This window comes from Kitasatospora sp. NPDC059599 (assembly GCF_042735125.1).
In the GTDB taxonomy this organism is placed as follows: domain Bacteria; phylum Actinomycetota; class Actinomycetes; order Streptomycetales; family Streptomycetaceae; genus Kitasatospora.
On sequence record NZ_JBHWCL010000015.1, the window covers coordinates 35,591 to 90,489 of the forward strand.

56 protein-coding genes (1 of these 56 cut by a window edge) are annotated in these 54,899 nt (G+C 73.5%); 14 read left to right on the forward strand and 42 right to left on the reverse strand.

What is annotated here, in order from left to right:
• Positions 1-70: 70 nt before the first annotated feature.
• From ACFV04_RS08315 to ACFV04_RS08330, 4 genes are all read right to left on the reverse strand, one after another.
• Positions 71-262 (reverse strand): DUF397 domain-containing protein, encoded by a 192-nt coding sequence (locus ACFV04_RS08315; RefSeq protein ID WP_380527667.1) that lies wholly within the window; start codon positions 260-262, stop codon positions 71-73.
• Positions 263-299: 37 nt separating this feature from the next.
• Positions 300-491, reverse strand: a complete 192-nt coding sequence (locus ACFV04_RS08320) for a DUF397 domain-containing protein (protein ID WP_380527670.1) — start codon at positions 489-491, stop codon at positions 300-302.
• Positions 492-635: 144 nt separating this feature from the next.
• Positions 636-827 carry a DUF397 domain-containing protein gene (locus tag ACFV04_RS08325; RefSeq protein ID WP_380527672.1) on the reverse strand — a complete coding sequence of 64 codons (192 nt, stop codon included), beginning with the start codon at positions 825-827 and terminating at the stop codon, positions 636-638.
• Complete coding sequence (locus ACFV04_RS08330) at positions 820-1,683, reverse strand: helix-turn-helix domain-containing protein (RefSeq protein ID WP_380527674.1); 864 nt, start codon at positions 1,681-1,683, stop codon at positions 820-822. The genes ACFV04_RS08325 and ACFV04_RS08330 overlap by 8 nt, the downstream gene beginning before the upstream one ends.
• A gap of 242 nt (positions 1,684-1,925) precedes the next feature.
• On the opposite strand from ACFV04_RS08330, the gene ACFV04_RS08335 reads away from it, so the two are divergent.
• Positions 1,926-2,288, forward strand: coding sequence for an ATP-binding protein (locus tag ACFV04_RS08335; RefSeq protein WP_380527675.1), 363 nt, complete (start codon positions 1,926-1,928; stop codon positions 2,286-2,288).
• A gap of 11 nt (positions 2,289-2,299) precedes the next feature.
• Positions 2,300-2,533: a hypothetical protein gene (locus tag ACFV04_RS08340; RefSeq protein WP_380527678.1), complete on the forward strand. Its 234-nt coding sequence runs from the start codon at positions 2,300-2,302 to the stop codon at positions 2,531-2,533.
• 188 nt (positions 2,534-2,721) lie between these two features.
• Here the strand turns inward: ACFV04_RS08340 and ACFV04_RS08345 are convergent, their stop codons facing one another.
• Positions 2,722-3,090: a nuclear transport factor 2 family protein gene (locus ACFV04_RS08345; protein ID WP_380347295.1), complete on the reverse strand. Its 369-nt coding sequence runs from the start codon at positions 3,088-3,090 to the stop codon at positions 2,722-2,724.
• Between the two features lie 70 nt (positions 3,091-3,160).
• Here ACFV04_RS08345 and ACFV04_RS08350 point away from each other — a divergent pair, with 70 nt between their 5' ends.
• Entirely contained in the window at positions 3,161-4,045 is an 885-nt protein-coding gene (locus ACFV04_RS08350) for a LysR family transcriptional regulator (protein WP_380527681.1), read from the forward strand.
• A gap of 52 nt (positions 4,046-4,097) precedes the next feature.
• Here the strand turns inward: ACFV04_RS08350 and ACFV04_RS08355 are convergent, their stop codons facing one another.
• A complete protein-coding gene (locus tag ACFV04_RS08355; protein WP_380347293.1) occupies positions 4,098-4,685 on the reverse strand; it encodes a TIGR03086 family metal-binding protein in 588 nt (195 codons plus the stop codon).
• Positions 4,686-4,750: 65 nt separating this feature from the next.
• Between ACFV04_RS08355 and ACFV04_RS08360 the strand changes: the two genes are divergently transcribed.
• Positions 4,751-5,551: a DUF6597 domain-containing transcriptional factor gene (locus ACFV04_RS08360; protein WP_380527683.1), complete on the forward strand. Its 801-nt coding sequence runs from the start codon at positions 4,751-4,753 to the stop codon at positions 5,549-5,551.
• Here ACFV04_RS08360 and ACFV04_RS08365 read toward each other — a convergent pair.
• The 6 genes from ACFV04_RS08365 to ACFV04_RS08390 form a co-directional block, all read right to left on the reverse strand.
• Positions 5,533-6,240, reverse strand: coding sequence for a VC0807 family protein (locus ACFV04_RS08365; protein ID WP_380347291.1), 708 nt, complete (start codon positions 6,238-6,240; stop codon positions 5,533-5,535). The genes ACFV04_RS08360 and ACFV04_RS08365 overlap by 19 nt on opposite strands.
• A gap of 59 nt (positions 6,241-6,299) precedes the next feature.
• A complete protein-coding gene (locus tag ACFV04_RS08370) occupies positions 6,300-6,458 on the reverse strand; it encodes a hypothetical protein (protein WP_380347290.1) in 159 nt (52 codons plus the stop codon).
• A complete protein-coding gene (locus ACFV04_RS08375) occupies positions 6,455-7,456 on the reverse strand; it encodes an ABC transporter substrate-binding protein (RefSeq protein ID WP_380347289.1) in 1,002 nt (333 codons plus the stop codon). The genes ACFV04_RS08370 and ACFV04_RS08375 overlap by 4 nt, the downstream gene beginning before the upstream one ends.
• A gap of 90 nt (positions 7,457-7,546) precedes the next feature.
• A complete protein-coding gene (locus ACFV04_RS08380) occupies positions 7,547-8,359 on the reverse strand; it encodes an ABC transporter ATP-binding protein (protein WP_380347288.1) in 813 nt (270 codons plus the stop codon).
• Positions 8,359-9,426, reverse strand: coding sequence for a FecCD family ABC transporter permease (locus tag ACFV04_RS08385; RefSeq protein WP_380527686.1), 1,068 nt, complete (start codon positions 9,424-9,426; stop codon positions 8,359-8,361). The genes ACFV04_RS08380 and ACFV04_RS08385 overlap by 1 nt, the downstream gene beginning before the upstream one ends.
• Positions 9,423-10,460: a FecCD family ABC transporter permease gene (locus ACFV04_RS08390; RefSeq protein ID WP_380347286.1), complete on the reverse strand. Its 1,038-nt coding sequence runs from the start codon at positions 10,458-10,460 to the stop codon at positions 9,423-9,425. The genes ACFV04_RS08385 and ACFV04_RS08390 overlap by 4 nt, the downstream gene beginning before the upstream one ends.
• 99 nt (positions 10,461-10,559) lie before the next feature.
• Between ACFV04_RS08390 and ACFV04_RS08395 the strand changes: the two genes are divergently transcribed.
• A complete protein-coding gene (locus ACFV04_RS08395; protein ID WP_380527689.1) occupies positions 10,560-11,210 on the forward strand; it encodes an HAD family hydrolase in 651 nt (216 codons plus the stop codon).
• Here ACFV04_RS08395 and ACFV04_RS08400 read toward each other — a convergent pair.
• Positions 11,207-11,437: a hypothetical protein gene (locus tag ACFV04_RS08400; RefSeq protein WP_380347284.1), complete on the reverse strand. Its 231-nt coding sequence runs from the start codon at positions 11,435-11,437 to the stop codon at positions 11,207-11,209. The genes ACFV04_RS08395 and ACFV04_RS08400 overlap by 4 nt on opposite strands.
• 473 nt (positions 11,438-11,910) lie before the next feature.
• On the opposite strand from ACFV04_RS08400, the gene ACFV04_RS08405 reads away from it, so the two are divergent.
• The gene (locus tag ACFV04_RS08405) at positions 11,911-12,294 is read left to right on the forward strand and encodes a cold-shock protein (protein ID WP_360257187.1); all 384 of its coding nucleotides are present in this window, start codon (positions 11,911-11,913) and stop codon (positions 12,292-12,294) included.
• 40 nt (positions 12,295-12,334) lie between these two features.
• Here the strand turns inward: ACFV04_RS08405 and ACFV04_RS08410 are convergent, their stop codons facing one another.
• The 4 genes from ACFV04_RS08410 to ACFV04_RS08425 form a co-directional block, all read right to left on the reverse strand.
• Entirely contained in the window at positions 12,335-13,207 is an 873-nt protein-coding gene (locus tag ACFV04_RS08410) for a 1,4-dihydroxy-6-naphthoate synthase (RefSeq protein WP_360257185.1), read from the reverse strand.
• A complete protein-coding gene (locus ACFV04_RS08415; RefSeq protein WP_380527691.1) occupies positions 13,200-13,994 on the reverse strand; it encodes a futalosine hydrolase in 795 nt (264 codons plus the stop codon). The genes ACFV04_RS08410 and ACFV04_RS08415 overlap by 8 nt, the downstream gene beginning before the upstream one ends.
• Positions 13,995-14,004: 10 nt before the next feature.
• Entirely contained in the window at positions 14,005-14,535 is a 531-nt protein-coding gene (locus ACFV04_RS08420; protein WP_360257180.1) for a hypothetical protein, read from the reverse strand.
• Positions 14,536-14,610: 75 nt separating this feature from the next.
• Positions 14,611-15,963, reverse strand: a complete 1,353-nt coding sequence (locus ACFV04_RS08425; RefSeq protein WP_380347330.1) for an MFS transporter — start codon at positions 15,961-15,963, stop codon at positions 14,611-14,613.
• A 692-nt stretch (positions 15,964-16,655) separates the two neighbouring features.
• Here ACFV04_RS08425 and ACFV04_RS08430 point away from each other — a divergent pair.
• Together ACFV04_RS08430 and ACFV04_RS08435 are read left to right on the forward strand one after the other, a co-directional pair.
• Positions 16,656-17,537 carry a DUF3027 domain-containing protein gene (locus ACFV04_RS08430; RefSeq protein ID WP_380347329.1) on the forward strand — a complete coding sequence of 294 codons (882 nt, stop codon included), beginning with the start codon at positions 16,656-16,658 and terminating at the stop codon, positions 17,535-17,537.
• 267 nt (positions 17,538-17,804) lie between these two features.
• Entirely contained in the window at positions 17,805-21,101 is a 3,297-nt protein-coding gene (locus ACFV04_RS08435; RefSeq protein ID WP_380347282.1) for a sacsin N-terminal ATP-binding-like domain-containing protein, read from the forward strand.
• A gap of 2 nt (positions 21,102-21,103) precedes the next feature.
• On the opposite strand, the gene ACFV04_RS08440 is transcribed toward ACFV04_RS08435, so the two are convergent.
• The 3 genes from ACFV04_RS08440 to ACFV04_RS08450 form a co-directional block, all read right to left on the reverse strand.
• Positions 21,104-21,313 carry a hypothetical protein gene (locus ACFV04_RS08440; RefSeq protein WP_360257176.1) on the reverse strand — a complete coding sequence of 70 codons (210 nt, stop codon included), beginning with the start codon at positions 21,311-21,313 and terminating at the stop codon, positions 21,104-21,106.
• Between the two features lie 168 nt (positions 21,314-21,481).
• Positions 21,482-23,980, reverse strand: coding sequence for an HAD-IC family P-type ATPase (locus tag ACFV04_RS08445; RefSeq protein WP_380527693.1), 2,499 nt, complete (start codon positions 23,978-23,980; stop codon positions 21,482-21,484).
• 52 nt (positions 23,981-24,032) lie between these two features.
• Complete coding sequence (locus tag ACFV04_RS08450) at positions 24,033-24,335, reverse strand: DUF2530 domain-containing protein (RefSeq protein WP_380347280.1); 303 nt, start codon at positions 24,333-24,335, stop codon at positions 24,033-24,035.
• A 230-nt stretch (positions 24,336-24,565) separates the two neighbouring features.
• Between ACFV04_RS08450 and ACFV04_RS08455 the strand changes: the two genes are divergently transcribed.
• Positions 24,566-26,026: an NCS2 family permease gene (locus tag ACFV04_RS08455; RefSeq protein WP_380347279.1), complete on the forward strand. Its 1,461-nt coding sequence runs from the start codon at positions 24,566-24,568 to the stop codon at positions 26,024-26,026.
• 80 nt (positions 26,027-26,106) lie between these two features.
• Here the strand turns inward: ACFV04_RS08455 and ACFV04_RS08460 are convergent, their stop codons facing one another.
• The 3 genes from ACFV04_RS08460 to ACFV04_RS08470 form a co-directional block, all read right to left on the reverse strand.
• The gene (locus ACFV04_RS08460; RefSeq protein ID WP_360262055.1) at positions 26,107-26,445 is read right to left on the reverse strand and encodes a P-II family nitrogen regulator; all 339 of its coding nucleotides are present in this window, start codon (positions 26,443-26,445) and stop codon (positions 26,107-26,109) included.
• Positions 26,445-27,842 (reverse strand): ammonium transporter, encoded by a 1,398-nt coding sequence (locus ACFV04_RS08465; RefSeq protein ID WP_360262054.1) that lies wholly within the window; start codon positions 27,840-27,842, stop codon positions 26,445-26,447. Before ACFV04_RS08465 ends, ACFV04_RS08460 begins: the two co-directional genes overlap by 1 nt.
• A 329-nt stretch (positions 27,843-28,171) precedes the next feature.
• Complete coding sequence (locus ACFV04_RS08470) at positions 28,172-29,626, reverse strand: hypothetical protein (protein ID WP_380527697.1); 1,455 nt, start codon at positions 29,624-29,626, stop codon at positions 28,172-28,174.
• A gap of 615 nt (positions 29,627-30,241) precedes the next feature.
• Here ACFV04_RS08470 and ACFV04_RS08475 point away from each other — a divergent pair.
• Positions 30,242-30,919 (forward strand): bifunctional DNA primase/polymerase, encoded by a 678-nt coding sequence (locus ACFV04_RS08475; RefSeq protein ID WP_380527698.1) that lies wholly within the window; start codon positions 30,242-30,244, stop codon positions 30,917-30,919.
• Between the two features lie 123 nt (positions 30,920-31,042).
• On the opposite strand, the gene ftsY is transcribed toward ACFV04_RS08475, so the two are convergent.
• From ftsY to ACFV04_RS08500, 5 genes are all read right to left on the reverse strand, one after another.
• On the reverse strand, positions 31,043-32,287 hold the full coding sequence (ftsY, locus tag ACFV04_RS08480) for a signal recognition particle-docking protein FtsY (protein WP_380527701.1): 1,245 nt from the start codon (positions 32,285-32,287) through the stop codon (positions 31,043-31,045).
• 47 nt (positions 32,288-32,334) lie between these two features.
• The gene (gene smc / locus ACFV04_RS08485; RefSeq protein WP_380527703.1) at positions 32,335-35,973 is read right to left on the reverse strand and encodes a chromosome segregation protein SMC; all 3,639 of its coding nucleotides are present in this window, start codon (positions 35,971-35,973) and stop codon (positions 32,335-32,337) included.
• Between the two features lie 160 nt (positions 35,974-36,133).
• Entirely contained in the window at positions 36,134-36,337 is a 204-nt protein-coding gene (locus ACFV04_RS08490) for a hypothetical protein (RefSeq protein WP_360262049.1), read from the reverse strand.
• Positions 36,338-36,750: 413 nt separating this feature from the next.
• Positions 36,751-37,050, reverse strand: coding sequence for an acylphosphatase (locus ACFV04_RS08495; RefSeq protein WP_380348273.1), 300 nt, complete (start codon positions 37,048-37,050; stop codon positions 36,751-36,753).
• A 137-nt stretch (positions 37,051-37,187) separates the two neighbouring features.
• Positions 37,188-38,558 carry a hypothetical protein gene (locus tag ACFV04_RS08500; protein WP_380527706.1) on the reverse strand — a complete coding sequence of 457 codons (1,371 nt, stop codon included), beginning with the start codon at positions 38,556-38,558 and terminating at the stop codon, positions 37,188-37,190.
• A gap of 320 nt (positions 38,559-38,878) precedes the next feature.
• On the opposite strand from ACFV04_RS08500, the gene ACFV04_RS08505 reads away from it, so the two are divergent.
• Positions 38,879-39,808: a hypothetical protein gene (locus ACFV04_RS08505; RefSeq protein WP_380348269.1), complete on the forward strand. Its 930-nt coding sequence runs from the start codon at positions 38,879-38,881 to the stop codon at positions 39,806-39,808.
• Between the two features lie 7 nt (positions 39,809-39,815).
• Here ACFV04_RS08505 and mutM read toward each other — a convergent pair whose 3' ends face one another.
• From mutM to ACFV04_RS08555, 10 genes are all read right to left on the reverse strand, one after another.
• Positions 39,816-40,697, reverse strand: a complete 882-nt coding sequence (mutM, locus tag ACFV04_RS08510) for a bifunctional DNA-formamidopyrimidine glycosylase/DNA-(apurinic or apyrimidinic site) lyase (protein WP_360262045.1) — start codon at positions 40,695-40,697, stop codon at positions 39,816-39,818.
• A gap of 74 nt (positions 40,698-40,771) precedes the next feature.
• Complete coding sequence (gene rnc / locus ACFV04_RS08515) at positions 40,772-41,566, reverse strand: ribonuclease III (protein ID WP_380348267.1); 795 nt, start codon at positions 41,564-41,566, stop codon at positions 40,772-40,774.
• A gap of 20 nt (positions 41,567-41,586) precedes the next feature.
• The gene (gene rpmF / locus ACFV04_RS08520) at positions 41,587-41,760 is read right to left on the reverse strand and encodes a 50S ribosomal protein L32 (protein WP_030056747.1); all 174 of its coding nucleotides are present in this window, start codon (positions 41,758-41,760) and stop codon (positions 41,587-41,589) included.
• 2 nt (positions 41,761-41,762) lie between these two features.
• Positions 41,763-42,452: a YceD family protein gene (locus ACFV04_RS08525; protein WP_380348265.1), complete on the reverse strand. Its 690-nt coding sequence runs from the start codon at positions 42,450-42,452 to the stop codon at positions 41,763-41,765.
• Positions 42,453-42,593: 141 nt separating this feature from the next.
• On the reverse strand, positions 42,594-43,769 hold the full coding sequence (locus ACFV04_RS08530) for an ATP synthase F0 subunit B (protein WP_380527709.1): 1,176 nt from the start codon (positions 43,767-43,769) through the stop codon (positions 42,594-42,596).
• 187 nt (positions 43,770-43,956) lie between these two features.
• Positions 43,957-44,448, reverse strand: coding sequence for a pantetheine-phosphate adenylyltransferase (coaD, locus tag ACFV04_RS08535; RefSeq protein ID WP_360262041.1), 492 nt, complete (start codon positions 44,446-44,448; stop codon positions 43,957-43,959).
• Between the two features lie 50 nt (positions 44,449-44,498).
• Positions 44,499-45,080 (reverse strand): 16S rRNA (guanine(966)-N(2))-methyltransferase RsmD, encoded by a 582-nt coding sequence (rsmD, locus tag ACFV04_RS08540; RefSeq protein ID WP_360262040.1) that lies wholly within the window; start codon positions 45,078-45,080, stop codon positions 44,499-44,501.
• Positions 45,081-45,213: 133 nt separating this feature from the next.
• The gene (locus tag ACFV04_RS08545) at positions 45,214-45,747 is read right to left on the reverse strand and encodes a hypothetical protein (RefSeq protein ID WP_360262039.1); all 534 of its coding nucleotides are present in this window, start codon (positions 45,745-45,747) and stop codon (positions 45,214-45,216) included.
• Positions 45,748-45,862: 115 nt separating this feature from the next.
• Positions 45,863-48,094 carry an ATP-dependent DNA helicase RecG gene (gene recG, locus ACFV04_RS08550; protein WP_380348260.1) on the reverse strand — a complete coding sequence of 744 codons (2,232 nt, stop codon included), beginning with the start codon at positions 48,092-48,094 and terminating at the stop codon, positions 45,863-45,865.
• 80 nt (positions 48,095-48,174) lie between these two features.
• Entirely contained in the window at positions 48,175-49,809 is a 1,635-nt protein-coding gene (locus tag ACFV04_RS08555; RefSeq protein WP_380348258.1) for a DAK2 domain-containing protein, read from the reverse strand.
• 297 nt (positions 49,810-50,106) lie between these two features.
• Between ACFV04_RS08555 and rpmB the strand changes: the two genes are divergently transcribed.
• Complete coding sequence (rpmB, locus tag ACFV04_RS08560) at positions 50,107-50,292, forward strand: 50S ribosomal protein L28 (protein ID WP_014138233.1); 186 nt, start codon at positions 50,107-50,109, stop codon at positions 50,290-50,292.
• 222 nt (positions 50,293-50,514) lie between these two features.
• Here rpmB and thiD read toward each other — a convergent pair whose 3' ends face one another.
• The 3 genes from thiD to ACFV04_RS08575 form a co-directional block, all read right to left on the reverse strand.
• The gene (gene thiD / locus ACFV04_RS08565; RefSeq protein ID WP_360262036.1) at positions 50,515-51,360 is read right to left on the reverse strand and encodes a bifunctional hydroxymethylpyrimidine kinase/phosphomethylpyrimidine kinase; all 846 of its coding nucleotides are present in this window, start codon (positions 51,358-51,360) and stop codon (positions 50,515-50,517) included.
• A 23-nt stretch (positions 51,361-51,383) separates the two neighbouring features.
• Complete coding sequence (locus ACFV04_RS08570) at positions 51,384-52,409, reverse strand: ATP-dependent 6-phosphofructokinase (protein WP_380348256.1); 1,026 nt, start codon at positions 52,407-52,409, stop codon at positions 51,384-51,386.
• A 168-nt stretch (positions 52,410-52,577) separates the two neighbouring features.
• Positions 52,578-53,543: a thiamine-phosphate kinase gene (locus ACFV04_RS08575; RefSeq protein ID WP_380348254.1), complete on the reverse strand. Its 966-nt coding sequence runs from the start codon at positions 53,541-53,543 to the stop codon at positions 52,578-52,580.
• A gap of 209 nt (positions 53,544-53,752) precedes the next feature.
• On the opposite strand from ACFV04_RS08575, the gene ACFV04_RS08580 reads away from it, so the two are divergent.
• Entirely contained in the window at positions 53,753-53,986 is a 234-nt protein-coding gene (locus tag ACFV04_RS08580; protein ID WP_380348252.1) for an Lrp/AsnC family transcriptional regulator, read from the forward strand.
• Between the two features lie 20 nt (positions 53,987-54,006).
• The gene (locus ACFV04_RS08585; protein ID WP_380348250.1) at positions 54,007-54,525 is read left to right on the forward strand and encodes a DUF3515 domain-containing protein; all 519 of its coding nucleotides are present in this window, start codon (positions 54,007-54,009) and stop codon (positions 54,523-54,525) included.
• Positions 54,526-54,644: 119 nt separating this feature from the next.
• On the opposite strand, the gene ACFV04_RS08590 is transcribed toward ACFV04_RS08585, so the two are convergent.
• Positions 54,645-54,899: the 3' portion of a D-alanine--D-alanine ligase family protein gene (locus ACFV04_RS08590; protein WP_380527714.1), read on the reverse strand. Its footprint extends 891 nt past the window's final position; the window shows 255 of its 1,146 coding nt (coding positions 892-1,146); its start codon lies off the right edge, out of view; its stop codon occupies positions 54,645-54,647.

Genomic DNA, 54,899 nt, shown 5'->3' on the forward strand with positions numbered 1-54,899 from the left:
GTAGCTCGACTTCTGCCACTGGATGTTAGGCATGATGCCCCCCGGGGGTTGGGTGCAGGTGGCACGCGCGTTAGACGTGGTGGTCGAACTCTCCGGCCTTGACGCCCTGGAGGAGCGCGGCGAGGGCGGCGGGGGTGGTGCGGAGGGTGATGTGACCGTCGTCGGACTCGCGGAGTTCGACCGTCCCGTCGACCGTGCGGACCTCGACACACGCGTTGCTTGATCCGGAGTAACTGGACTTCTGCCACTGGGCGTTAGGCATGATGCCCCCGGGGGGTTGGGTGTAGGTGGCACGCGCGTTAGACGTAGTGGTCGAATTCGCCGGCCTTGACGCTGTGGAGGAGCGCGGCGAGGGCGGCAGGGGTGGTGCGGAGGGTGATGTGGCCCTCGTCGGACTCGCGGAGTTCGACTGCCGTGCCGACGGCGCGGACTTCCACGCAGTTCTCTACGTTTCCGCTGAAGGAGGACTTCTGCCACTCGGTGTCGGTCATCGTGGGCCTTTCAGTGGGGGAACCGAGCTACTGTGAGACGTTCGCCAACCTGCTGGGGCGGGAGGGGAGCAGCCTCGTCAGGGGGCAAGGCAAGGCTGATCGTGCGGCCCCTCGCGCGAAGTGGGCGCGAGAGGCCGCCGGGGTTCAGGCGTGGTGGTCGAACTCGCCGGCCTTGACGCCCTGGAGGAGCGCGGCGAGGGCAGCGGGGGTGGTGTGGAGGATGATGTGGCCCTCGTCGGACTCGCGGAGTTCGACCGTCCCGTCGACCCTGCGGACCTCGACACAAGCGTTGTTTGCGCCGGAGTAACTGGACTTCTGCCACACAGGGCTATCCATGCTTGCTCTCTGTCTCCTTCTTGATCCGTCGGATGAAGTCTCGTGACCCCTCCTCCGAGAGTGCAACGGATGCCATCCGGGCGAGGATCTCGCGGTAGCTCGCCAGTGGCGCAGGAGATTCGAGGATCAGGCTGTTGTGCGTGGTGTCGATTTGCACTGAGTCCAGCTCGGGCACAGGGCCTTCTGCGTAGATGAAGTTCTCGCTCGGCCCGGGCAGGGACTCGATGTCGAACGGCACTGCTCGGATTGAGATCTCCGGGGTTTCGGAGTGTCCGATGAGTGCTTCGAGCTGCTCGGCGAGAACCTTCGGACCGCTGAACTGCATACGGAGAGCTGCTTCGTGGATGAATGCGAGATACGGTGCGCCACCTGGGTGGATGACGCGCTGCCGATTCATCCGGAAGCGCAATCGGACATCGACTTCGTGGTGGGGCAAGGGCGGAATTGCCCGGGCAAAGACCGATGCGGCGTAGGCGTCGGTCTGTAGCAGGCCCGGTACGAATGTGATCGTGTAGGCGGTGAGCCTGGTTGCCGAGTCCTCAAGTTCTGCGAGGTCGAGCAGGTCGGAAGAGACCGCTCCGCGAGAATCCTCCCACCAGCCCTTCCTGCGCTCGACGGCCATCTCGGCGAGAGCGTCGATGAGGGGGCGATCGGAGCAGCTGCATGCGGACGCGACCGTGCGGAGTCGCTCGGCGCTGACTCCGATTCTCCCCGTCTCCATTTGCGTCACCTGAGTGGGGTTGAGACCGAGGATGCGGGCGAGCTGGCTTCCTCCGAGCCCTGCTTGCTCGCGCATCCTTCGCATCTCGGTGCCCAACCGGCGCTGGCGCAAGGTCGGTTCGCGGCGTAGCGGCATGGCTTCCTCTCGGTGGCACGTGGGACCAGTCTGCCGCGCTTAGCACGGAAGAGGGAATCTGGACCAGGTTGCCTTCAATTGAAGTCAGCCTGCGCTATGGTCGACCTCACCTCGATCCGACGGATCGTCAGTAACGCCTGCTAGCAAGCACCGCAGAGCAGCCATGCCCATCTGCCTGGCCTGGCTCACGGCGACATGTGTTCCGCCGGTTCTTCCCTCACTCACGCCTCGGGAGAAGTCCCATGCGTCACCTCAACACGCCCTCGATCGCCATCGCCCGTCAGTCCCTCGGCGACACCATGACCCGCGTCGGCTGGTCCCCCTCCGCCATCTTCGACGCGCAGCTCGCGCTCGTGGAACTCCTGGTCAACGCCTGGCGGCACGGTGCGACCCCCGCGCCGATCGTCCAGATCATCTCCGTCGACGGCTCGCTCCGCGTCTCCGTGACGGACGAGAGCCCGGCGGTTCCGAGCCCGCAGGCGCGGGGCCTCCTCGCCGAGTCCGGCCGGGGCCTCCAGCTCGTCGCCGGCCTCACCCACCGCTGGGGTGTCGACCCGCAGGAGCGCGGCAAGTCGGTCTGGTTCGAGCTGGACGGTGCCGCGTGAACCGTCACCCCATGAAGCCGACCGACCCGCGGATCCGCAACTACACCGACGACCACATCCGCACCCTCCTGGCCGAAGTCCAGGAGCGCGGCAAGAAGTTCGGCCTGATCTGGCCCTCGGCCGGCGCCGACCAGACCCTCGACGGCCGGGTCCTGGTCCGCTTCGGCACCGCCCCGGCCTCGACCCTCCTCAATCTCCTCACCCTCCTCCTCGACGTCGACCGCGAGACCTGGTGCGATTCCTGATCGGTACGGCATTCGCCGTCCTCCTCGCCCTCGCCCTCGCCTTCGCGACGGTCGCGCTGGGCGTGGTCACCGCCCTCCGTGTGACCCCGCCGGACGAGGACGTGTAGGAACACGCAGGGGAGGGCCGTCGTCACCCCCGTCGACCACGGCCCTCCTGCTCCCCAAGCTCGCTCTCGCTCTCTCCCCGCTCAGCTGTTCTTCTCGAATCCGGCGAGCAGGGCGCGCGGGTCGAAGGTGACCCGGATCCGGGCGATCTTCCCGTTCTCCACGTGCATCCAGTTCACCGTCGGGGTCGGCTCCGCGATGCTGGTGTTCAGCTCGAACCAGGTGATCACCTCGTCGCCCTCGGCGAGCCGCATCTTCACGTCGATCTTCTCCAGCACCCGCCCGAGCCCCTGCAGTCCGGCCAGTGCCTGCTCCACGCCGGTGGCCGTCCCCAGTGCCCCGACGAAGTCCACGTCGTCGGCCAGCAGTCCCCGGAGGGTCTCGAAGTCGCCCGTCTCCCAGGCGGTGAAGTAGGTCTCGGCAAGCTCGCGTGCGTTCTTCGTCGTCGTCATGCCTCCATCCTTCCGCCGCCCGGTCCATCCGTCCAACAGATGGATCGAATGCCAGCTATCATCATCAGATATGGAGATGCACCAGCTGCGGTACTTCGCCGCCGTCATCGACGAAGGCTCCTTCACCGCGGCCGCAGCCCACCTGCACGTCAGCCAGTCCGGCGTCAGCACCCAGGTCGCCAAGCTGGAACGCGAGTTGGGCCAACAGCTGCTCGACCGCACCGGCCGCCGGGTCCGGCTCACCCCGGCCGGCGAGGCGATCCTCCCGCTGGCCAAGAGCGCCCTGGCCACGCTGGACGCCATCCGCCACACCGCCGCCGAGTACGCCGACGCCGTACGCGGCCGGGTCCGCCTCGGCATGATCATGGGCTGCTCGATCCCGCCGTTCCTGGACACCGTCGCCGACCTCGGCCGCACCCACCCCGGCATCGAACTGAGCCTGCACGAGGGCCACTCCGACCTGCTCCAGGCGCAGGTCCTGTCGGGCGCCCTCGATCTTGCCCTGATCGGCTACGCGGCCGAGGCGGCCACGGGCCTGGACGTCGACATCGTCATCGACGAGCAGGTCGCCGCCGTCGTCCCGGCCGGGCACCCGCTCGACCGGTCCGGACTGACCCTCGCCGACCTGCGCGGCGAGAAGATCCTCTGCCTCTCCCGGGGCACCGGCATCCGCGCCGCCTACGAGCAGTCCTGCGCGCAGCAGGGCCTCGACCCGCGCGTGGACATCGACGCCAGCTCCCCGGCGACCGTCCTGCGCCTCGCCGAACGCGGCGCCGGCGTCGCGGTGCTCAGCCCCTCGTCCGTCGAGGGCCCCGGCCTGTGCACCGTCCCGATCGCCGACGCCGCCGTCCGTTCCTGCCTCGGCCTCGTCGGCCGCCCCGGCGAGCAGTCCCCGGCCGTCCGCGTCCTGCGCGCCAAGCTCTCTGCCGCGCTGGGGAGTTCCCAGCGCCCCTGAGGCCTGCCCGGCTCTCGCGGGGCAGGCGACGCCGGCAGGTGCCGGCCCAGTCCTAGCCCTTCCCGTGCGGGTCGCGGCCGGAGGCGGCCAGCGCGCGGTCCCAGGCGGGGGCGTCGTCCGGCAGTGCCACCGCCCCGGCGAAGCCCTCGTACTGCCGGTACAGCTCGGCGTTCTCGGCGACGATCTCGCCGACCAGGACGGCGAGTTCCTCGTCGACCTCGATCTCCACGCCGGTCGCGCGGGCGACGTCCCACCCGTGCAGGAGGAGTTCCAGGACCAGCATCCGGGCGATCCCCACCGCCGGCACCGGGGAGCCGCCGAGGTCGACGTCCCCCTCCCAGGCGGCCGGGTCGGCCCAGGCCGCGACGGCGCGCTCCAGCTGTGCCGCGTAGTCGGCCGACCAGCCGGGCTCGGCGGCGAAGTCGCGCTCGACCAGTTCCTTCGGCAGCTCGGTGCGCCGGGCGCGGTGCTCCAGGCCGTGCGAGGTGTAGAGCACCCAGTGGTTGATCAGCGCCCGGGTGTCGAAGTCCGTGCAGGGCGTCGGGGCGTCCAGCGGCCGGTCGGCCGGGACGGCGGCGGCGACTCCGGCGGCGGCGGTGGCGGCGCGGGCCAGGAAGGGGTGCATCGGGTGGACGTTCATGCCCCCGATCGTCCGCCGCGCCCCGCTCCCCGGTCTTGAAGAAACGCGACGCTAGCCTGGCCGTCATGGACTCTGCGGACTCTCCCGATCTCGGCCGCGGCGTGCTGCACCCGGCCCGGGCGGCCGAGTTGATCAGCGTGGAACGGCCGGCGCCCGATCCCGGCGTGGCGCGGTTCGTCGAGAACTACTGGCTGGTGCGCTGGGACCTGCGCGGCCTGCCCGCGTACGAGCAGAAGGTGCTCGCCCACCCCAACGTCCACCTGGTGTTCGAGGCCCCGCGGGCCAGGGTCTACGGGGTGGACCGCTCGCTCTTCGTCCGCCGGCTGGAGGGCGCCGGGCACGTGCTGGGCGTGAAGTTCCGCCCGGGCGCCTTCCGTTCCTTCGCGGGCCGCCCGGTGAGCGCGCTCGCCGACCGGTCCGTCCCGGCCGCCGAGTTCTTCGGCGCCGCCGCAGACCGTCTCAACGCGGCACTGCTGAGCGGCGACGCGGGCGACCCGGCGGCCCTCGCGGACGGCTTCCTGCTGCCCCGGCTGCCCGCGCCGGACCCGGTCGTCGAGGAGGTCGCCGCGATGGTGGACCGGATCACCGGCAGGCCGGACCTGCGCCGGGTGGACGACCTGGCCGGGGAGTTCGGCCTCAGCGTCCGCCGCCTGCAGCGCCTGTTCGCCGAGTACGTCGGTGCCTCCCCGAAGTGGGTGCTGCGTCGCGCCCGACTGCACGAGGCGGCGGAACGGGCCGGTCGCGGCGGCGAGTTGGACCTGGCCGCACTCGCCGCCGAACTGGGCTACGCGGACCAGGCCCACCTCACCCGCGACTTCACCGCGGCCGTCGGCGAGCCCCCGGCCCGTTACGCGGCGGCGGGCTGAGCGGCCTCCGTCGCGGCGGCGGCCTCGGCCGCGGCCCGGCCCTTCGCACTGGCCCGCTTGGCGTAGGCGATGGTGAAGTAGACCAGCCCACCGAGCACCACGTACGGAAGGATGTTGTTGACCGTCACCACCGTGCCGTGCGAAAGGGTGTAGACCAGCACGATCCGCAGCACGGCCTCCAGGACGAAGGCCACGCCCCAGACGATGGTGAGGTTGCGCTGGACCTTGCGGAAGCCCGGGTACTGCCACATCGAGTTCCACCAGGCGACCATCTCCGGCGTGCCGTCGGTGGCGAACTTGCGCCCGAAGTAGAACATGATCGGCTTCGGCGCGGCGAGCGAGACCAGGTAGAGCACGCCGAGCAGGCCGGAGACGAAGGAGTCCTTCGCCAGCAGCATCTTCGGGTCCTGCGGGCCGACCAGCGCGACGACCAGGGTCAGCGCGACGAAGACCAGGGAGACCACGGCGAACTCGTCGATCCGGCGGTGCCAGGCGAGGTAGATCACGGTGTCGATCACCGGGCCCAGGCCGGAGAGCAGGATGGCGGCGGATTCGCTGTAGCCGTGGTCGTGCAGCTGGTTGTAGATCAGGATCGGCGCGACGACGTTGAAGCCGATGCTGATCATCCAGCCGAGGGCGGCGGCCTTGCCCTTGCGGGCAGGAGCCTGTGGAGCTGCGGTAGTTGACACTGTGTCGTCCCCCGGGGAGTGAGCGGTGATTTTTCGGCTCATTCTGACGGAGCGGCAGGTCAGGCGCCTAAGCCGGAGCCGAATCGTGATCGATCGTGCCCGAGCGGGCAGCTGATCAGGCCCTTGACCGGGTCCTCGTCCGGGCCGCCGGTCACGCCCTCGACCGGGTTCCCGGTCAGGCCCTCCACCGGGTTCCCGGTCGGGCTGCCGCCGCTCACGCCCCGAGGAAGCGCTGCAGTTCGTCCAGCACGTAGTTGGCCCCGGTGTAGCCGATCCCCTGGAACCACAGCTGGTCGTCCACCGGGAACGCCCGGTGCGCCCGGACCGCCCCCAGTGCCTGCCAGCCCGGGCTCGCCAGCGCGGCGTCGAGGCCGGACTGCTCCGGGTCGCCGTAGGCCGCGTACAGCAGCAGGTCGCCGTCCGCCTTCCCGATCTGGTCGAGCGGGACCTCGAAGTCCGACTGGTCGACGTTCTGCGGGTCCGGCCGCCCGACCTGGGCGTCGGCGAGCACCGTCCCGGGGAAGCTCTGCCGACCGTACAGCCGGATCCCGCCGCCCTCCACGAACCGGACCAGGCTCACCTTGCGCCCGGACGGCTTCGCGGCCGCCAGCGCCTGCGCGACCTGCCCGGCGTGCTTCTGGTAGGCGCCGACGAAGGCCGCCGCGGCGTCCTGCCGGCTCAACGCCTGGGCGTGCAGCTGGAAGTTCGCCTTCCAGGGGGCGCCGGTGGTCTGGGTGAGCACGGTCGGGGCGAGTTCGCGCAGCTGGTCGTACCGGTCGCCGTCGCGCGTCTGGTTGGAGAGGATCAGGTCCGGCCGCAGGGCCCGGACGGTCGGCAGGTCGGGCGAGCCGGCCGGGCCGACCAGCCGGATCCCGGCGGTCCGGGTGGCCGGCCAGTAGTCGGGGTAGCGGGTGTCGCGGGCCGGGAGGGCGGCGCCGACCGGGGTGATGCCGAGGGTCAGTGCGGAGTCGAGCGCGTCGGTGTCCAGCACGACCACCCGCATCGGCCGGCCCGGCACCAGCACCGGCCCGGTGGCGGTGTTCACGGTCACCGGCGGTACCGGCGGGGCGGTCGGCGAGGCGGTGGCCGACGCGGTGCCGGCGTCGAACCCGTCGGCGGTGGCCGGAGCCGGGGGGCGCGTGGCGCCGCCCGTGCACGCCGCGAGCGCGGCCCCGCCGAGGCCGGCGAGCAGGGTACGGCGGGCGATCCGGTGCATCGGCGATCCTCGGGAGGCTCGGTGAGCGAGGCGGTCGGGGTGCCGTCGATTATGTCCGAAATGGTGGCTTCGGTGACGTCGTGCCTGCCGTCAGGCGTCCACCACCGCCGTCGCCGCCCACGGGGCACCCGGAACGACCAACGGCGTGCCCGTCACCGGATCCGGCACCACCACCGAGTCGAGGCCGAACACGTCCCGCACCAGCTCCGCCGTCACCACCTCGCCGGGCGCGCCCTGCGCCACCACCCGGCCGTCCCGCATCGCCACCAGGTGGTCGGCGTACCGGGCCGCCTGGTTGAGGTCGTGCAGCACGGCGACGACCGTCCGCCCGCGCTCGACGTTCAGCCGGCGCACCAGGTCCAGCACCTCCACCTGGTGCGCGATGTCCAGGTAGGTGGTCGGTTCGTCCAGCAGCAGGATGTCGGTGCCCTGGGCGAGCGCCATCGCGATCCAGGCGCGCTGGCGCTGGCCGCCCGACAGCTCGTCCATGCTGCGCTCGGCCAGGTCCGCGGTGGAGGTGCGCTCCAGCGCCTCGGAGACCGCCGTCTCGTCCTCCGACGACCACTGCTGCCACCAGCTCTGGTGCGGCTGGCGGCCGCGCGAGACCAGGTCGGCCACCGAGATGCCCTCCGGCGCGGTCGGCGACTGGGGCAGCAGTCCGAGCCGCTGGGCGATCCGCTTGGTCGGGATCCGCGCCAGCTCCTCGCCGTCCAGCAGCACCGCGCCCCGGACCGGCTTCAGCAGCCGGCCGAGGGCCCGCAGCAGGGTCGACTTGCCGCAGGCGTTCGGGCCGACGATCACCGTCACCCGCCCGTCGGGGATGCGGACGTCCAGGCCCTCGACGACCGTGCGCGCCTCGTAGGCCAGGGTGAGGCCCCGGGCCTCCAGACGGTGAGCGGACATCAGGAACCTCCACGACGGGATCGGATCAGCAGCCACATCAGGTACGGCGCGCCGACCATGCCGGTCACCACGCCCACCGGCAGTTCGGTCGGCGCCAGCAGCCGCCGGGCGATCAGGTCGGCGAGGACCACCACCAGCGCGCCGGTCAGGGCCGAGCAGAACAGCGGGACCTGCGCCGAGCGGGCCAGCCGCAGTGCGATCTGCGGGGCCATCAGCGCCACGAAGTCGACCGGCCCGGCGGCCCCGGCCGCGCAGGAGGCCAGCACGATGCCCAGCAGCGCCATGCCGAGCCGGATCCGGTCCAGCCGCAGCCCGAGGCCCACGGCGGTTGCGTCGTCGAAGGAGATCGACCGCTGGGCGCGCGCCGCCCACAGCGCGACCGGGAGGGAGGCGAGCAGCACCCAGGCGAGCCATCCGGCCTGGTCGTAGCCGGAGCCGTTCAGGCTGCCCGTCATCCAGACCTTGGCGGCCTGGGCCTGGAAACCGTCGCCCTTGGTGAGGAACACCGAGGTCAGCGAGGACAGGGCGACGCTGATGCCGATGCCGATCAGCACGAACCGCTGGGCGTGCAGGCCGCGCCGCCAGGCCAGCGCGTACACCAGCAGCCCGGCCGCCAGGCCGCCGGCCACCGCCGCGTACGGCGCCTGGCCGGTCGAGCCGACCACGCCGTACGCCGTCAGGCCGACCACCGTGGCGGTCGCGCCCCAGGTCACGCCCACCACGTCGGGGCTGGCCAGCGGATTGCGGGCGACGGTCTGGATCAGCGCCCCGGCCAGGCCGAGCGCCGTGCCGACCAGCAGCCCGACCACCACCCGGGGCAGCCGGAACTCGCCGACCACCAGCTGGTCCGGGCTCGGCTGCCCGAGCACCACCCTGACCACCTCGGCCGGCGACACGGTGGACTCGCCCAGGCACAGCGAGGCCACCGCCGTCCCGGCGAGCGCCACCAGCAGCCCGAGGGCGACGAACGCCGAGCGGCGGTGCAGCAGGAAGGAGGCCCGCCCGGCCCGCACCGCGGAGTAGCCGCGCAACGACACCCCGCGGGTGCCGGAGAAGGAGGCGTTCATGCGGCGACCACCTTCCGCCGGCGGACCAGGGCCACCAGCACCGGGACGCCGACCAGCGCCGTCATCACGCCCGCCGGGACCTCCGACGGCGGGAACAGGACCCGGCCGAGGGTGTCGGCGAGCAGCAGCAGGGCCGGACCGAGGACGGCGGAGAACGCCAGGACCCAGCGGTGGTCGGCGCCCGCGACGGCGCGGGCCGCGTGCGGGACGGCCAGGCCCACGAAGGCGATCGGGCCGGCCGCCGCGACCGCCGAGCCGGTGAGGACGGTCGCGCCGAGCGCGCCGGCCGCCCGGACCAGGCCGGTCCTCGCGCCCAGCCCCTTCGCGGTGTCGTCGCCGAGCGCCAGTGCGTCCAGCCCGCGCGCCACCGCGACGACCAGCACCGTGCCGACCGCCAGGAAGGGCAGCAGCTGCCAGGCGACGTCCGGGGTCCGCCCGGAGAGCGAGCCGACGTGCCAGAAGCGGAACCGGTCCATGGTGGCCGCGTCGGTGGTCAGCACCAGGGTGTTGAGCGAGGCGATGAACGCGGACGTCGCCGAGCCGGCCAGCGCCAGCTTGATCGGCGTCGCCCCGCCCCGGCCGCGCCCGGCGAGCCCGTGGACGATCACGGTGGCGATCACCGCGCCCGCGAAGCCGAACCAGACGTACCCGGTGAGGGTGGAGACGCCGAAGCCGGCGATGGCGACCACCACGCCCGCCGCCGCGCCCTGGGAGACGCCGAGGATGCCCGGGTCGGCGATCGGGTTGCGGGTCAGGCCCTGCATGACGGCCCCGGCCAGGCCGAGCGCCGCGCCGACGGCCAGGCCGACGACGGTGCGCGGCACCCGCAGCTCGCGGATCACCACGGCGTCGGCGGTGTCGCCGCCGTGCAGCAGGGCGTCCAGGGTGTCGCCGAACGGGACGTTCCGGCTGCCGACCGCGAGGCTCAGCAGCACCGCGACGGCCAGGACGGCCAGCGCGGCGGCGAGCCACACTATTCGGTGCCGCGGCGCGCGGTGCGGCGCGCCGGGGGGTGCGGTGGTGTCGTCGGTCATGGGCCCTCTCCGCAGACAACTCAGGCAAACCTAAGTTCCGCCGCGAAGGCGGGGCAAATTGCCTCGTGGTCCCGGCCGTCCGTTGGATAGCCTGGCGACATGCCCGAGACCCCGAAGGCCCCGCTCACCGTCGGTTTCGACCTCGACATGACGCTGCTGGACACCCGGCCGGGTATCCGCGCCACCTACCTGGCGCTCTCCGCCGAGACCGGCACGGTCATCGACGCCGACCTGGTGGTCACCCGCCTGGGCCCGCCGCTGCTCGACGAGATCCGCAACTGGTTCCCCGAGGAGGAGGTCGAACGGGTCGCGACGCGCTACCGCGAGCTGTACCGCGACCACGCCTTCGCCCCGACCGTGGCCCTCCCCGGCGCGCACGCCGCCGTCGAGGCGGTCCGCGCCCACGGCGGCCGGGTCGCCGTGATCACCGGCAAGTACGAGCCGAACGCCCTCCTCCACCTGGAGCACGCCGGGATGAAGGCCGACACGGTGATCGGCGACCTCTGGGCGGAGACCAAGGGCGAGGCGCTGCGCGAGCACGGCGCGAGCATCTACGTCGGCGACCACCTCGGCGACATCCGGGGCGCCCGGCACGCGGACGCCCTCGCGGTCGCGGTGGCCACCGGCCCCTACGGCGCGGACGAGCTGCGCGAGGCCGGGGCGGACGTGGTGCTGGCGGACCTCACCGGCTTCCCGGACTGGCTCGCCCGCCACCTGGCCGGCCAGTCGGCCGGGCCCCGTCCGGCCTAGGCCTCGACCCGGCGGCGCTGGGCGCGCGCGTTCAGCAGCAGCCCGGTCAGCGCGGCCAGGAAGCCCGCCGGCATCAGCATGCTCAGCCAGTACGCGGCCGTCGGCAGCGGCGTCAGGTGCAGGAACAGCGGGACGAAGGTGACCAGGGTGGCGAGTGCGCCGAGCCCGAAGACGACCGCTCCGGCCTTGACGTACACGTCGCCGGGGTCGGCGCTCTGGCTGCTCACGTCTGCTCACTCCTCGGGGCGGGGCCGGACCGCACCCAGTCTGGCAGAGCGCGCCGGCGGACCGTCCACCGGAGCGGCTTCGTCACGTTGTGCAGTTTCCCGGCAGCTCAACGTTTTGATCCCTGCTGGGCGGGGGTATGCAGGGGGTGCCGAGGGGCGCCGCAGGTGCGCCCCGTGTCCTCAGACCCGGGGGTGTGAGCCGATGGACAGCGCAGCGACGCGACCCGGCCGTGCCAGTACCGGGTCGCCCGTGACCGCGAGATCCCCGCATCCCACGGCCCCCGGCGGGCCCCGGAACGCGGATCCCTCGCGGAACGCGGACGAGACAGTCACGGACCGTTAGTCTGCTCCTGACAGCGTGCCGACCGTGAGCGCCCGCGGGCGTCGAGCCGAGGTCGCCCGCATCTTTCCCACCACCCAGTGATCCCCGGCCAGGGCCGGGATCCCTCACACCCATTCGAGGACTGTTCGAGATGCCCACCGGCCAGGTCAAGTGGTTCAACGAGACGAAGGGCTTCGGCTTCCTGTCGCGCGACGACGGCGGCGACGTCTTCGTCCACACCAAGGCGCTGCCCGCCGGTGTCACCGTGCTGAAGCCGGGCCAGCGGGTCGAGTTCGGCGTGGTCGCCGGGCACCGCGGCGACCAGGCGATGGCCGTGCAGCTGCTGGAGGCACTGCCCTCGGTGGCCGCCGCCCAGCGCAAGAGCGCGGACGACATGGCCCCGATCGTCCAGGACCTGATCACCACCCTGGACGCGGTGCTGCCAGGCCTCCAGCGCGGGCGTCACCCGGCCAAGCCGACCGCCCAGAAGCTGGCCGGCCTGCTGCGCGCGGTGGCCGACCAGTTCGACGTCTAGGCCTGTCCGGCCCCGGGCCCCGTCCCGGGACACCGACCGTTCAGGACACCGGCGAGGACTGCCCGAACGCGAGCGCACCCGGGTCGAGCGGGGGCACCAGCCCCTCCGCGGCGGCCCGGGTGAGCAGGGCGCGGACGGCCGCGTAGCCCTCCTCGCCGAGGTCCTCGGTGAACTCGGTGACGTACAGCCCGATGTGCTGCTCCGCGACGTCCAGGTCCATCTCCTGGGCGTGCTCCAGCACGTACCCGCGGCTCGCCGCCGGGTCCGCCCAGGCCTGCCGGACGGAGGCGCGGACCGCGTCGGTGACCGCCCGCAGCCGCTCGGCGCCGAGCGAGCGCCTGGCGACGATCGCGCCCAGCGGGATCGGCAGCCCGGTCTCGGCCTCCCAGGCCTCGCCCATGTCGGCGAGGCTGTGCAGGCCGTACTGCCGGTAGGTGAAGCGGGCCTCGTGGATCACCAGGCCGGCGTCCACCCGCCCGTCCCGGACCGCGGGCATGATCTCGTGGAACGGCAGGACGACGATCTCGCCGAAGCCGCCGGGCACCGCCTTCGCCGCCCACAGCCGGAACAGCAGGTACGCGGTGGAGCGCTCGGAGGGCACCGCGACGGTCTTCCCGGCGAGGTCCGCGGGGGACCCCACGCCCGGCAGGGTGAGCACCAGCGGGCCGCAGCCGCGCCCGAGCGCGCCGCCGCAGGGCAGCAGGACGTACTCGTCCAGGACCCACGGCAGCGCGCCGTAGCTGATCTTCAGGACGTCCAGCTCGCCGCGCTCGGCCATGCCGTTGGTGACGTCGATGTCGGCGAAGGTCACCTCGGGGGCGTCCGCCCCGGGCACCAGGCCGTGCGCCCAGGCGTGGAAGACGAAGGTGTCGTTCGGGCAGGGCGAGTACGCGATGCTCAGCCGTTCAGCCACGGCCGGCCTCCTTGATCGGTTCGTGCGGCGAGGCCGGGTCCGGCACGCGCAGCGCGGCCAGTTCGTGGACGGGCAGCGCGGCGAAGGCCCGCTCCAGGGCGGCCAGCGCCTCGCCGATCCGCCACGCGGCCCGGTCGCGCGGGCCCACCGGATTGGACACGGTGCGCAGTTCCAGGGCCGGCACGCCGTGCCGGGCGGCGGCCTCGGCCACGCCGAAGCCCTCCATCGCCTCGGCGGCGGCGCCCGGGTGGCGGGCGGCCAGCACGGCGGCCCGCTCGGCGCTGCCGGTGACGGTGGAGACGGTCAGCACCGGGCCGGTGACGGCGCCGGCCAGCGCCTGCGCGACGAGCGCGACGGCGGCCGGGGGCGGGGTGTGCCGGACGGTGCCGAAGCCCAGTTCGGTGACGTCGGCGAAGCCCTCGGGGGTCTCGGCGCCGAGGTCCGCGGCCACGACGGCGTCGGCCACCACGGTGGCGCCGACCGGGGCGTGCGGGGCGAAGCCGCCGGCGATCCCGGCCGAGACGGCCAGCGCGTACGGGTGGGCGGCCAGCGCGGCGGAGGTGGCGGCCGCGGCGGCGGCCGGGCCGACCCCGGCGGCCAGCACGTCCACCGGAGCGCCCAGGGCCCGCTGCAGCGTGCCGCCGGGCAGCGGGACGGCGGCGGACCCGCCGGGCAGGCCGCGCAGCACCGCCTCGGCCTCGGCGGCCACCGCGACGACGACGAGCAGCCGGGCCCGCGCGGGGCCCGGCTGCCCGTGGTCGCCGTCGACGACGGCGTGCGCGGTCATCGCGGGACCGTCAGCTGTCCTGGGTGTTCAGCTGGAAGTACCAGACGGCGATCGGGTTGTCCGAGTTCTTGTCGCCCTCGACGACGGTGACCAGGGTCTTGCCGCTGGCGTTGAGCACCCGGTTCGCCTGCTGGGCACCCGACCAGGTCGAGCCCTTGGCGTACGAGGCCAGGCTGGTGCGCCCGCCGCTGCTGGACGCGCCGCCGTTGGTGAAGGCCCACCAGCCCGACTTGGCCACGTTCGGGGAGACCCCGACGCCGACCTGGTCGCTCGCCACCACGTCCGAGGTGGGCAGCGTGCCGTTCTTCAGGGCCTCGGTGGCCTTGTCCTGGCACTCCTGCTGGAGGTCCTCGGTGATCGCGCTGCCGCCGTTCCAGCACAGCGGCTCCGCGAGGATCGAGGAGTTGCCGACCGTGAGGGTGGCCTGGTGGGAGATGTGCGCGGTCTGGCCGGAGGCCACGGCGACGGAGGTGCCCACCGTGGCCGCGCCGACCACGACGACGGCGCCGAGGGCGGCGATGGCACGGGAATTGAGGCTCATGCGTCAGAATCTACCGGGCCCGGCCGATCACGCTACGCGGGGGTCGGCCACCGCGTGTTGCCGCGCCCCGCCGGGTCACGCCACCCGGGGCGCCGCCGGATGCCGCCGCAGGCCCACCCGGAAGAGCGAGCGGAGCGTCCACAGCAGCACCAGGCCGACCACCCCGGCGGCGATCGACAGGCCCAGCTTCCCGTTCAGCGGCAGCAGGATGCCGACCGCCCCGCCCGCCACCCAGGACAGCTGCATCAGGGTCTCCGAACGGGCGAAGGCGGAGGTCCGCACCGCCTCCGGGACGTCCCGCTGGATCAGCGCGTCCAGCGCCAGCTTGCCCAGCGAGGCCGCCATCCCGGAGACGCCCGCGACCAGGACCACCGTCACGACGCCGTACCAGAGCGCGGCCGCCGCCGTCACGCACGTCGCCAGCAGCAGCATCGAGGTGACCGTCGCCTCCGGGCCGCGGGTGCGCAGCCAGGAGCCGAACACCGAGCCGAGCGCGTTGCCCGTCCCCGCCGCCAGCGCCACCAGGCCGAGCGCCACCGTCGGCTGCAGACCGCCGATCGGCTCCTCCCGCAGCAGGAAGGCCAGGAACATCACCAGGAACCCGACCAGCCACTTCATCGCCGACATCGCCCGCAGCGCCAGGATCACCGACGGGCCGACGGTGCGCAGCGAGGCCTTGACCGGCGGCGGCTTGTGGTGGATCAGGTGCGAGCCCTCGCCGTGCACCTCGGCGTGCAGGACGGCGCGCTGCTCGCCCTTGGCCGAGTCCACCTTGTGCGGCAGGTGGAAGGCCATCAGGGTGCCGATCACGAACACCAGGAAGGCGCCGCGCAGCGGCCAGCCCGGGCCGATCAGGTGCAGCAGCCCGCCCACCGCGGCGGCCACGCCGGTGGCCAGCAACCCGGCCAGGGTGACCCGGGAGTTCGCCTTCACCAGGGAGAGCCGGCTCGGCAGCAGCCGGGGCACCACGACGCTGCGCACCACCCCGTACGCCTTGGACGCCACCAGCACGCCGAGCGCCGCCGGGTAGAGCGCGATGCCGCCGCCGGTGATCACCCCGGCCATCGTCCAGGCCAGTACCGCCCGCGCCAGCATCGACATCGCCATGGCCGCCCGGCGGCCGTGCGGCAGGCGGTCCAGCAGCGGGCCGATCACCGGCGCCAGGAGGGCGAACGGGGCCATCGTGATCAGCAGGTAGAGCGCCACCCGGCCGCGGGCCTCGCCGGTGGGCACCGAGAAGAAGATGGTGGAGGCCAGCGCGATGGTGATCAGCATGTCGCCGAAGGAGTTGAGCGCGTGCAGCTCGATCAGCTTGGCCAGGCCGGACTCGCCCGCGCCCTCGGCCGCGGTGGCCCGGCGGATCCGGCGGCCGGTGCCCTGCACCACCTTGCCGGTGCCGGCGCCGGCGGCGGAGGCGGTGCGGACCAGGAAGTGGCGGCGGGGCTCGGGGACCTCCTCCTCCTCCTCCTCCAGGTCCTCGTCCAGGGCGGCGAGCCGACGGGCGTGGGCGCCGTCCGGCCCGGGGGCGCCGTCGGCTGCGGCTGCCTCGCCGGCGGCGGCCGGGGGCGCGTCGGCCGGGGGTAGGTCGGCCGGGGGGACGTCGGTGGCCGGGGGCGCGTCGGCCGGGTCCGGGGGGTCCGTGGCCGTCTTGACCAGGCTCACGCGGGCGGCGGGCGCCCCGGCTCCGCCCGCCGGCTGCGGTTCGTCCGCGCCGGGGACCGGAGGCTGCTGTCGCGGCACAGCGTTCGCCTCGTCGGGGCTGCCGGGCTGCGAGGGGCGCAGTGCGTGCTGCGACGGGTTGTCATCCGCCACAAGCCCATCCTGCCCCAGAATCGCCGCGCCGACGCGGGATTGCGCTCCGCTCGGCGCGGTCGTTCCGGGCCCGTGGAACGTCCGCGTCCGCCCCGGACTGTGCCCGGGCGCCGGGCGGCGGGTAGCCTGCCCAAAGTCCGCCCGCCGGGACGCCGGGGCGCCGGCAGGCCGGTCGAGCGGCGCGGCCGGTACCCGAGGGGGCCTCCGGTCCCGCAGAATGGACGAGGGACTACCGAGCCGCGACGGGACAGGCAACACGCCGTGGGCGACAGAAGAACTGGGAGAGAATCGACGCCGTGAGTGCTGCGATGCGAAGCCGTACCCCCGACCGGCTCTGTGCCGAGGCCGTCGAACTCGCCCGTCAGGCAGCCGAGGAGGCCGTCGGGCCGGAGGCCGTCGGGCCGCACCTCGGTGTCCAGGCGGACGCCGACCGCGTCGTCACCCACACCTTCGAGTGCCTGGACGCCGCCTACCGCGGCTGGCACTGGGCGGTCACCGTCGCCCGCGCCCCGCGCGCCAAGAACGTCACCCTGGACGAGGTCGTGCTGCTGCCCGGCCCGGACGCCGTCCTCGCCCCCGAGTGGGTGCCGTGGAGCGAGCGCCTGCGTCCGGGCGACATGGGCCCCGGCGACCTGCTGCCGACCGGCGCCGACGACCTGCGGCTGGAGCCCGGCTGGAGCGGCGAGGACGAGCCCGCGCCGAACTCCGCGGTCGCCCTCGTGGACGACGAGGACCTGGTCGTCACCGACCCGCACGTCCAGCCCGCCCCGGCCCGCGCGCAGATCAACGCCGTCGCCGAGGAGCTCGGCATGGGCCGCAGCCGGGTGCTCTCCCGGCTCGGCCTGCACCTGGCCGCCGAGCGCTGGGAGAAGGCCCACGGCCCGCAGACCCCGATGGCGCAGGCCGCCCCCGCCTCCTGCGGGAGCTGCGGTTTCCTGATCCCGATCGGCGGCTCGCTCGGTCAGGCTTTCGGTGTGTGCGGCAACGAGTTCGGTCCGGCCGACGGTCAGATCGTCTCCTTCTCGTACGGCTGCGGCGGGCACTCCGAGGCGGCCGTCATCCCGGCCCCGCCGGCGCCGTCCGAGCTGATCCTGGACGAGCTGGTCGTCGAGCCCCTGCAGCTCCACCCGGACCGCACCTCCGGCTCCGTCGAGCCCGACGCCCCGGCCGAGGAGCTCGGCCACTCCTGATCGCCTCCGCACGGCCCGCCCCGGTGACGCTCCGGGGCGGGCCGTCGGTGTTCCCGGGCGAAGGGTGCCGGTCCCGCCCGGTTCCTCCCGGACCTTCCCCGTCACTCCCCGTCATTTCCGGTCGCTCCCGGCGCCGGCACCGCGCGCGGTCGCCGGTCGGCGACGCCGCCGGTGCGACGGTCGCCGCGGGGGTCGTGGTCGGGAGCAGTCGGTGGGGCAGGGAAGAATGCCCTACGACGTACAGGGCGGCGGAAGGTGGCAGGTCCCGTGGAACCTCGGATCATCGGCAGCGGCACGGACGAGCACCCCGCGGACTCCTTCGGGACCGCCGCGCTGCGGCACCGGGTGCTGGACGCCTGGGCCGCCTCGCCGGCCCGGTTCCGGGAGGACGCCAACGCCGAGGAGGAGCTCGCGCTCGGCGGCTACCGCGACCGCCTGGTGGTCGAGTTGGCGCAGAACGCGGCCGACGCGGCGGTCCGCGCCGGCCGCGGCCCCGGACGGCTGCGGCTGACCCTCGCCGACGGCGTGCTCGCCGCCGCCAACACCGGCGCCCCGCTGGACGCGGCCGCCGTCGAGTCGCTGTCCACCCTGCGCGCCTCCTCCAAGCGCGGCGAGCAGCCCGCCGTCGGCCGGTTCGGGGTCGGTTTCGCCGCCGTCCTCGCGGTCACCGACGAGCCCGCCGTGCTGAGCGCCACCGGCGGGGTGCGCTGGTCGCTCGGCGAGGCCAGGTCGCTCGCCGAGGCGCAGTCCGCGCTGACCGACGAACTGCGTCGCCGGGACGGCCACGTGCCCTTGCTGCGGCTGCCGTTCGCGGCCGAGGGCCCGGCCCCCGACGGCTACGACACCGTGGTCGTGCTGCCGATGCGGGACGCCTCAGCCGAGGACCTGACCCGCCGTCTGCTGGCCGGGATCGACGACGCGCTGCTGCTCACCCTGCCCGGCCTCGCCGAGGTCGTGGTGGAGACCCCGGACGGCACCCGGACGCTCACCCGGGCCGCCGCCGAGACCCGCCCGGACGGCGTCACCGAAGTCACCGTCACCGACGACGCGGGCGGGCGGCTGCGGCGGACGCTCTGGCAGACCGCCGGCGCCTCCGGCAGCCTGGACGCCGAACTGCTGGTCGACCGGCCCACCGAGGAGCGCGCCCGCCCGTACTGGACGGTGACCTGGGCCGTCCCGGTCGGCGCGGACGGCGCCCCGCAGCAGCCCGGCATCGCGTCCGTGCTGCACGCACCGACCCCCAGCGACGAGCCGATCGGCCTGCCCGCGCTGCTGATCGCCTCCTACCCGCTGGACTCCACCCGCCGGCACGTCGCGCCCGGCCCGCTGTCCGACTTCCTCACCGAGCGCGCCGCCGACAGCTACGCCGACCTGCTGCGCGCCCGCGGCGCCGACCTCGGCTCGCTCGGCCTCGTCCCCGGGCCGCTCGGCCAGGGCGCGCTGGACAACGCGCTGCGCGCCGCGGTGCTGTCCCGGCTGCCCGGCACGCCGTTCCTGCCGCACCCGGCACCGGTCGAGGTGGGCACGCCCGCGCTGCGGCCCCGGGACGCGACGCTGCTGGAGGGCGCGGACGGCTCGGTGGTCGAGGCACTCGCGCCGATCTTCCCCGGGCTGCTGCCCGCCGGCCTGGAGCGCCGCACCGAGCTGCGGGTGCTGAACGTGCGCCGGGTGCCGCTGGCCGAGGTGGTGGACCAGCTCGGCGGCCTCGACCGCGAGCCCGGCTGGTGGCGCAACCTGTACGCGGCGCTCGGCGGGGCGGACCCGGAGGCGCTCGGCGCGCTGCCCGTGCCGCTCGCGGACGGCCGGACGGTGACCGGGCCGCGGCGCGTCCTGCTGCCCTCCGGGGACGCCGACTGGGCGGCCTTCCCCGGCTACCCGGAGTCGCTGGCCGGCGCCCTGGCCGCGCTCGACCTGCGGCTGGCCCACCCCGAGGCCGCCCACCCGCTGCTGGCCAAGCTCGGCGCCGGCACCGCCACCCCGGCCGGGGTGCTGGACACCCCCGAGGTGCGGGCCGCCGTCGCCCGCTCCTACGAGCTGGCCGAGGACGACCTGGACGCGGCGCTGGAACTCGCCGACGCCGTCCTGGCCCTGGTGAAGGCCGCCGCCCCGGAGCCGGGCGCGCACCCCTGGCTGGCCCGGCTGGCACTGCTGGACGACGAGGGCGAGCCGGCCCGCGCAGGCGAACTGGTGCTGCCCGGCAGCCCGTTCGCCACGCTCGCGCGCGAGGAGGACGCCGGCTGGGTGGACGACGAGCTGCTGGAGCGCTGGGGGTCCGAGGTGCTCGCCGCGGTCGGTGTGCTGGCCGACTTCGTGCTGGTGCGCGCCGAGGACGTGGTGCTCGACCCGGACGACCTGGAACGGCTCGACCCCACCGTCCCCGCCGACCGGGCGGCCGGAGGCCACCCCACCGGCCTGCTGGACGAGGCACCGGACGGGTTCGCCGACTGGGCCGAGGACGCGCTGGAGGCCCTGCAGGCCGACGAGGCGGTCGGCGTCCCGCCGGTGGCCGCCGAGCTGCTCGCCGTGCGCGACCTCGACCTGGTGGACGACGACGCCTGGCCCGAGGCGCTCGCCGCGCTGGCCCGACCGCCGTACCGGGACGCCGTGGTCAACCCGGTCCGCACCCTGCTGCCGGACGGCACGTACGCCGACCTGCCGCCGTACACCGCGTGGTGGCTGCGCGACCACCCGGTGCTGGCGGGCCGCGAGCCCGCCGGGCTGCGCGCCGCCGGGGCCGACCCGCTGCTGCGCGGCCTCTACGACGAGGCGCGGACCACCCTGGACGACCAGTTCCTGCACGCGCTCGGGGTGCGCACCACGCTCGCCGCGCTGCTCGCCGAACCGCACGGACCGGACGAGGTCCTGGACCGGATGACCGACCCGGCGGTCGACCTCGGCCACCGCCAACTGCACGGCCTGCACACCGCGCTGGCCCGCGTGGAGCGCGAGCGGATCGAACCGCTGGACGTGGTGCGGGCGCTGCCGCCGCTGGACCCGGCCACCGGTCGCCGGCCGGCCCACACCGTGGTGGTGGACGCCACCGAGGCGGTCGTCGCCGACGCCCCCGACCTGGTCCAGCTGCTGCACCCGTACCCGCTGCTGCCGGTCGCCCCGGCGCTCGCGGCCGACCTCGCCGAGCGGCTGCACGTGTCGCTGGCCAGCGAGGTGGCCGGCGGCCGAGTGCTCTCCGAGGGCGTGCTGCACCGCGTCCCGGCCGTGGTGCGCGAACTGCTGCCCGGCTGCCCGGTCGCGTACGAGGAGCACGAGGAGCTGCTGGTCGTCGGACCGGACGGCGACGAGGCCGCGGTGGACTGGCGGTGGGACACCGGCGCGGACGCCCCGGAGCCGCCGTACGACCCGGAGCAGGCCGAGGCCGACGACGAGGACGACGAGTTCGAGGTCCCGCCGGTGGCCGGCCTGCTGCACGCGGCCACCCCGGAGGGCCTCGCGGCCGGGCTCGCCTGGTCGGTCGGGCAGTGGCACCGGCGCTTCGAGGTGCTGGCCGCGCTCAGCGAGCCCGACCGGGCGTACGAGCTGTCGGCGGCCCGGGACTTCGAGGGCTGAACTCAGCGGGCGCGGGCCCGGAGACGGCCGTAGACGGTGACGGCGACGGTCAGCCAGACCGCCCCCAGGGTCACCAGCGCGGCTCCCCGCAGCGCGGGCGTCGGTCTGATCGCCAGGCCGATGCCCGCCATCGCCAGTGCGGTCAGCCCGACCGCCAGCAGCCCGGCCAGGAAGGCGATGAACGCCTCCAGGTCCCCACCCTTGCGCGCCATTCGGCACCCCCTCCCGGGGCCCATCATCGGGCTTCGGTGCGGGGGCTGTCACTCATCCGGCGGCGCGTGTCACTCCGTACGGCTCAACCGGTGCGTCTCGACCGGTTGGCCTCGACCGGTGCGTCTCGACCGGCCGCGTCTCGCCGTGGGCGGCTCACCCCGGGTCGCTCACTCCATGCCGTGGCGCTTCAGGTAGCGCCAGGTGATCTCCAGGGCGATGCCGCAGACCAGGGCGATGGCGACGCCGATCAGCGGGTCGCGGACGCCGACCAGGGAGAGCTCGAAGAAGTCGGACAGCGCCGGGACCACCAGGACCAGGGCGAACGCCCCGCCCATGGTGGCGATCAGCAGCAGCCGCCACCAGGTGTACGGGCGGGCGACGATGGCGAGGACCCAGATGGCGATCAGGAAGAGCGTCAGGGTGGCCACGCTGGTGTCGGCCTTGAGGTCGGTCGCGTGGTCGGTGCGGGCCAGCGTGTAGGCGACGAAGGTGCCGGTCCCGGCGATGACGCCGGCGGGGACGGCGAGCCGCAGCACGCGTTTCACGAAGCCGGTGCGGGCCCGCTCGTTGTTGGGGGCGAGGGCCAGGAAGAACGCCGGGATGCCGATGGTCAGTGAGGACAGCACGGTGGAGTGCCGGGGCAGGAACGGGTACGGCGAGTGGGTGAAGATCACCAGCAGCGCCAGGAGCACCGAGTAGACCGTCTTCACCAGGAAGAGCGACGCGACCCGCTCGATGTTGCCGATCACCCGGCGGCCCTCGGCGACGACCGACGGCAGGGTCGCGAAGGAGTCGTTCAGCAGCACGATCTGGGCGACCGCCTTGGTCGCGTCGGATCCGGTGCCCATCGCCACGCCGATGTCGGCGTCCTTGAGCGCCAGCACGTCGTTGACGCCGTCGCCGGTCATCGCCACGGTGTGGCCGCGGGACTGCAGCGCCCCGACCAGCAGGCGCTTCTGCTGCGGGGTGACCCGGCCGAACACGCTGGTCCGGTCGGCGGTCTCGGCGAGCTCCTCGGGGTCGGTCGGCAGGGTGCGGGCGTCCAGCGGGCGGTCGGCGCCCGGCAGACCCAGGTGGCCGGCCACCGCGCCGACCGAGACCGCCGCGTCGCCCGAGATGACCTTGGCCCGGACCTGCTGGCCCTCGAAGTACCGCAGGGTCTCGGCGGCGTCGCCGCGCAGCCGCTGCTGCAGCACCACCAGCGCGAGCGGGATGAGGCCGGCCGCCGGGTCGGGGGAGTCCAGCGGGACGGGCGAGCGGCCGAGCAGCAGCACCCGCAGGCCCCGCGCGCCCAGCTCGTCCACCTCGGCCAGCGCCGGGTGCCCGGCGGGCAGCAGCACGTCGGGGGCGCCGAGCAGCCAGCTGGCCTCGCCGCCCTGCGGCTCCAGCAGTTGCACGCCGCTCCACTTGCGCGCCGAGGAGAACGGCATCGCCTCGATGACCCGCCAGCCCTTGCGGCCCGCGGCGGCGCCCGGCACGCCGCCCGGGGACGCGCCCGGTGAGCCGTCGCCGTCGTCGCCGCGGCCGTACGCGTCGATGACCGCCTGCATCGACGGGTTGGGGCGGGCGTCGGCGCCGGCCATCAGGGCGAGCGCGTGCTTGACGGTGGCCGGGTCGACGGTGGCGGGTTCCCCGTCGGAGAGCACCCGCAGGTCGATCACGTCCATGCCGCCCTCGGTGAGGGTGCCGGTCTTGTCGAGGCAGACGGTGTCGACCCGGGCCAGTCCCTCGATCGCCGGGAGCTCCTGGACCAGGCACTGCTTGCGGCCGAGCCGGATCACGCCGATCGCGAAGGCCACCGACGTCAGCAGCACCAGCCCCTCCGGGACCATCGGGACGATGCCGGCCACCATCCGCCGCACGGCCTCGCGCCAGTCCCGGCCCTCGACGGCCAGCTGGCTGATGATCAGGCCGATCGCGGTGGGGATCAGCAGGTAGGTGATGAACCGCAGGATGCTGTCGATGCCGCTGCGCAGCTCCGACCTCACCAGGGTGAACTTGCTGGCCTCCTCGGCGAGCTGCGCCGCGTAGGCCTGGCGGCCGACCTTGGTGGCGGTGAACGCGCCCGCGCCGGCCACCACGAAGCTGCCGGACATCACCTGGTCGCCGGGCTGCTTGAGGACGGGGTCGGGCTCGCCGGTGAGCAGCGACTCGTCGATCTCCAGGCCGTCCGCCTCGGTGACCTCGCCGTCCACGATCACCTTGTCGCCGATGCCGAGCAGCACGGTGTCGTCGAGGACGATCTCGGAGACGCCGATCTGCTGGGCGGCGCCGTCCCGGCGGACCTGCGGGCGGGCCTCGCCGATCAGGGCCAGGCTGTCCAGGGTCTTCTTGGCGCGCAGCTCCTGGATGATGCCGATCGCCGTGTTGGCGACGATGACCAGGCCGAACAGGCCGTCCTGGATCGGGCCGACCACCAGGATGATGCCGAACATCACGCCGATGATCGCGTTGAAGCGGGTGAAGACGTTGGCCCGGACGATCTCCCGGGTGGAGCGGCTGGAGCGGACCGGGACGTCGTTGACCTGTCCCTTCACGACCCGCTCGGCGACCTCGGCGACGGTCAGGCCGCCGCGCCGGCCGGGCAGCAGCCCGAGGGGGTGGGCCCCGTCCGGATGGTCTCCGCCGGGCGGCCGCTCTTCCGCTGGCTGGGCAGGCTGCGTCATGGCACCGACTCTACGGGCGCCTTATGTCCGATGCGTGCTACTAAAGGACCGTTCAGTCCGACCGGGTGGCCGGGTCCTGACCGTTGTCGTCCACCGTCCGCCCGTCCGCCCCGGTGGCGCGGCTGCGGGCGATCGCGTCCCGCCGGGCGCGGCAGTACCAGAGGCCGATCAGGCCGAGCAGGCCGCCGGAGAGGCAGATCCACGGCCAGGTGCCGTGACCGTGCTCGGAGAGCGTGCCCTGGAAGGGGAGCAGGGCGAGGAAGGCGACGAACCACACCACCGTGCCACCGCCGACGATGGCGACGTCGTTGGCCTCCAGCGGAGGGGGCGAGGGGTGCAGCGGCGTCTTGGGCATGGGGCCTAGCGTACGGTGCGGCGGGGCCCGGACGCCGCGTGGAGGCCGCCGGGCGGACCGGGTGCGGACCGGGCGCGGCCCCGGGTGGGCCCGGGTTGCGACCCCTGCGGGCTCTACGCGCGAAGATAGCGCGTGTGCGATCGGGAAACCATACTTAAAGGTCTGATCCCGGCCACCGTCGCCCCGGGTGTCACCCCCCTCTCCTCAGCTCCCCCACAGAGGACGCACGCATGCCTGTGGTCCAGCCGGCCACCGAGTCGCCCGAACCCGCCGACGCCGCTCCCGAGCCCCCCACCGGTGCGGTCGACCGCTACTTCCGGATCAGCGAGCGCGGCTCCACCCTGCCGCGCGAGATCCGCGGCGGTGTCGCCACGTTCTTCACCATGGCCTACATCCTGGTGCTCAACCCGATCATCCTGGCCAGCGCCACGGACGTGACCGGGGCCCACCTGGACAGCGCCCAGCTGGTCACCGCCACCGCCCTCACCGCGGGTCTCACCACCCTGCTGATGGGCGTGATCGGCAATGTCCCGATCGGCCTGGCCGCCGGCCTCGGCGTCAACACCATCGTGGCGCTCCAGCTCGCTCCGAAGATGACCTGGCCGGACGCCATGGGCATGGTCGTGCTGGCCGGTTTCGCGATCATGCTGCTGGTCGCCACCGGGCTGCGGGAGCGGGTCATGAACGCCGTCCCGCTCGGCCTGCGCAAGGCCATCGCGATCGGCATCGGCCTGTTCATCACCCTGGTCGGCCTGGTCGACTCCGGCTTCGTCAGCCGCATCCCGGACGCCGCGCACACCACCGTCCCGCTGCAGCTCGGCGGCAACGGGCACCTGCTCGGCTTCCCCGTCCTGGTCTTCGTCGTCGGCCTGCTGCTCACCCTGATCCTGGTGATCCGCAAGGTGCCCGGCGCGATCCTGATCAGCATCGCGGTCTCCACCGCGCTCGCCGTGGTGATCGACAAGGTGGCCGACGTCCCGGCGCTCAAGTGGGGCCTCACCGTTCCGACCTGGCCGGGCAACCCGGTCGCCGCACCGGACTTCGGGCTGGTCGGCAAGGTCAGCCTGTTCGGCGGTTTCGAGAAGGTCGGCGTGCTGACCGGCGTGCTGTTCGTCTTCACCGTGCTGATGTCGTGCTTCTTCGACGCGATGGGCACCATCCTCGGCGTGGCCGACGAGGCCCACCTGCTGGACGAGAAGGGCGACCTGCCGGGCATCAACCGGATCCTGATGGTCGACGGCATCGCCACCGCGGCCGGCGGCGCCACCTCCGCCTCGGCCAACACCTGCTTCGTCGAGTCCACCGCCGGCGTCGGCGAGGGCGCCCGCACGGGCTTCGCCTCGATCGTCACCGGCCTGCTCTTCGTGGTGGCGCTCTTCCTCACCCCGCTCGCCACCATGGTCCCCGCCCAGGCCGCCACCCCGGCCCTGGTCACGGTCGGCTTCCTGATCCTGGCCAACTCGATCAAGGAGATCGACTGGGCCGACTACACGATCGCGATCCCGGCCTTCCTGACCATCGTGATGATGCCGTTCACCTACAGCATCACCAACGGCATCGGCTTCGGCTTCATCGCCTTCTGCGTCCTGCGCCTGGCCGTCGGCCGCGGCCGCAGCGTGCCGGTCCCGCTGTACGCGGTGGCGGCGGTGTTCGCCTTCTACTACCTGATGCCGGCCTTCGGACTGCTCTGACGCCGTACGGTCCCCGACGCCGTACGCCGCGCGGGCCCCGCCACCCCCCGGGGGGGGGGGGGGCCCGCCGGCGGTGGGGGCTACAGGGCGTCCGGGCCGCGCTCGCCGGTGCGGACCCGCACGGCGGTGTCGACCGGGACGCTCCAGACCTTGCCGTCGCCGATCTTGCCGGTCCTGGCGGCCTTCACCAGGACCTCGATCAGGTCGTCGGCGTCCTCGTCCTCGGCCAGGACCTCGATCCTGACCTTCGGCACCAGGTCCACGGTGTACTCGGCGCCCCGGTACACCTCGGTGTGGCCGCGCTGGCGGCCGTAACCGCTGGCCTCGGTGACGGTCAGGCCGTGGACCCCGAAGGCCTGCAGGGCGGCCTTCACCTCGTCCAGGCGGTACGGCTTGATCACGGCGGTGATGAGCTTCATCAGGCGTCGACCTCGGTCTTCTCGGCAGCCTCGTCGGCGGCCTTCTCGGTGGGCTTCTCGGCGGCCTTCGCCGCAGGCTTCGCGACGGACGGACCGCCCGGCGCGACGGCCGCGGCCAGACCCGGCAGGGCCCGGGCCAGGCCCGCCCCGACAGCGCTGAAATCGTAGGCGGACTCGGCGTGTTCGGCCTGGTCGATGCCGGCCACCTCGACCTCCTCGGCGACCCGGAAGCCGACCAGCCTGTCGACCGCCTTGGCGAGCAGCCAGGAGAGGACGAAGGAGTACGCGGCGACCACGGCCACGCCCATCGCCTGCTTGCCGAGCTGCCCGATCCCGCCGCCGTAGAACAGGCCCTTGGCGGTCTGGCCGACCCCTCCGGTGGCGAACAGGCCGACCAGCAGCGAGCCGATCGCCCCGCCCACCGCGTGCACGCCCACCACGTCGAGCGAGTCGTCGAAGCCCCAGCGGTACTTGAGCGAGACGGCGGCGGCGCAGACCGCGCCCGCGACCAGGCCGATCGCCACCGCGCCGAGCGGGCTGACCGAGCCGCAGGCCGGGGTGATCGCGACCAGTCCGGCCACCGCGCCGGAGGCGGCGCCCAGCGTGGTGAACGCGCCGTGCTTGAGCTTCTCGTAGACCAGCCAGCCGACCAGCGCGGCGCCGGTGGCGACCTGGGTGTTGACCATCGCCATCGCGGCGACCCCGTTGGCGGCCAGCGCCGAGCCCGCGTTGAAGCCGAACCAGCCGAACCACAGCAGCCCGGAGCCGAGCATCACCAGCGGCAGGCTGTGCGGGCGCATCGGGTCCTTCTTGAAGCCGACCCGCTTGCCCAGCACCAGGCAGAGCGCGAGGCCGGCGACGCCGGCGTTGATGTGCACGGCCGTTCCGCCGGCGAAGTCGATCACGCCGTTTCTGTCGCCCAGCCAGCCGCCGTGGCCGCCGTCGAAGAAGAAGACCCAGTGCGCGACCGGGAAGTAGACGATCGTCACCCAGAGCGCGATGAACAGGCCCCAGGCGGCGAACTTGGCCCGGTCCGCGACGGCGCCGCTGATCAGCGCCGGGGTGATGATCGCGAACATCAGCTGGAAGACCGCGAAGGCGGTGACCGGGATGGTCCCGGTGAGTTCGTTCAGCCCGATGCCGCGCATCCCGAGGAAGTCCAGGTTGCCGATCAGACCGGCGAAGGCGTCCGGCCCGAAGCTGAGCGAGTACCCGTAGAGGACCCAGAGCACGGTGACGATGCCGAGCGAGAGGAAGCTCATCGCCAGCATGTTCAGTGTGCTCTTCGCCCTGACCATGCCCCCGTAGAAGAAGGCCAGCCCCGGGGTCATGAGCATGACCAGGGCCGCACTGATGAGCACGAAGGCGGTGTCGCCCGCGCTGAAGCCGTCCGGCATCGGCGTCTCCTCTGCGTCCAAGCCGATCCGCACCCGGGTACCTGTCCCGTGCCACCCGGGGTGTCGGCGATGAAGAGGAGAGTGCCGAAGGCTGGTTTCGGCCAGTGCGGCCGGTTGTTTCGCCACCGTGACGCGTGCGACGTGCGGGTTACGACTGCGTGAACCGCAGCCCTGCGGCCACCCGGACGGGCTACCGTGCGCCGGCGCGGCCGGCCCCCGGCGCGCCCTCGGCGGGCCCGCACCACCGACCGTGACGGTCGCGGCGACGTGCCACCGACCGTGACGGCGGCGGCCGCCACGGTCGGTGGAGTCCGGGGCCGAGCCCGTGCTCAGACCACCGAGACGTACTCCGGGATGTCCTGGACGACCCGCTCCTTGAGCCGGCTCACCGCGTCCACGCCCTTGAACCGGGCCGCCGCGGCCTCCGTGGTCTTGCGCACCCGGGAGTTCAGCCGCTCCGAGCGCACCTTGGTCGCGATGTCCACCGCCTGCTCGGCCATCACCGCCGCCTGCTCCGCCTCCTTCTGCAGCAGGTGCACGCTGGCCATGCCGATCAGGTTGAAGGCGTACGAGCGCACGTGGTCGCCGTCCTGGCGGAACAGGTCCACCGCGCGCTCCATGACCGGCGCCGACAGCGAGGCGTACAGCTGGGCGTTGTCGGAGTGGTAGGCGAGGTCGCGGAAGGAGTGCGCGTTCTCGGCGTTCAGCTCCGCGGGCGAGAAGAACTTCAGCCAGTCCGGCTCGTCGTCCCCCTCGCGGATGTCGGTGAAGGTGTCCTCGGAGAGCCGGATCGCCCGCGCGCAGCGGTTGATCTCCCCGATGGTGGCGTAGGCGCGCGCCTCCATCGCGTACAGCAGGGACTGCTGGCGCGGGGTGGCGGTGTCCCGGCTGCCGTACTGCGCCAGGTGGATCAGCTCCAGGGCGTCCTCGCCCCGGTTGAGGTGGATCATCTGGCGGCTCATGTCGGTGAGGATCAGCGCGCCGAACGGGCGGTCACCGGCCTCCTTGGCGGCGTGCAGGGCCAGCACGTAGTACTTCTGCGCGCTCGGGTGCATCCCGACGTCGTACGACATCCACCCGGCCAGGTGGGCGAGTTCGGCGGTGAGCCGGAACAGCCGCCGGGTGGTGTCCTCGGTGTACGTCTCCTGGAGGAGGTCGGTGACCTCGTGCAGTTGGCCGACGACGGCCTTGCGGTGCAGCCCGCCGCCGTTCTGCGCGTCCCACTGGCGGAACATGACCGTGGTCTGCTCCAGCAGTTCCAGCTCGGGCTCGGAGAGCCGGCCGGTGAACGCCTCGCCGCCGTTGGCCGCGGTGAGGATCGGGGTGGGGATGCCGGTCGGGCCGGGGGTCAGCCAGCGCTGCATCGGCTCGATCAGCGCGGCGCCGGCGGTCAGCGCCAGCGAGGTGCCGAGGAAGCCCCGGCGGTTGAGCATCAGGTCGCTGCGGGAGTAGTCACTGATCAGCTGGACGGTCTGCGGGCCGCTCCAGGGCAGGTCGACGCCGCCGCCCACGGTGGAGACCGGGATCGCGGCGCGCAGGCCGAGGTCCTCGATCGAGACCACCGAGCCGAAGCGCTCGGAGAAGAGCTCCGACATGATCTTGGGGATCGGCTCGCGGGGCTGCTCGCCGTCGAGCCAGCGGCGCACCCGGGAGGTGTCGGTGGACACGTGGTGGGCGCCGATCTGCCGGGCCCGCCGGTTGACCTGGCGGGCCAGCTCTCCCTTGGACCAGCCGCTGCGGGCGAACCACGTGGTCAGCTTCTCGTTGGGTTGCTTCTCTGCCATGGGTAACGCCCCATCCCGCCCGGCCCCTCGCGGGGCCCCCGATCGTGACCGCCCGACGGTTGCGGGCTCTTACCAGACGTGCTGTGCCTGAGGTGGTGCCGCGCCGCGCCCTCGCACTGGTGTGCCATCGTCGCGGACGATCCGTCAGATTCCCAACTCCCGTTCTCCGGCGGCCCGGAGCGGGCGCTGGCGGACATCCGCCTGCTGAACGTAATGCCCCACGAGGTGCCCGCGGGAGCGGCCCTGGCGAAACGCCACCTTTCGCCACCCCCAGGAGTGAACCGAAGTCAGGGGGCACACGCTTCACTGGGTAGTCCCGACGGTCCGGCATATGCGGGCCGCCAAGTCGCCCGGACCACCCCGGAAGACCCGGCAGCACTCGCAATCCACCGCAGCCACAGGCGAGTTCACCACCCACTCCGGGCGGCAACAGTCTCGCGCACATGACGATCCGGCATCCGCGCCGCCCCCACAAGGCGGCGCCCGAAGCGCACCACCGGAACAGGCGCACGCCACGCGCTGCGCGCCGCCACCGCACTACGCACCACGCAGCTGACAATCGACACACAGTCACCGTCCCGTAACCATCGGCAACGAGAACCTGTTGGGGGAGGCATGGACAACCTGTTCGGCGAACTTCGACTGGGGCACCTGCGGCTGGCACCGCTGGGCGCGCGCCGCCGCACCAAGGTCACCGCGTCCCAGGCCGCCGCGGAGTACACCGGCCGCTGGGGCTGGGCGGTCGCCACCGGCGAACCGGCCGACTCCGCCACCACCCCGACCCGCTGTCCCTGCGGCGCCGCCCGCTGCGGCGCACCCGGCCTGCACCCGGTGCCGGGCAGCGGGGCCCGGGCCCGCGCCGGCCGCACCGAGGGCTCGGTGCTGTTCGCCACCGGCCGCGCGTTCGACGTCCTGGACGTCCCCGAGCAGGCCGGTCTGCAGGCGCTGGTCCGCCTGGAGCGGATGGGCACCCAGGTCGGCCCGGTGCTCACCGCCCCCACCGGCCGCCTGCAGTTCCTGGTCGCCGCCGGCACCGCCCGCCGGCTCCCCGACCTGCTGTACCGGATGGGTTGGGACGACGCCGCGCTCGACCTCACCTGCCACGGCGAGGGCGGCTACGTCGCCGCGCCGCCCACCGTCCTCGGCGGCCTCGGCCCGGTCCGCTGGCTGCGCCGCCCCACCCGCGACAACGCCGGTTGCCCGCCCGAGGCCCGGCTGCTGCTCGGCACCCTCGCCTACGCCTGCCACCGCGGCCGCGAGCGCACCGCCGAACCGGCCTGGATCGCCTCCTGACCCGCCCGTTCGCCCCCGGGCAGCCCTGATCCGACGCCGAAGGGCCCGCCCCGAGCGGAGCGGACCCTTCGTACGGCCGGACCCGACGGGCCCGGAGCGGCCCCGGGGGGCCGCCGGGGAACCTCAGTCCCCGATCAGCGCGTCCACGAACGCGCCCGGCTCGAACGGCGCCAGGTCGTCGGCGCCCTCGCCCAGACCGATCAGCTTGACCGGCACGCCCAGCTCGCGCTGGACCGCGACCACGATGCCGCCCTTGGCCGTGCCGTCCAGCTTGGTCAGCACGATGCCGGTGATGTCGACCACCTCGGCGAACACCCGGGCCTGGATCAGGCCGTTCTGGCCGGTGGTGGCGTCCAGCACCAGCAGCACCTCGTCCACCGGGCCGTGCTTCTCGACGACCCGCTTGACCTTGCCCAGCTCGTCCATCAGGCCGGTCTTGGTGTGCAGTCGGCCCGCGGTGTCGATCAGCACGGTGTCCACGCCCTCGGCGATGCCCTCCTTGACCGCGTCGAATGCGATCGAGGCCGGGTCCCCGCCCTCCGGGCCGCGCACGGTGCGCGCACCGACCCGCTCGCCCCAGGTCTGCAGCTGGTCGGCGGCGGCGGCGCGGAAGGTGTCGGCGGCGCCGAGCACCACGCTGCGGCCGTCGGCGACCAGGACACGGGCCAGCTTGCCGGTGGTGGTGGTCTTGCCGACGCCGTTGACGCCGACGACCAGGACCACGGCCGGGCCCTCCTCGTGCTTGGTGGAGCGCACGGTGCGGTCGGAGTCCTTGCCGATCAGCTCGACCAGTTCCTCGCGCAGCAGGGCGCGCAGCTCCTCGGGCGTACGGGTGCCGAGCACCTTCACCCGGGTGCGCAGCCGCTCGACGAGCTCCTGGGTGGGGGCCACGCCGACGTCGGCGGTGAGCAGGGTGTCCTCGATCTCCTCCCAGGTGTCCTCGTCCAGGTGCTCCCGGGAGAGCAGCGAGAGCAGGCCCTTGCCGAGCGAGTTCTGCGAGCGGGAGAGCCGCGAGCGCAGCCGGACCAGCCGGCCGGCGGTGGGCTCGGGGACCTCGACGGCGGGAACCGCCTCGGCCTCGGCGGGCTCGACCTCGACGACCTCGACGACCTCGGGGGCCTCGGGGGCCTCCGGGGCCTCGGGCTCCGCCGGGAGTTCCACCTCCTCGACGGTGCGGCGGGGCTCCTCGGTCGGCGGCGCGGACTCCTCGCCGACCTGGGGCTCCTGCGGAGTGGGCTTCGGCGCCGTGATGACCGGCGCCTGCGACTTCGGGGGCAGCTGCTGGCGTCGTCTGCCGGAAACGACGAGGCCCGCGATCGCGCCGACGGCGATCACGGCGATGACTACGGCAAGGATCACGTATTCCATAACCGCTCCAGTATCCGCGACCGGAGCCCGGATGGACCGCATCCGCCCTACACCGACGCGGTGCGTACCCCTGTCGGCGGTTCCCGGCGCTCCCCGTCGGACCGTCGTCCCGGACCGGCTCCCGGGCGCAGCCGCTGGCTGATCACCTGCGAGATGCCGTCGCCCTTCATCGTCACCCCGTAGAGCGCGTCGGCGGACTCCATGGTCAGCTTCTGGTGCGTGATCACGATCAGCTGGGAACTCTCCCGCAGCTCCTCCATGATGCCGACCAGCCGGCGCAGGTTGGTCTCGTCCAGCGCCGCCTCCACCTCGTCCATCACGTAGAACGGGCTGGGTCTGGCCTTGAAGATCGCCACCAGCAGCGCGACCGCGGTCAGCGAGCGCTCGCCGCCGGACAGCAGCGACAGCCGCTTGACCTTCTTGCCGGGCGGGCGGGCCTCCACCTCGACCCCGGTGGCAAGCATGTCGTCCGGGTCGGTCAGCACCAGCCGGCCCTCCCCGCCCGGGAAGAGCCGGGCGAAGACGCCCTCGAACTGGGCGGCGGTGTCGTGGTACGCCGCGGTGAACAGCTGCTCGACCCGCTGGTCCACGTCCCGGACGATGTCCAGCAGGTCACGCCGGCTGCGCTTGAGGTCGTCCAGCTGCTCTCCGAGGAACCTGTGCCGTTCCTCCAGCGCGGTGAACTCCTCCAGCGCCAGCGGATTGACCTTGCCGAGCTGCTGGTACGCCTTCTCGGCGGCCCTCAGCCGCTTCTCCTGCTCGGCCCGCACGTACGGGTACGGCTCCCCCGGCTCCTGCCCCTCCTCGGGCGTCGCGGGCGGGACGGGAGTGTCCGGTCCGTACGCGGCGAGCAGTTCGCCGCCGTCGATGCCGAACTCCTCCAGGGCCCGGGACTCCAGCTGTTCGATCCGCAGCCGCTTCTCCGCCCGCAGCACCTCGTCCCGGTGCCCGGCGTCGACCAGCTTGTCCAGCTCCTCCTTGAGGCCGCGGCCGTGCTCGCGGTGCTCGCGCAGCTCCTCCTCGCGCTCGGCACGCGCCCGTTCGGCGGCCGCCCGCCCGGCGTCCGCGCGCGCCAGCGACACCTCCAGACAGGCCAGCAGCTGCCGGGCGCCCGCCGCGACGGCGTTCGCCACCCCGGCGTCGTGCTCGGCCCGCCGACGGCGCTCGGCGGCCCGGGCGCGCGCCTCGCGCTCGGCGTGGGCGGCCCGGTCCAGCTGGTCGGCACGTCCGGTCAGCGCGCGGACCCGCTCCTCGTGGGTGCGCACCGCGAGCCTGGCCTCCAGCTCGGCCTGACGGGACGTGCTCGCGGCCTCCGCGAGCCGCTGCTGCTCCGCGGTGTCAGGTTCGTCCTCCCCCGCGTCCGCCGACTCCTCGGCCGCGGCCAGCCGCTGCGACAACTCCTGCGCGGTGTCCAGCAGATCGGCGAGGCCCTGGTCGGCGCGCGCGGCGGCGGCCGACAGCCGTTCGGCCTCCCCGGCCACGGCACGGGCCTGCCCGCCGAGGCGGCCGAGCGCTCCCGCGACCTCGGCCCGCCCCTTCTCCGCCTGCCGCCTCAGCTCGCCGAGCCGATCCACCTCGGCGGCCGACTCCCTTCGGCGCGCGGTGAGTTCGGCCAGCAGCCCGGACGACTCGGCGCAGCGGACGGTGAGTTGCTCGATCGCCCGGGCCGCTTCGGCCACGGCCGCCTGGGTCTCCAGCAGGCTCGGTGCTCCGGCGGAGCCGCCGTGCGCGAAGCCGGCGCCCAGTCGGTCCCCGTCGGCGGTGACGGCGGACAGCCCGGGGCCCCCGGCCGACGGCCCGGGGTGCGCGGTGACCAGCCGCAGCGCCGCGTCCAGGTCGGCGACCACCACCACCCCGGCCAGCAGCTGCCGGACGGCGCCGATCAACTCGGCCGGGCCGTCGACCAGTTCGGCGGCCCAGCGGGCCCCTTCCGGCAACTCCGCGGTCCCGTCCGGCCCGTCGGCCGCACCGGCGATCAGCAGCGCGGCCCGCCCGGCGTCGTCCGCCCGCAGCAGCCGCAGCGCCTCGGCGGCGGCGGACGGCGAGTCGACGGCGACCGCGTCGGCCGCCGCGCCGAGCGCCGCGGCCACCGGCACCTCGTACCCGGCCTCGATCCGCAGCAGCGCGGCCGCCGGGCCGAGCAGTCCGCCCAGCCGCTCCCCCGCCGCCAGCAGCGCGCCGGTGCCGTCCTTGCGGCGCAGTCCGAGCGCGAGCGCCTCGTGCCGCGCGGTGAGCCCGGCCCGCTCGCGCTCGGCGACGCCGGCCGCCTCCCGGGCGGCGGTGAGCTCCCGTTCGACGGTGGCCAGCCGCTCGCGGGCCTCCCGGTAGCCGGATTCGGCCCGTTCGTGGTCCCCGGCCGCACCGTCGACCTGCTGCTGGAGCGCGTCCAGTTCGCCCTGCGCGGCCTCGGCGCGCAGCAGCGCGTCGTCCCTCGCCTCGGTGAGCCGCCCGATCTCGGCCTGTGCGGCGGCGGCCTTGGAGCGGGCGGCGCCGGCCTGTCCCTGCAGTCGGGCCAGTCCCTCCCGGCGGTCGGCGATGGCCCGGGCGGCGTCCCGCAACCGGCGCTCCTCGGCGGTCAGCGCCCGTTCCAGCTCGCCCTTGCGTTCGACGGCCTCGGCCAGCGCGTACTGCGCCTCCTCCAGCGCCTCGGCCAGCGCGGCCTCCTCCTCGCGGACCCGCTCCGCCTCCCGTTCCAGTTCCTCCGGGTCGCGGCCGCGCCGCTCCTCGACCTGGCCCCCGGCGGTGGCGTGCCGCGCCCGGGCCCCGGCCAGGCCGATGGTGCCGCGGGTGCGTTCGGCGAGTGCGGAGAGCCGGTACCAGGTCTGCCGGGCGGTCTCCAGGCTCGGTCCGAGCTGCTGGACCTGGGCCTCCAGGAGGCGTTCGCGCTGGACGGCGCGGGCCAGTTCCTGCTCGACGGTGGTGCGGCGCAGCCGCAGCGCGAGTTCGTCCGCGACCTCGGCCTCGACGGCCCGGCGGAGCGTGGCCAGGTCGTCGGCGAGCAGCCGCAGCCGGGCGTCGCGCAGGTCGGCCTGGATCCCGGCGGCCCGGCGGGCGATCCGGGCCTGCCGGCCGAGCGGGCCGAGCTGGCGGCGCAGTTCGGCCACCAGGTCCTGGACCCGGTTGAGGTTGGCCTGCATCGCGTCCAGCTTCCGCAGCGCCCGTTCCTTGCGCTTGCGGTGCTTGAGGACGCCGGCCGCCTCCTCGATGAAGGCGCGGCGGCCCATCGGGTCGGCGTGCAGGACGGAGTCGAGCCGGCCCTGCCCGACGATGACGTGCATCTCACGGCCGATGCCGGAGTCGGAGAGCAGTTCCTGGATGTCCAGCAGGCGGCAGGTCTCGCCGTTCAGCGCGTACTCGCTGCCGCCGTTGCGGAACATGGTCCGGGTGATGGTCACCTCGGAGTAGTCGATCGGCAGGGCTCCGTCGGTGTTGTCGACGGTGAGGCTGACCTCGGCGCGGCCGAGCGGGGCGCGCCCGCTGGTCCCGGCGAAGATGACGTCCTCCATCTTGCCGCCGCGCAGCGACTTGGCCCCCTGCTCGCCCATCACCCAGGACAGCGCGTCGACCACGTTCGACTTGCCGGAGCCGTTCGGGCCGACCACGCAGGTGATGCCCGGTTCGAAGCGCAGCGTGGTGCTGGAGGCGAAGGACTTGAACCCGCGCAGCGTCAGACTCTTCAGGTGCACGCGGCCGGTCTCCTCGTCGCTCGCCAGGGCCCCAGCGTGCGACTGTATCCGGAGCCGGACACGACGAAGGGACGCCACATCAGGGCGTCCCTTGCAAGCTGCGTCCCTTTCGGGGCGGCTCAGTGCACAGCGGCGTCGATCTGCGAGGACCGGGCGGGACTCAGGTGAGAGCCGGCTCCCGCTGATCCAGATCGATGCTGTTGAGCAGCGAGTGCTCGTCAGCGACAGCGGTGAGAGCGTCGTTCTCGGCCTGAATCCGAAGAAGCTCGGCTTCGAGGTCCTGGACGCGCTGCTGAAGCCGTCGCATCTCGGAGAGCATTCGCGGGTCGGGGCCGCCGACGTACCCGAGAAGCGCCTTTGCCATGATGAATGGTCCTCCACGCTGAGTGACCGAACCGGAACGGTCCAGGTCTAGGGGGAAGGGGGACGCACGCGCGGCGCGCCACCGGAAGTGCTGGCTGGGCACTACGGCACAACCACCGTGAGCTGGGCTCACGAGGGCATGCGCCTGCCGGATAAACGCGGTCGTGTGCGCGGGTTTCCAGCGTCTCACCAAAGACGGAAAGGGTCAACACGATCACCGCACGCTACCGCGCCCGTGTCACCTGCCCGGCGGTGTGGTCACGCCTGGGGGCCTTCGGGACGGGTCCACCTGGTGCTCGTGGATCATCGTTCGATGCGGAGTCAACCACGAGTCTGCCCGGATGGCAACCTCGTGACACCGACAGTTCCGGATCTTTTCCCGGGCGCTCCGGCGGTGGTCCTCCGGGGGGCGGCTCAGCGGATCTCGAAACCCTCGTAACCAGGGCCGACGGCCGTCCAGATCTCGGTCACGCCGCTCACTCTGCCCGGGGTTCCGGGGCCTCGCAGCAGGGCCAGCAGCTGCTCGCAGTCGGGTGCGAGCCCTTCGGCGACCACCTGGACCCGGCCGTCGCCGAGGTTCCCGGCGTAGCCGGTCAAGCCGATCTCCAGCGCCCGTGCCCTGGTCCACCAGCGGAACCCGACCTCCTGGACCTTCCCCCGGACCCAGGCGGTGACCCGGACCGGTTCCTCACTGTGGGCGTCGCGACCGTGCATGCCCCGACCCTAGCGGCCCGGGTGCCCAGGCACAGCTCGGGCCCGGGCGCGCGGGCCGGGGTGTGCGGGCCCGGACACGGGTGCGGCCCCGCCGGAAGGACCGGCGGGGCCGCACGGGGTGGGGCGCTCGGGTCGGGCTACCAGTCCCCGCCGCCGCCGAAGTCCCCGCCACCGCCGAAGTCGCCACCGCCGCCGCCGAAGTCACCCCCGCCGAAGCCGCCGAAGTCACCGCCGTTGAAGTCGGCGCCGGTGTAGTCGCCGCCCTCGTGCTGGTCCTGGTAGCCGTGGTGGCCGCCGTCCATCATGGGCGCCGCGGCGTAGGCCGGGGAGCTCATCATCGAGCCGAGCATGGTGCCGACCAGCAGGCCGGGCAGCAGGCCGCCGCCGAAGCTGCTGTAGTAGCCGCCCGCGTACGGGGCGTACGCCGGGCCGGCGTTCCAGTACGGCTGCGGGCCCTGGTCGGTGTCGACCGTGCGGACGGCCGGGTCGAGGCCGGCCGCCACCCGGTCCGCGTCGGCCTGGCAGACCGGGACGGAACGGGGGGAGCCTCCGGCCGGGGCCCAGTCGACGTCCTTGACGGACGGGCCGTGGCGCGGGTCCATGAAGCACGGGGGACGGCGCTCGGGCAGCGGGCGCTTGTCCCGCCGGGCGCTCAGGGTGGCGAGCGCGAAGCGGCCGTCCTCGATCGCCTCGGTGACCTGCTTGACGTCCTCCGGCCGCTTGGCCTCGTCCATCAGGCGCTTGGACTTCTCGTAGGAGTCCAGGGCGTGGGTGTAGTCGGTGCGCTGGACGTCGTCGGCGTCGGCCGCGGCGGGGTTGAAGTCGAGCCGGTCCAGCTCCTCGCCGAAGGCGGTGATGTCCTCGTCGACCACCCGGCGCAGCTGGTCCAGCTCGGCACGGGCCTGCTCCTCCTTGCGCTTCTTGGCGCGGCGGAAGAGGAGGAAGACGCCGGCCCCGGCCAGTGCCACCAGCACGAGCGGGATGACCACCCAGGCGATCGAGGTGCTGTGGTTGACGCCCTCGCCCTTGGTCTGCGGGGCGGCCTGGTCCACGAAGTCGTTCAGGGTGGCGTCGATGTCGCCGTTGTGGGAGCGGAAGGCGGCGCCGGAGATCCGCTCCGGGAGGCCGGCGCCCAGTGCGCCGCGGTCCGCCCGGGCCGCGAACTGGTTGCCGCGCCAGATCCCGTAGACGCCGTCGACGCCGACCATGGTGCGCAGGTCCTTGAAGACGGTGTCCTTGCCGTAGGCCGGCGAGTCCGGGACGACGGCGATGAAGATCGGCTTGTCGGCCTTGTCGATCTTCTTGGTCAGGGCGTCGGCCTGGTCCTGGCTGAAGCGGTCGGCCATCGCCGGGTCGACGTAGACCTTGCCCTTCTTCAGGGTGGCGGAGGCGTCGCTCAGTCCGCCGGCGGCCGACGCGGCCGGCGCCAGCAGGAGCAGCAGCCCGAGCAGCGCCACCACCAGGGCAAGCGGCCCGGCGCCCCGGGAAGGTCGTGCAAGGGTTCTCATGCCACCGACGCTACCGTGAGCGGCGCCGGAGCACGCCATACCCTTCGCATACTGGTTATGACAAGGCTCCCCGCCGTCCGCCGGGGCCGCTCCCCTTCTCGGGGATGATGTTTCCCCCGACCGACCCTGAGGCGGACGGGGCGCGGGAACCGCAGGAGGCGCCCGCGCGTACGTCCCGGCGGGTCCGGCCCGATTCCGGGACGCTCCGGGGGGCGTGCCGACCGTACCGCGCGGACGGGCATAGTGGTGCCGGACCGCCGGTCCCATTGCCTTTTCTTGACCCAGCCTGTTCCTGACCCAACTCCCGATCGGAGCACCCGGTGATCATCGGCCTCGTCACGGCAGTGGCGGCATCCGCCTGCTACGGCACCGGCTCGGTCCTGCAGGCCGTCGGATCCCGCCGTTCCGCCCGCGAGGAGGCCGCCAGGGGCGCCACCACCTCGACCACCGAGCACGGCGGCCCGAGCCTGTCCTCGACCGCGAAAGCCGCCGTCACCTGGGAGTTCATCCTCGGCACGGTGCTCGACCTGATCGGCTTCGGACTCGGCGCACTGGCCGCGCGGCTGCTGCCGCTGTTCCTCTCCCAGACCATCATCAGCGCCAACCTGGTGATCACCGCACTGCTCAGCATCAAGCTGCTGGGCCTGCGGCTCAAGCAGCTGGAGTGGGCCTCGATCGGGGTGCTCTGCTCGGCGCTGGTGCTGCTGGCCGTCTCGGCGGGCCCGGAAGGCGGCCACCACGCGGCCATGTCCTTCCACTGGTGGCTGCTGATCATCACCACCGTGCTGCTGGTCGGCGGCAGTCTGCTGGTGCGGCGGATGGGCGCGAGCGGCGCGATCGTCGCCGGTCTGCTCTCCGGCCTCGGGTTCGGCGCCCTGGGCGTCGGTGTGCGCATCCTGAACGGCGTCCAGCCGTTCGACCTCGGCGCTCTGCTCTCCGACCCGGCGCTGTACGCGATCCTGGTCGGCGGCCTCGGCGGCATGTACATCCACACCGTGGCGCTGCAGATCGGCTCGGTGAACGGGGCGACGGCCGCACTGGTGGTCGGCGAGACGGTGCTGCCCGGCGCGGTCGGCGTGATCTGGCTCGGCGACTCCTCCAAGGCCGGCCTGGGCTGGCTCGGCGTGTTGGGCTTCCTGCTCGCGGTGGTGTCCGCGGTCGGGGTCGCCTACTTCGGCCAGGACACCCACGGCACGCCCGGCGACACCGACGCCGAGCAGCCCGAACTCGCCGGCCGGAACAGGGCCTAGCGTCGGCTCAGTCCCCGCTGCGGGCCCGCGGCACGCGCTGGCAGCGGGGGCAGAAGTAGCTGGAGCGGTTCATCCAGGCCGCCCGCCGGATCGCGGTGCCGCACCGGCGGCAGGGTTCGTGCTCGCGGCCGTAGGCGTCGAGGTCCCGGGAGAAGTAGCCGCTCTCGCCGTTCACGTTGACGTAGAGGCTGTCGAAGCTGGTGCCGCCGACGGCGAGCGCCGCCGTCATCACGTCCCGGGCGTTGGCCAGCAGCAGGGCGCCCTGCGGGCGGGTCAGCGTCGCGGTCGGACGGTCGTAGTGCAGCCTGGAGCGCCACAGCGCCTCGTCGGCGTAGATGTTGCCGACGCCGCTGATCAGGGTCTGGTCGAGCAGCGCGCGCTTGACGGTGGTGCGCTTGGCGCGCAGCGCGGTCACGAAGGCCCCGTCGTCGAAGCGCGGGTCGAGCGGGTCGCGGGCGATGTGCGCGATGGAGACGGGGGTGCCCTCGGGGTCGCCGTCCTCGGCCTCCTCGACGGCCAGACCGCCGAAGGTCCGCTGGTCGACGAAGCGCAGTTCGCGGCCGCCGTCGGTGAAGCGCAGCCGGACGCGCAGGTGCGTCTCGTCCGGTACCGACGGGTCCTGGACGAGGAGTTGGCCGCTCATCCCGAGGTGGCCGATCAGCGAGAAGCCCGCGCCGGTGCCACCGGCGAGCGGCACCCACAGGTACTTGCCGCGCCGTTGCGCGGTGCCGAGGGTGGTGCCGGTCAGTCGAGCCGTGAAGTCGACCGCACCGGCCGGCTGGCGGCGCACCGCGCGCGGGTGCAGCACCTGGACGTCGGCGACGGTCCGCCCGGCGACCCAGCGGGCCAGACCACGTCGGACGACCTCGACCTCGGGGAGTTCGGGCACGGGAAACGCCTCCTGCAGGAACGATCAGCAGGAGAAGGCTACTTCAGGCGGCCACCGGTCGGCCGCCCGCTGTGCTAGCCCTGGGCGCCGGCCGGCAGGCGGTCGGCGTACTTCTCCTTGATCGCGCGCCACGCGCTCTCGGCGGCCTTCTGCTCGGCTTCCTTCTTCGAGCGGCCGACGCCGCTGCCGAAGTCCTCGCCGGCCACCCGGGCCGCCGCGGTGAAGGTCTTCTCGTGGTCCGGACCGGACTCCATGACCACGTACTCGGGGACCCCGATGCCCACCGAGGCGGTGAGCTCCTGGAGGCTGGTCTTCCAGTCCAGTCCGGCGCCCAGCTGAGAGGACTCCTCGATCAGCGGGTCGAACAGGCGGTGGACGAACTCGGTGGCGGCGTCGAGACCCCGGTCCAGGTAGACGGCGCCGATCACGGCCTCGACGGTGTCGGCGAGGATCGACGACTTGTCGCGACCGCCGGTGCCCTCCTCGCCCTTGCCGAGGCGGATGAACGCGCCGAGCTCCAGGCCGCGGCCGACGTCCGCGAGCGCGCGGGAGTTGACCACCGCGGCGCGCAGCTTGGCGAGCGTGCCCTCCGGCACGTCCGGGTGGACGCGGTAGAGGGTGTCGGTCACCACCAGGCCCAGCACCGAGTCGCCGAGGAACTCCAGGCGCTCGTTGGTGGGCAGACCCCCGTTCTCGTACGCGTACGAGCGGTGGGTCAGGGCACGCACCAGAAGGGCGCGCTCGAGCGTGTACCCGAGGCGCCCTTCCAGGACGTCGTATTCGGTCGAAGCCGGCCCGCCGGCCTTGCCTCCGCCCGAAGAGACCTTCGGGGCGGTGGACGCCTTGCGAGTGGAGTTACCGTCCGACATCGATCCGTGCACCCCGCCGATCAGACCGAGAGGACCTGGCGACGGTTGTACGTGCCGCAGCTCGGGCACGCGATGTGGCCCAGCTTCGGCTCGTGGCAGCGGTCGCACGCCACGAGGGCCGGGACGACGGCCTTCCAGTTGGACCGACGGTGGCGCGTGTTGCTGCGCGACATCTTCCGCTTCGGAACAGCCACGGCTACTTCTCCTGGTTCTCGGCGAGACCCTCACGGGTGTCGCTGGTCTTGGTTCCGTCACCCTCGTCGCCGGGGGCGGCGGAGAGTCCCTGCAGTGCCGCCCACCGGGGGTCGGCGGCATCGTGGTGGTGCGCCGGGTCGTCGCTCAGGCGCGCTCCGCACTCGGAGCACAGGCCCAGGCAGTCTTCCTGGCACACCGGCTGCAGCGGCAGTGCGAGCACCACCGCGTCACGCAGCACCGGCTGGAGGTCGAAGAAATCGCCCTCCAGACGGTAAGTCTCTTCTTCCGAGTCCTCGTCGAGGTCCTCGGTCCCGGTGGTCCGGGCGCGGTGGCGCTCGTCGGACTCCGGGTAGTAGTACAGCTCCTGGAAGTCCACGTCGATGTCGAAGTCGACGGGCTCCAGGCACCGGACGCACTCGCCCTCGACGTGGGCCCCGGCGGTGCCGGTGACCAGCACGCCCTCGACCACGGACTCCAGGCGGAGCTCCAGCTCGATCGGGCTCTTCTCCGGGACGGCGATCACGTCGATGATCCCGAAGCCCTCGGGGGCCTCCAGGGTCCGGCTCACCTTGCGCATCGCACCCGGACGGCGGCCGAGCTCGTGCGTGTCGAACACGAGGGGGTCGCGGTGGTCGAGGCGGTTCACGGTGTCCTGACTTCCATCGGATTGAGTGATCGGTGGCGTCTCCATCACGTCGGCGTCACGCGGGCAAGCGAAAAGCCGGACATGGGGATGCCGGAGTGGTCAGACTACCGGAGTCTCCCGCCAGGCCCAACTTCGGTCCCGGCGGGAGGCTCCGCGCAGGTCCGCCGAGCGGTCGCGCGGGTCCGCTCAGCGGCCGCCGAGCTCCCGCAGCCTGGTCATGTCGATCATGCTGGTGTCGAAGAAGCTGGTCTCGTCCAGGCCCTGCTGCTGCTGCGGCACGGCCGGCGGGGCGGCGGGCGGCTGCGGGTAGTCGTAGCCGTCGTACGACTGCGCGCCGTATCCCTGCTGGGGCTGCTGGGGCTGCTGCTGGTAGCCGTAGCCGTCCTGCTGCTGGGCCGGGTAGCCGTGCTGCTGGTAGTCGCCGGTCTGCTGCTGGCCCCACTGGGTGTTGTACGGGTCACCCTGGCCGGCCGGGTCGTAGCCGCCGCCGTACACCTCGGCGTACTGCCCGCCCTGCTGCTGGGCGGCCGCGTACTGATCGGACCCGGGGGTCTGCCAGCCGGCCGCGGCCGGGGTCTGCTCGGGCCAGGTCTGCTGCTGCGGGACGTCCTCGCGGTACCAGGCGATGTCCTCGCCGTCGGCGTCCGCGGCGAAGCCCGCCGCCACCGCCTCGGCCCGCTCCTTGGCCTGCTGGGCCTCGTCCGCGGCGGCCAGGTACGCGCCCAGCTCGTCGATCGGCCGCTTGCCGAGCAGCTTGTCGCGACCCTTGCCGACCGCCTCCAGGGTCGCGCCGAGCACGCCCTCCAGGGTGGCGAGCTTCACGTCGACGTACTCGTCCACCTCGGGGCTCGGGCTGAGCCGCTGCGGCCGGAACTCCTCGCCGTCGCCCTCGCCGTCGTGCTCGGCCTCGAAGACGCCGGTGTCGCCGCGCAGCTTGCTGCGGCCGCGGCCGACCGCGCCGAGGGTCTTGGTCAGCACGACCTCGAAGTTGGCGAGCTTGCTGTCCACGTAGTCGTCGGCCTCGGCCCGCTTGGCGTCGACCTCGGAGCGCGCCTCAGCGAGGATCCGGTCGGCCTGGGACTGCGCCTGGCGGACCACCTCGGTGTCCGAGATCAGCGAGCCGCGCTCGCTGTGCGCCCCCTGGATGATCCGGTCGGCCTCGGCCTGGGCGCCGGCCACCACCTGCTCGTGGTCGGCCATCACCGACTGGGCCTGGGCCAGTTCGGCGGGCAGGGCCGCCTTGAGGTCGTTGAGCAGGCCGATCAGCTCGGCCCGGTTCACCACGCAGGAGGCCGACATCGGCATCGAGCGGGCGTTCTCCACTGCCGCCACGATCTCGTCGACCTTGTTCTGCACGTCCACGGGGCTTCGTCTTTCCGTGTGCCGCCGACGGTCCGGCGGAGGCAGGCCCGGCGCGGTGGACCTCACCGCAGGGCAGGAATACAGACTGTACGGCCACCCCGGGGCCGGGTCACAACGCCCGAGCCGAACGGGCCTCCGGGCCGAAGGACAAGGCGTGACGAACCGGCAGAAAAGGACAACCGGCCGCCTACTGCTCGGCCTTGCGCTCCGCGATCCGCTCGACCAGCCGCCGGTGCACCATCTCGGGCAGCAGGTGCGAGACGTCGCCGCCGTACGAGGCGACCTCCTTGACCAGCGTCGAGGAGAGGAAGCTGTACGTCGGCGAGGTCGGCACGAACAGCGTCTCCACGCCGGTCAGGCCGTGGTTCATCTGGGCCATCTGCAGCTCGTAGTCGAAGTCGCTGACCGCCCGCAGGCCCTTGATGATCGCGGGGATGCCGCGCTCCCGGCAGAAGTCCACCAGCAGGCCGTGGTGCGACTCGACCACCACGTTGCCGAAGCCCGCGGTGACCTCCTCGATCAGGCCGATCCGCTCCTCGACGGTGAACATGCCCTGCTTGTTCCGGTTGATCAGGACCGCGACATGCACCACGTCGTAGAGCTTCGAGGCCCGCTCGATGATGTCGAGGTGACCGTTGGTGATCGGGTCGAACGATCCGGGGCAGACGGCTCGGCGCATGGCGTGTGTGCTCCCTCGTGGGGTGACGGCTCGTGCGGGCCCGCGGCCCGCTACTCCTGTGGGTCGGCCGCGGCGGCGCGACCGTACCAGAGCGTGCCCTCGCCGTAGCGACGGGAGCGCAGGCCCTCGAAGCCCTCGGGCCAGCCGAACTCGCCGCCGCGGGTGCTGCGCTCCACGGTGACGAGTGTGTCCTCCGCGAGCCACCCCCCGGCCAGGAGTGTGATCAGCATCTCCCGGAGCTCCTCGTCCGTCACGGCGTACGGCGGGTCGAGGAACACCAGGTCGTACGGGCTCTGCGGGGGCGGGCCGACGACCACCTTCTCCGCCTTCGAAGCCCGCACCTCGGCGCCCGGCAGGCCGATCGTGCGGACGTTCTCCCGGATCACCCTGGCCGCCTGGCCGTCCGCCTCGACCAGCAGGACGTGCTCGGCGCCGCGCGACAGCGCCTCCAGACCGACCGCGCCCGATCCGCCGAACAGGTCCAGCATCCGGGCCCCGTGCAGGGTGCCGCGCAGTGCCTCCAGCGTGGAGAACATCGCCTCGCGGGCCTTGTCGGAGGTCGGTCGGGTGCCCCGGCCGGGCGGTACGGCCAGTCGGCGGCCGCCTGCCGCCCCGGCGATCACGCGGGTCATGGTGGTGGGAGGTCCTTTCGTCGCTGCCCGACCACGCTATCCCGACCACCGCCGACCCGATCACCGCGCTCACGCCGAACGGGCGCGGCCCGGCGGGGTGCGCCCGCCGGTCCGCGCCCGCACACCCGGACGGTCAGCTCGCCTCGGAGCCCGCCGACTGGGCCGGAACGGTCGCACCGAGCAGGGCCGGCGAGGCGTAGCGCGACCAGGACAGGCAGCCGTCGGGCGGGCAGAACTCGGGGCGGCGCGGGTCGTGCCCGAGCTCGCGCAGCTTGGTCCGGACGGAGTCGGGCGTGCGGCCGAAGCGGGCGGCGATCCGGGCGACGGTCTCGCCGTCGTGGAAGCGCCGGACCAGCTCCTCCTCGTGCTGCGGCACCCAGGGGGCGCCGTGGCCGGGGTACAGCTCGCGCAGCACGTCACGGTCGGGGATGGGCTCGGAGACGTCGGCGACGATCGCCAGCGCCCGCAGCGCGCGGTTGAGCGCGATCCGCAGCGAGGCGACGTCCTCGACCGGCAGGCGGAGCTTGCCCGAGGCGAGCGGTGCGGCGGCCGCCCCCTCGCGCCAGCCGGTCAGGGTGAGGGTGACCTCGCGGTCGTCGTCGCTGGCGAGTTCGATCCGGAAGACCTTGTCGCCCAGCGGGAGCTCGTTGAGATGACGGAATGCCATGGCATGACCCCCAAGTGTCGCGCCAGGTACGCACCTTGAGGGTGCGTCCTGAACACCTTCATTCTCTCGCGGGGGTCTGACAATTCCCGGGCCGGACGGGTGCGACCGGACCGGCTCAGCCCTTCTCCATGTAGGCCGCCCGGTCCTCGTCGATCAGGCTCTCCAGCACCGTGCGCAGCTCCGGGTGGGCGGCCAGCTCCGGGTCCTCGGCGACCAGCCGGGTGGCCTCGGTCCGCGCGGTGAGGATGACCTCCTCGTCCTCCAGCACCGAGAGCACCTTGAGCGAGGACTTCACCCCGGACTGCGCCTGGCCCAGCACGTCGCCCTCGCGGCGCTGTTCGAGGTCGATCCGGGACAGCTCGAAGCCGTCCAGGGTGCCCGCCACCGCGTCCAGCCGGGCCCGGGCGGCGCTGCCCCCGGGCATCTCGCTGACCAGGAGGCACAGGCCCGCCGCGCTGCCGCGGCCGACCCGGCCGCGCAGCTGGTGGAGCTGGGAGACGCCGAAGCGGTCGGCGTCCATGATGACCATCGCGGTCGAGTTGGGGACGTTGACGCCGACCTCGATGACGGTGGTGGCGACCAGGACGTCCACCTCGCCGGCCGAGAACCGGCGCATCACGTCGTCCTTGGCCTCCGGTGCGAGCCGCCCGTGCAGGATCTCCACCCGCAGCCCGGAGAGCGGGCCCTCGACCAGCTTCCGGGCCGTCTCCACCACCGAGAGCGGGGGCCGTCGTTCGTCGCTCGCGGCGCCGAGGTCGGCGACCTCCTCGAAGTCCTCCCCGGCCGGCTTCCGCTTCTTCTTCGCGTCGCCCCCGGCCGGGGCCGCGGGCTCCTCGTCGTCCCCGATCCGGGGGCACACCACGTACGCCTGGTGGCCCTTGCCGACCTCCTCGCGGACCCGCTCCCAGGCCCGGGCGAGGAAGTTGGGCTTCTCCAGCGCCGGGACGACGTGGGTGGAGATCGGCGAGCGGCCGGCCGGCAGCTGGTCCAGGACGGAGGTCTCCAGGTCCCCGAAGACGGTCATCGCGACGGTGCGCGGGATCGGCGTCGCGGTCATCACCAGCAGGTGCGGCGGCTGCTCCCCCTTGGCGCGCAGCGCGTCCCGCTGCTCGACGCCGAAGCGGTGCTGCTCGTCGACCACGACCAGGCCGAGGTCCTGGAACTGGACCTTGTCCTCGATCAGCGCGTGGGTGCCGATGGCGAGGCCGGCATCGCCGCAGGCCATGTCGAGCAGTGCCTGGCGACGGGCGGCGACACCCATCGAGCCGGTCAGCAGCACCACCCGGGTGCCGTGGTCGGAGCCGCCGAGCATGCCGCCCTCGGCCAGGTCCCCCATCATCTCGACGATCGAGCGGTGGTGCTGCTGCGCGAGCACCTCGGTGGGTGCCAGCAGGACGGCCTGGCCGCCCGCGTCCACGACGGCGAGCATGGCGCGCAGCGCGACCAGGGTCTTGCCGGAGCCGACCTCGCCCTGGAGCAGCCGGTGCATCGGGTGCTCGGTCGCCAGGTCGGCGGCGATCTCGGCGGAGACCTTCTGCTGGCCCTCGGTGAGGGTGAACGGCAGCCGGGCGTCGAAGGCGTCCAGCAGGCCGCCCGCGCGGGCCGGGCGCGGCTTGGCGGGCAGCGCGGAGTCGGCGGCCCGGCGCTGCGCCAGGGCGACCTGGAGCACGAAGGCCTCGTCCCAGCGCAGCCGGCTCTGGGCCCGCTCGCGGTCGGCCTGGCTGCGCGGTCGGTGGATCAGCTCCAGCGCCTCGGGCAGCGGGACCAGGTCGTGCCGCTCGCGCAGTTCGGCGGGCAGCGGCTCCCCGACGTCGCCGAGGTGTTTGGTGAGCGCGGTCTCGATGCAGATCGACAGCTTCCAGCTGGGCATCTGCGCGCTGGCCCCGTACACCGGGATGAGCCGGCCGGCGAACTGCCGCGCGGCGTCCGACCCGGTGTCCTCGTCGAGGAGCTGGTAGTCCGGGGAGACCAGCTGGCGGGAGCGGTTGAAGACGCCGACCTTGCCCGCGAACAGGCCCTGGGCGCCGGCCTTGAGCTCCTTCTGCCGCCAGCCCTGGTTGAAGAAGACCAGCGAGAGCCGGCTGCGGCCGTCGGTGACGACGACCTCCAGGCGGTCGCCCTTGCGGCCCCGGAACGGGATCAGGGTGACCTTCTCGATCCGGGCCAGCACCGTGACGTGTTCGTCGACCTCCAGCTCGTCCAGACTGGTGAGCTGGCCGCGTTCGACGTAGCGGCGCGGGTAGTGGTGCAGCAGGTCCCCGACCGTGCGCAGCTTGAGGCTGTCGGCGAGCACCTTCGCGGTGCGGTCGCCGACGAGTTTGGTCAGTGGTTCATCGAGAGCGCCCATCAGCGCCCTGTTTACACCACGGGACCGACAAACCGGGCCTCCCGCCGCCCGCCGCCCCGCCCGGGCGACGTGCCGCCGCGCTACTCCACGCCGATGAGCAGTGGTGCCGGTTCCTGTCCTCCGTGGAAGACCACCGCGTCCACCTCGGGCCGCCGGTGCCGCACGTGCGCGACCAGCCGGTCGGCGAGCGCCTCGTCGGTGCCCTCGCCGAGGATCAGGGTGACGAGTTCGCCGCCCGCGCCGAGCATCCGGTCCAGCACGCTCTCGCCGACCTCCTCCAGTCCGCCGCCGATCACCGCGACGTCGCCGTCGATCAGCCCGAGCACGTCCCCGGCCTGGCAGACCCCGGCCATCGTCCAGGACTCCCCCTCGGCGACGGCGAGTTCGGCGTAGCGGGTGGCCCCGGCGGCGGAGGTCATGGCGACCACGTCCTCGTCGAAGCGGCGGCCGCCCTCGTGCACCGCGAGCGCCGCCAGCCCCTGCACCGGCGAGCGGGTGGGCAGGACGGCGATCCTCACGCCCTCCTCGCGCAGCTGGTCGGCGGCGGCCCCGGCGGCGGCGCGCAGTTCCGGGTCGTTGAGCAGCAGGACGACCTCGCGGGCGGCCGAGCGGCGCACGGCGGCGGCGAGTTCGGCGCTGGCCGGCGGGCGGTCCGGGTCGGCGTGCAGGACGACGGCGCCGGCCTGCTCGCACAGCTCGGCCAGGCCCCCGCCGGAGACCACGGAGAGCACCGCGCGGGCCCGCTCCTCGCGCTCGCCGTGCTCGGGCGCGGTACTGCCGGCCCGGGCGGCGGCCTCGGCGAAGTGCGTGATCCGGATCTGGTGCGGCCGCCCGGCCCCGACCCCGGCCTCCACTGCGGCGCCCGCGTCGTCCACGTGGACGTGCACGTTCCACAGGCCGTCGCCGCCGCCGATCACCAGCGAGTCGCCGAGCTCGGAGAGCCGCCCGCGCAGCGCGGGCAGCGCCTCGTCGGGCGCGTCCAGCAGGTAGATGACCTCGAAGGCGGGGTGCCCGGGGCCCGGCGGCCGGACGTGCACCTCGCAGCTCTCGACGGCCCGGACGTCCCCGCGCAGCGCGACCGGCCCCATCGGCTGCTGCCCGGCGACGGCGTCGGCGAGCGCCCCGAGGACGGCCACCAGGCCGCGCCCGCCCGCGTCCACGACGCCGTTCTCGGCCAGCACGGCGAGCTGCTCGGGGGTGTGCCGCAGGGCGTCCCGGGCGGCCCGGTACGCGGTGTCGGCGACCTGCGAGAGGCCGTCCCCGGCCCGGACGGCCTCCCGGGCGGCGACCCGGGCGACGGTCAGCAGCGTGCCCTCGACGGGCTCCGCGACGGCCTGGTAGGCGGAGTCGGCGGCCCGCTGGAGGGCGGCCCGCAGCTGGTCGGCGCCGCCACCCTCGGCCAGCGTCTCGGCGGTGCCGCGCAGCCACTGGGCGAGGATCACGCCGGAGTTGCCGCGGGCGCCGACCAGCGCGCCGCGGGCCATCGCGCGGACCGCGTCGGCCAGTCCGGGGGCCGGCTCGGCGGCGGGGTCGGCGAAGCGGCTCTCCACCTCGGCGGCGGCGGACTCGACGGTCAGGTAGAGGTTGGTGCCGGTGTCGCCGTCCGGGACCGGGTAGACGTTGAGCGCGTCGATCTCCTCGCGGGCCTGGCCGAGCGCGCGCAGCGCGAGCTGGCACCAGGTGCGCACGGCCGGGGCGTCGAGCGTGTGCAGCACCAGGGCTCCTCCGGGTGGGCCGCGATGGCCTGTGGGGCGGCAGCACGGTCACGGCTGCGGCGAGGGGTGATACCGGCAGGTTATCGGGGTGCGGGGAGGGCCGTCCGGACCCGGCGACCGGAGCGATCACTCAGCCGGTCATGGTAGTTTCGTGGGACGGAAGCAAGCGTTGTATGCTCTTCCGGTTGCCTGGAACCGTCCAGGCTCACCCCCTTGTCCGGTCTGGTTCACGCGAGTGCTCCGGTGGGTGAGCGGGGTTTTCGAAAGTATCTGATCTGAAGTCTTGGAGTGACTCCTGTGGCTGCCAACTGCGACGTCTGCGGCAAGGGGCCGGGCTTCGGCAACAGCATCTCCCACTCTCACCGCCGTACCCCCCGTCGTTGGAACCCCAACATCCAGACGGTGCGCGCTGTGATTGGGCGGACGCCGAAGCGGCTCAACGTCTGCACCTCGTGCATCAAGGCCGGTAAGGTCTCGCGCTGACGCGCAGACCGGCATGCCGGTCCTCCAGTGAGTCGGTTCATCCCCGGATGGACCGGCTTCGCTGTTTCCATGACCGGCTACGCCGATTCCGGACTCACCACTGGTGGGCGGGCTCCTTCGGGGACCCGCCCACCAGTGTTTTCGTCCGGTCGGTGCTTCCGTCCGGGTGCGTCCGTTCCCGTCCGGGCTCGTTCCCGTCCGGGGTCGTTTCCGTCCCGGCCCTCAGCGCCAGCGCCAGGCGTGGTCGACCGGCCCGATCCCGGCGCCCAGCGCGAAGCCCCCGGCGATCGCGCCGGTGATGTACTCCTTGGCCGAGCCCACCGCCTCCGGCAGCGGCTCGCCCTTGGCCAGGCCGGCCGCGATCGAGCTGGCCAGGGTGCAGCCGGTGCCGTGGGTGTGCCGGTTGTCGTAGCGCGGCGCCCGGTACCAGTGCTCCTCCCCCGGCCCGCCGTACAGCAGGTCGGCGGCCTCGCCCTCCAGGTGGCCGCCCTTGACCAGCACCCAGCGCGGTCCGAGGTCGAGCAGCGCCTTGGCGGCGTCCAGCATCTGCCCCTCGTCCTCGACGGTCCGGCCGGTGAGCTGCGTCACCTCGTGCAGGTTGGGGGTGGCCAGGGTGGCGACCGGCAGCAGCTTCTCGCGGACGGTGCCGACGGCCTCCGCGGCCAGCAGCGCGTCCCCGTGCTTGGAGACGCCGACCGGGTCGACCACCACCGGGGCGTCCACGTCGGCCAGCAGCTCCGAGACGGTCTCGACCAGTTCGATCGAGGCGAGCATGCCGGTCTTCACGGCCTGCACCCCGATGTCGTCCACCACGCTGCGGAACTGTGCCCGGACGGCTTCGGCGGGCAGTTCCCAGTAGCCCTGGACGCCGAGCGAGTTCTGCGCGGTGACGGCGGTGACCACGCTCATCCCGTGGACGCCGAGGGCGAGCATCGCCTTGAGGTCGGCCTGGATGCCGGCGCCGCCGCCGGAGTCGGAGCCGGCGACGGTGAGCACGCGGGGAGGAGCACCGGAGGGGCCGTGCGGAGCGGGCCGGCCGGCGGCGGGGGCGGGAGACGGGTGGACCATGCCCCCAACCTACCCGCGCCGGTTCACAGCACGGCTTCGGACTCCACCCAGCGGTCCTCCGGCACCGTCTTCAGCCGGGTCACCGCGGCGGCGATCGGCAGCAGTTCGATCCCGGTCCGGCGCAGCGCGGTGAAGTGCCCGAACGCGCCCCGGTGGACGGCCTCCACCGCGTGCCAGCCGAAGCGGGTGGCGAGCACCCGGTCGTAGGCGGTCGGGGTGCCGCCGCGCTGGGTGTGGCCGAGGATGACCGGGCGGGCCTCCTTGCCGAGCAGGTCCTCCAGCTCGTGGGCGAGCCGGTTGCCGATCCCGCCGAAGGTCCGGTGGCCGTACTGGTCGACGGCGCCGTGGTCGAAGCGCATGGTGCCGGGCATCGGGGTGGCGCCCTCGGCGACGGCGATGATGGCGAACTTCTTGCCGCGCGAGAAGCGGTCCTCGACCATCCGGGCCACCCCCTCGATGTCGAAGGGCTTCTCCGGGATCAGGATGCCGTGCGCACCGCCGGCCATGCCCGCGGTGAGGGTGATCCAGCCCGTGTGACGCCCCATCAACTCGACCACCATGACGCGCTGGTGGGACTCGGCGGTGGTCTTCAGCCGGTCGATCGCCTCGGTCGCGACGTGCACCGCGGTGTCGAAGCCGAAGGTGACGTCGGTGGCGTCGATGTCGTTGTCGATGGTCTTCGGCACCCCGACCACCGGCAGTCCGGCGTCGCTGAACAGCTTGGCGGCGGTCATCGTCCCCTCGCCACCGATCGCGATCAGCGCGTCGATGCCGATGTCCCTGGCCAGCACCTCGGCGTTCTCCACCGCCCAGGCGATCCGGTCGCGCCGCACCCGGGCCGAGCCCAGGACGGTGCCGCCGAGGGTGAGCAGACCGGTGACGTCGTCGTGCGAGACCGTCCGGGTGCGGCCCTCGATCAGGCCGAGGAATCCGTCCAGGATGCCGACGATCTCGTCGCCGTGGACGTCCGTGCCCCGGTGCACCACCGAGCGGATCACCGCGTTGAGGCCGGGGCAGTCGCCGCCGCTGGTCAGTACACCGATGCGCATGTCAGGTGTGCTCCCGCTCGCAGTGGTTCGGGCCGCCCGCGCCGGACGGGCGGGCGGGCTCGGATGCCGCAAGCCTACGCAAAACGCACCCCCGAATCCCGTCCGCCGCACGCCCGGAGCGTCATGCGACGCACCGGCGTCCAGTGCCCATCGGCCGTACGCCGTAGGTCATTCGGCGAAGTGGTCCCAGCCGCCGACCCGGTCCCAGGGCGCGCCGTCCACCGTCACCCGGCCGCTGCGGCTGCCCGTCGGACGGCCGGTGACCTCGCCCACCACCCGCCAGCGGGCCGGGAGTTGGACCCCGCGTGGGAAGGTCGCCACGATCGCGTGGTCCTCGCCGCCGGAGAGCACCCAGACCAGCGGGTCCACCCCGACCGCCTGGCCGATGTCCGCCATCTGCGCCGGGACGTCGAAGTCGGCGGCCTTCAGGTCGATGTCGACCTCGCTGGCCCGGGCCACGTGGCCGAGGTCGGCGACCAGCCCGTCGCTCACGTCGATCATCGAGGTCGCGCCCAACTCGGCCGCCGCCGGGCCCGCGTGGTACGGCGGCTCGGGCCGGCGGTGCGCCTCGACGAAGGCGCGCGGGGAGCGGAAGCCGCGCTGCAGCACGGTCAGCCCGGCGGCCGACCAGCCCAGCCAGCCGGTCACCGCGATCACGTCGCCGACCTGCGCGCCGGAGCGCGTCACCGCCGCGCGCCCCTGCAGGTCACCGAGCGCCGTGATGGCGAGCATGACGGTGTCGCCGCGCACCACGTCGCCGCCGACCACCGTCGCCCCGGCGACCTGGCACTCGTCGCGCAGCCCGTCCATCAGCTCGGTCGCCCACGTGGTCGGCAGATCGGCGGGGGCGACCAGACCGAGCAGTATCGCGGTCGGCACCGCCCCCATCGCGGCCACGTCGGCGAGGTTCTGGGCGGCGGCCTTGCGGCCCACGTCGTACGCGGTGGACCAGTCCCGGCGGAAGTGCCGGTTCTCGATCAGCACGTCCGTGGTCGCCACCACCCGGCCGTCCGGAGCCCGCACCACCGCGGCGTCGTCACCCGGGCCGAGGTCGACCGCATCGGTGAGCGGTACCCGGGCGGTCAGCTCCCTGATGAGGCCGAACTCGCCGAGTTCGCCCACGGTCCCCTGCATCTGCCGTCCTCTCGCGTTTTCATCCGATCCGGTCCCCGTCGCGCTCCCCCGCGCGCAGCGTACGCCCTTCGGGGGTGCAGAAGTCTCCCCTCCCCGGCCCGCTGCGCGGTAGCGTGGTGATCAGACTGCCGGTGAGCCCGTTCCACCCCCCGACGCCTGACCGGGCGATCACGGCGGCGATCCCCGTAACCGGCCGCCGGGAGGTCCTCGTGGTACAGGCATACATCCTGATCCAGACCGAAGTAGGGAAGGCCACCGCGGTGGCCGAGCTGATCTCCGAGATCCCCGGCGTGCTCACCGCCGAGGACGTCACGGGCCCCTACGACGTGATCGTCAAGGCCGAGGCCGGGACGGTCGACGACCTGGGCCGCATGGTCGTGGCCCAGGTCCAGAAGGTCGAGGGCATCACCCGCACCCTCACCTGTCCCGTGGTCCACCTGTAAGTCCCGGCTACCATCGGCGCGTGACCAGAGAACCCCGCCTCCCCCGGGCGCTGACCGCGCTGCCGGCGCCCGTGCGGTGGCTGGCCCTGCCCGTCGCGCTGGCCTGCACCGTCGTGGTGCTGGTCGGCGCCTGGGGTTCGGGCGACGGGAAGATCGAGGTCCCGAGCCCGAGCGGCAAGGCGGCGGAGTACTGCAGGGCCCTGGCCGCCGCGCTGCCGCAGGACCTGCTCGGGCACGCCCGCAAGGACCCGTCGCCCGCCTCGCCGTACGTGGCCGTCTGGGACAGTTCGCCCCGGACGGTCCTGCGCTGCGGCGTCGACCGGCCGGAGGAACTGGACGGGGAGCACGCCACGGACCTGTCCCCGACCGTCGACGACGTCACCTGGTGGTCGCAGAAGCTCGACGACGGCGGCTACCGCTTCGTGACGACCATGCGCGCCGCCTACGTCGAGCTGACCGTTCCGTCCGGGGCCGCGAAGAACCCGCTCGACCCGGCCACCGTGCTCAGCCCGCTGGTCAGGGACAACGTCCCCGGCTGACCCGGGGAGCAGGACGCGACGGGCGGGACCGACGACGGCCGGCACGCGCGGAGCGCCGGACAGGGCGTACGGAGGGCGGGCCGGGAAGACCCCGGCCCGCCCTCCGGCCGTACGGACCGCTAGCGCAGCCCGGTCGAGCGCCGCAGCGCCGTCTGCAGCAGCCGGTCGATCAGCTCCGGGTACGAGACGCCGCTGGCCTCCCACATCTTCGGGTAGGCCGAGATCGGGGTGAAGCCGGGCATGGTGTTGATCTCGTTGATCATCCAGGTGCCGTCCTCCAGCAGGAAGAAGTCCACCCGGGCCAGGCCCTCGCAGCCGAGCGCCTCGAACGCCTCGATCGCCTGGCGCTGGATCTCGGCGGTCTCCTCCGCGGT

Coding starts and splice junctions, on each gene's coding strand:
- ACFV04_RS08315 (WP_380527667.1), bottom strand. CDS start 262: ATGCCTAACGCCCAGTGGCAGAAGTCCAGTTACTCCGGATCAAGCAAC.
- ACFV04_RS08320 (WP_380527670.1), bottom strand. CDS start 491: ATGACCGACACCGAGTGGCAGAAGTCCTCCTTCAGCGGAAACGTAGAG.
- ACFV04_RS08325 (WP_380527672.1), bottom strand. CDS start 827: ATGGATAGCCCTGTGTGGCAGAAGTCCAGTTACTCCGGCGCAAACAAC.
- ACFV04_RS08330 (WP_380527674.1), bottom strand. CDS start 1,683: ATGCCGCTACGCCGCGAACCGACCTTGCGCCAGCGCCGGTTGGGCACC.
- ACFV04_RS08335 (WP_380527675.1), top strand. CDS start 1,926: ATGCGTCACCTCAACACGCCCTCGATCGCCATCGCCCGTCAGTCCCTC.
- ACFV04_RS08340 (WP_380527678.1), top strand. CDS start 2,300: ATGAAGCCGACCGACCCGCGGATCCGCAACTACACCGACGACCACATC.
- ACFV04_RS08345 (WP_380347295.1), bottom strand. CDS start 3,090: ATGACGACGACGAAGAACGCACGCGAGCTTGCCGAGACCTACTTCACC.
- ACFV04_RS08350 (WP_380527681.1), top strand. CDS start 3,161: ATGGAGATGCACCAGCTGCGGTACTTCGCCGCCGTCATCGACGAAGGC.
- ACFV04_RS08355 (WP_380347293.1), bottom strand. CDS start 4,685: ATGAACGTCCACCCGATGCACCCCTTCCTGGCCCGCGCCGCCACCGCC.
- ACFV04_RS08360 (WP_380527683.1), top strand. CDS start 4,751: ATGGACTCTGCGGACTCTCCCGATCTCGGCCGCGGCGTGCTGCACCCG.
- ACFV04_RS08375 (WP_380347289.1), bottom strand. CDS start 7,456: ATGCACCGGATCGCCCGCCGTACCCTGCTCGCCGGCCTCGGCGGGGCC.
- ACFV04_RS08380 (WP_380347288.1), bottom strand. CDS start 8,359: ATGTCCGCTCACCGTCTGGAGGCCCGGGGCCTCACCCTGGCCTACGAG.
- ACFV04_RS08385 (WP_380527686.1), bottom strand. CDS start 9,426: ATGAACGCCTCCTTCTCCGGCACCCGCGGGGTGTCGTTGCGCGGCTAC.
- ACFV04_RS08390 (WP_380347286.1), bottom strand. CDS start 10,460: ATGACCGACGACACCACCGCACCCCCCGGCGCGCCGCACCGCGCGCCG.
- ACFV04_RS08395 (WP_380527689.1), top strand. CDS start 10,560: ATGCCCGAGACCCCGAAGGCCCCGCTCACCGTCGGTTTCGACCTCGAC.
- ACFV04_RS08405 (WP_360257187.1), top strand. CDS start 11,911: ATGCCCACCGGCCAGGTCAAGTGGTTCAACGAGACGAAGGGCTTCGGC.
- ACFV04_RS08415 (WP_380527691.1), bottom strand. CDS start 13,994: ATGACCGCGCACGCCGTCGTCGACGGCGACCACGGGCAGCCGGGCCCC.
- ACFV04_RS08420 (WP_360257180.1), bottom strand. CDS start 14,535: ATGAGCCTCAATTCCCGTGCCATCGCCGCCCTCGGCGCCGTCGTCGTG.
- ACFV04_RS08430 (WP_380347329.1), top strand. CDS start 16,656: ATGCGAAGCCGTACCCCCGACCGGCTCTGTGCCGAGGCCGTCGAACTC.
- ACFV04_RS08440 (WP_360257176.1), bottom strand. CDS start 21,313: ATGGCGCGCAAGGGTGGGGACCTGGAGGCGTTCATCGCCTTCCTGGCC.
- ACFV04_RS08445 (WP_380527693.1), bottom strand. CDS start 23,980: ATGACGCAGCCTGCCCAGCCAGCGGAAGAGCGGCCGCCCGGCGGAGAC.
- ACFV04_RS08450 (WP_380347280.1), bottom strand. CDS start 24,335: ATGCCCAAGACGCCGCTGCACCCCTCGCCCCCTCCGCTGGAGGCCAAC.
- ACFV04_RS08455 (WP_380347279.1), top strand. CDS start 24,566: ATGCCTGTGGTCCAGCCGGCCACCGAGTCGCCCGAACCCGCCGACGCC.
- ACFV04_RS08460 (WP_360262055.1), bottom strand. CDS start 26,445: ATGAAGCTCATCACCGCCGTGATCAAGCCGTACCGCCTGGACGAGGTG.
- ACFV04_RS08465 (WP_360262054.1), bottom strand. CDS start 27,842: ATGCCGGACGGCTTCAGCGCGGGCGACACCGCCTTCGTGCTCATCAGT.
- ACFV04_RS08470 (WP_380527697.1), bottom strand. CDS start 29,626: ATGGCAGAGAAGCAACCCAACGAGAAGCTGACCACGTGGTTCGCCCGC.
- ACFV04_RS08475 (WP_380527698.1), top strand. CDS start 30,242: ATGGACAACCTGTTCGGCGAACTTCGACTGGGGCACCTGCGGCTGGCA.
- ftsY (WP_380527701.1), bottom strand. CDS start 32,287: ATGGAATACGTGATCCTTGCCGTAGTCATCGCCGTGATCGCCGTCGGC.
- ACFV04_RS08490 (WP_360262049.1), bottom strand. CDS start 36,337: ATGGCAAAGGCGCTTCTCGGGTACGTCGGCGGCCCCGACCCGCGAATG.
- ACFV04_RS08495 (WP_380348273.1), bottom strand. CDS start 37,050: ATGCACGGTCGCGACGCCCACAGTGAGGAACCGGTCCGGGTCACCGCC.
- ACFV04_RS08500 (WP_380527706.1), bottom strand. CDS start 38,558: ATGAGAACCCTTGCACGACCTTCCCGGGGCGCCGGGCCGCTTGCCCTG.
- rnc (WP_380348267.1), bottom strand. CDS start 41,566: ATGTCGGACGGTAACTCCACTCGCAAGGCGTCCACCGCCCCGAAGGTC.
- ACFV04_RS08525 (WP_380348265.1), bottom strand. CDS start 42,452: ATGGAGACGCCACCGATCACTCAATCCGATGGAAGTCAGGACACCGTG.
- coaD (WP_360262041.1), bottom strand. CDS start 44,448: ATGCGCCGAGCCGTCTGCCCCGGATCGTTCGACCCGATCACCAACGGT.
- rsmD (WP_360262040.1), bottom strand. CDS start 45,080: ATGACCCGCGTGATCGCCGGGGCGGCAGGCGGCCGCCGACTGGCCGTA.
- ACFV04_RS08545 (WP_360262039.1), bottom strand. CDS start 45,747: ATGGCATTCCGTCATCTCAACGAGCTCCCGCTGGGCGACAAGGTCTTC.
- recG (WP_380348260.1), bottom strand. CDS start 48,094: ATGGGCGCTCTCGATGAACCACTGACCAAACTCGTCGGCGACCGCACC.
- thiD (WP_360262036.1), bottom strand. CDS start 51,360: ATGGTCCACCCGTCTCCCGCCCCCGCCGCCGGCCGGCCCGCTCCGCAC.
- ACFV04_RS08570 (WP_380348256.1), bottom strand. CDS start 52,409: ATGCGCATCGGTGTACTGACCAGCGGCGGCGACTGCCCCGGCCTCAAC.
- ACFV04_RS08575 (WP_380348254.1), bottom strand. CDS start 53,543: ATGCAGGGGACCGTGGGCGAACTCGGCGAGTTCGGCCTCATCAGGGAG.